The sequence below is a fragment of the Winogradskyella sp. UBA3174 genome, assembly GCF_002364335.1.
GTDB lineage: Bacteria > Bacteroidota > Bacteroidia > Flavobacteriales > Flavobacteriaceae > Winogradskyella.
This window is the reverse complement of the sequence record NZ_DEXW01000071.1, coordinates 1-57671: the sequence shown is the minus strand read 5'-3', so window position 1 is coordinate 57671 and position 57671 is coordinate 1. Positions and strand designations below refer to the sequence as shown.

The following is a 57671-nucleotide window of genomic DNA, read 5'->3' as shown; positions in this document are numbered from 1 at the left end:
TCTTTTACATCTATGGTACCGTTTGGCGATATCACATAGTATTTATGGTCTATTTCTGTTTTTGTGATAGGTTGTTGCTTCTTTTCTTTAGGCATTGGTGTAAAGAGGAGTTTAATATTCATTCCTATTTGTACAACAGGCTCTAGAATAGAAGGATTTATTACGACATCGTATTTCTCGTAAGTAAGAGGTTGATAATAATAAGATGTTTGCTTTTTAGCTGTTGAGATAGTTTTGTTAGTTTTGAGCGCATCAAAAGAAATACTATTGTAAGCTTGATAGCTTTGGTAGAAATCTTTAGGAAAATAACAATACTTGTCGTCTGCAATGGCAATGTTATATTGAGATAAATCAAACCCTAAAACGTTATAATAAGCCTTTTTATCTTCAATAAGTTTTAGTAATTGCTCTTGAAGATTTTTGTAAACTGCTTGAATGTTTTCAATAAAATAATCAACCTTAACAAGGTTATAAACTTCACTTTTAGCACAAGCTTCTAAGACAGCTTCAAACTGACTTGTTTTTGCAAACTGAATATGAATATTTTGCTGTAACTCAAAACCTTTAGGAACTTCAGTATACGTTTTGCTAAAGAGTTTTTTGGTAACTTCAACTTCATAACTAGGCACAAAGGATATCACATCTATAGCTATATCGTTTTTAGTAATGCCAGTACTAATTAAACGTTTTTTAATAGCATTGATACGTTCTTTCATTAATGTGTTTGTATCCTCTGCAGTAGGGCCAATTTGTGAGATATTGAATACTGCTGTGTAAGTTGTTGCACTTACATTTTGAAGCGCTTTAACATCTATAGTTAATACATTACTGGGCTGTAAAACTTTATAAATTTGTTGTTGCACTGCCGGATTATAAATAGCGGCATTTCCTGAGGTTAAAATATTCTGTCGAGAAATATCTTGTGTAATTTGGTTATAATTTCCTTTATGTTGGGCTATAACACAATAGCTACAAAACATAAAGAGCAGAACTGATAAATTGTTTGTTTTCATTTGATTACCGTTTTTTGATTTATAGTGTAAAGCTCAGTCGAAAAAAGAGCATAAAAAAACAGCAATGAGTAAAGTGTATCTTTGAGTGAGTAAAGTGAAATGTAATTTTAGTGACACGGTCTTTTTAGCTAATAAAATGACTCAAATTGTAGAAAGCTGATTTTTTGAAACCAAATAAAGTATGTAAGTTTAGTCCAGCAAATAATGGGAGAAGTGAAAACACATAAAATATATAGTATTGTAGTCCTTTTTTGTTTGATAGGTTTTGTAGGCTTCGGACAAAATAATGAAGCTAAGAAATTAGATAAGGATGAGATTTTTACCATAAGAGGTGAAGTATATATACAAGGTTCTCGTAAGCCTGTAGAAGAGGTTAGTATAGAGGTGAATAACGGAAGTTATACGACAACTAATAAAGACGGAAAATTTACAATAAAGGCTAAAATTGGTGATAAACTTACCGTAAGACATAATGATTTTGAAACTATTTTTCATACCATAGAGAAGAACGAACGTATTACTATTAAAGTCATATCAGAAGACAGCTATTCTAGGCGCTCTAAAAGTAATAGTGTTACTATGCGCTTTAATCAAATGATTGATTCTGCAGATGTATATTTAAAAAAAGATGCAGAAAAAAGTATAAAATTTATTGGTGATGCCTTAAATGTAGAAATAACACCAAGCCAAAGCGCAGAAGCTCATGAGGTTTTAGGTGATATTCATATGTATTGGAAGCAATACGATTTAGCAATTTCAAATTATAAAATTAGCATACAGAATGCTGAGACATCTTCAATAAAGCTAAAACTTGGAAAAGCTTACCTTAGGAATAATGATTTTCAAAATAGTATATCTACTTATGAGAATCTAAAAGAAGAGCGATTGTCTAATTATGAAACTACCATTTTATTTGAAGGTATCGGAGATGCTAATTTAGAAATTAAAAATATACCAAAGGCTATCAGCTCCTATGAAGAAGGCCTTAAGGTGGCAAAAGAACACTTAATAGTACCAAAAGTTACTGACTTAAATTCTAAAATTGCCCAAGCTTATAATAAAAAAGGTGAGATAAATAAAGCTAAAGGCTATTTTGATAACTCGTTAAATTTAGCTGCTCAAGAAAATAAGAAACGCTCTGTTGAAGAAAAGGTTAAAGTCGCAGAATTTAATAGTGATAACCAAGATTATGAGAGTGAAATTCAACTAAGAAAAGAGATTATAAATGATATTAAAGACATTGAAAGAGATTCAGTTATTTCTAACGAAAGTCCATTAACGTCACAAAAGCAAAATTATAAAATAGGAAATGCACTTCTCCTACAAAATAGGACAGACGATGCAATACCATACTTAGAAAAGAGTAGAATAGAAGCCAGCGAGAAAGGAGATTTAGATGTAGAAATAGATTCTAACCGTAAACTTGCTGAAGCCAACTCCATATTAGGTAATACAGAAAAAGCTAATGCCTATAACTACGAATTTAGAAATGTTGTGGATGAGTTGTATGCAAAGCGGATTCAAGAAATATCGCAAGCAGCGCGTTTTAGTAGAAATATAGCAGAGCAACAAAACAGAATTACATCTTTAGAAAGTGATCGTGCATTATCTCGCAGTAAATACGAACTCACTCAAGAACGTAATAAACGCCAACAACTTATTATTTACTCATTGATTAGTGGTTTGGTGCTATTGCTCATTACTGGCTATTTAATGTTTAAATATATTAAGCAACAACGACTAGCAAATAATTTATTGGCCTTAAAATCTTTAAGAAGTCAGATGAATCCTCATTTTATCTTTAATGCATTAAATTCTGTAAATAGTTTTATTGCGACTAATGATGAGCGTACTGCGAATAAATATCTTTCAGATTTTTCGCGTTTAATGCGATCTGTTTTAGAAAATAGTGAAGAAGATTTTATACCCTTAAAAAAGGAAATTGAATTATTAGATTTATACACTAAATTAGAACATTTTAGATTTCAAGATAAATTTAATTATTCTATAGAAGTCGATGAGACTATTGATATTGAAGAATTTCAAATACCACCAATGTTATTGCAGCCTTATATTGAGAATGCAGTATGGCATGGTTTGCGCTATAAAACTAAAAAAGGTCATCTAAATATTGCTATAAATCAACAATCTAAAGACGAATTAACCATTACCATTTCCGATGATGGAATTGGAAGAGAACGTTCTAAAGCTTTAAAAACTGAACATCAGAAAAAGCAGAACTCTAAAGGCATGAATAATATAAAAAAGCGTGTCGCTATTTTAAACGAAATGTATAAAGATAAAGTAGATGTGACAATCGCAGATTTTCAAACTACAGAAGATGCTGGGACGAAAGTCGTTGTGACATTAAAGAAAGATTAAGTATGAAACTAAACGCCATCCTAGTAGAAGACGAAGAAAAAAGTAGAGAGATTCTTAGAAATTATCTCACTAAATACTGCCCTAATATTTTAATAGTGGGTGAAGCAGCAAATGTAGATGATGCTTTGGTGCTCATCAGAAATAACGATTTAGACGTTGTATTTTTAGATGTAGAAATGCCTTATGGCAATGCATTTGATTTACTAGACAAAGTAGGTGACATAGATTTTGAAACTATTTTCGTTACAGCCTATAATCATTATGCCATTGATGCTCTAAATGCACATGCTTCGTATTATTTAATGAAGCCTATTTCTATAGACGAACTTATTAAGGCAGTAGATTATGTTACTGAAATAAGAACAAAAGAAGACGCGTTGCAAGATGCTGTATTGGTGCCAAAAACAAATTCGGTAAACGGCAAAATTACCATACCACAACAAGATGGTTTTGAAGTTATTGAAACTGCAGATATTATGTACTGCAAAGCAGACGATAACTACACGGAAATCCATCTTAGTACTAATAAAAAGAAGCTAGTAAGTAAAACTTTAAAGTATATTGAAGAAAGTCTAAAAGACGCTAATTTCGCAAGAGTACATAAGAGTTATTTAGTTAATGTAAACGAAGTAGTTAAGTATGTAAGAGGCAAAGGAGGAAGTGTAATACTAAGCAACGGAAAAGAGATTATGGTCTCTGCATCAAAAAAATCTGATTTGTTGTCTTACTTTAAATAACAAATCAAATCCCTTAGTAAAAACGGGGTTAGTGAATTTAATTCAAATTTAAAAGATTGCCACTGCTGAAAAAAAAGTCAGCGTTTTAATGATTAACAAACAAATCAAAATCTAAAATATGCCAATAATAAAACCAGTAAAAGGAATACACCCACAAATACCAGAAGATTGTTATATCGCTGATAATGCAACCATAGTAGGTGATGTTACTATGGGTAGCGAATGTAGTGTTTGGTTTAATGCTGTTATTAGAGGTGATGTTCATTATATAAAAATGGGCAATAAGGTGAATGTTCAAGATGGAGCAATTATACATGCAACATATCAAAAATCACCAACGACTATTGGTAACAATGTCTCTATTGCACATAATGCTATTGTACATGGCTGTACTATTGAAGATAATGTTTTAGTAGGTATGGGAAGTATTATTATGGATGATTGTGTTATTGAAAGTAACAGCATCATTGCAGCAGGAGCAGTAGTTACACAAAATACTAGGGTAGAATCTGGCAGTATTTATGCAGGTATGCCAGCAAAAAAAATAAAGGATATTAGTGAGGAGTTAGTTTCAGGTGAAATAAACCGTATTGCTAATAATTATGTTAAGTATTCGGGTTGGTTTAAAGAGTGATTTTTAACTTTTCTATTAAAGCATCAACAGTTGTAATAGCATTTAAAATTTCATCATTTATAATTACTGTAAGCTGACTATTTTCAAGTTTTAAAACTGCCGGATACGTCATATTTACTTTAGGAAACTTAGTTTCAAATTCATCTTTATGATAAAATCCTAGTTCTAAGTTGGTCTCTTTTCTAAAGGATTTCCAAGTAGAGTTTTCACGAACAGTATCATAAGTTAAAGCGCATAAACTGCATGGATATGTTGACGGACTAAATAATTTATGGCCAGCATGTAAAAGTGCATTTAACCTTCCTGAATTCGCATTATATATAAAAATTAATTTCATGCTGTATTCGTAATATTTAGATAAGGAATCTTATTAAAAATCAAGAAAAGCTGTTTCAAATTGGTGATTTAAAATAGAATTTAGAATTGTTATTTTTCCGTTAGAAAACAATTTAATTGATGATTTTTCTTTAGATTTATTTAATAAATCTGATGTCTCTAAAACGGCTTTTGTTTGTTTAGCAACTGCCAAGCCAGAGTCTATAATTTTAACGTGCTTAGGCAACATTTCAGTTAGCATAGGTATTAGATAAGGATAATGTGTGCAACCAAGTACTAAGTAATCTATATCTGCTTCTAACATTGGTTTTAAATATAGTTGAAGCAAACCTCTCATCTCTTCTGATTCTAATTTACCAGATTCAATTAGAGGTACAATGCCTTCGCCAATTTGTTCTACAACCTTAATTCCGTTAGCGTATAAATCAGATGTTTTATGAAATAGGTGGCTACTTAATGTTCCCTTGGTGGCTAAAATCCCTACAGCTTTAGATTGTGTATTAAGTGCTGCAGGTTTAATAGCAGGTTCTATGCCAATAAAAGGAATATTATAATTAGATCTTAAATAAGCTATTGCATTGGTAGTAGCTGTATTGCAAGCAACTACTATAAGTTTACAACCCTTATTAATAAGTAGTTCTGTGTTTTTAATACTTAGTTGTAAAATCTCAGCTTCAGATTTATTACCGTAAGGTGCATTTTTACTGTCTGCAAGATAAATAATAGTTTCATTAGGTAAAAGCGCATGTATCTCTTTAAAGATAGATGTGCCACCAATACCAGAATCAAATATGCCAATAGGATTGTTACTCATTATTACAAAAGTAAAAAGTCGCTTTAAACAAAGCGACTTTTTAATTAATTATTTAGGTTGACAATTATATACCCATTTCAGCCTTAACATCTGCCATAAGGTCTTTGCCTTTAGCTACGATTAAACTTGCAGCTTCTAATACATACTCTATGCTTTGGGCAGCAGCTACTTTATCTATTGCTGCTTTAGCTTTTTCAGTGATAGGCTTTAGAAGATTAAATCTTTGCTCTTCTAGCTTTTTCTGAGCTTCTTGTCTGTATTGTGTTAAGCTTTGTTTCATACCTTCCACTTCTTCCATACGAGACATGTTAACGTCATCTGATTGACCTTCAGCTTCTGCATTATATTGCTTTAACTTAGTGTCTAGCTCTTTGAGCGAACCTTGAATTGTCGCTTCATAGGTCTTTCCAAGTTTGTCTATTTCTGCCTGAGCCACTTTAAATTCTGGCATAGCTTCAATAAGTGATTGCGTGTTAATATGTGCAATTTTACTCTGTGCATCCACAAAACTTGTGGCTCCGATGAAAAGTGCTGCTGCAAATAATAACGATTTTAAATGTTTCATTGTTCTAAATTGTATTTGTGTGTTATAATTATTAATTGTTTTCTCCCTCTTTCTTAGCCTTAGCTATAGAATCGTTCTTTTTAGTTTGTTTCTCACGCTCGTCACGTGCTTTTTTTCTGTCGTCTATAATTTTCTGTTTCCTAGCTTTTAATGCTTCAGTACGTGCTTCTCTTTCTTTTAATTTTTTCTGACGCTTTTCTTCAAAAAGCTCGGCTGGTGTTTTAGTTTTTTTTGAATCTGTTTTAGTAGAGTCTTTTTTAACTATTGCTTTTTCCTTTGTACTATCTACTTTTAATGCTTTCTTTTTGGTAGCCGTGGTATCTTTAACTGTTTCTTTTGTCTTTTCTTCTACTACTTCTACTTCAGATGTTTTACCATTACGAGCATCAACTGCTTTTTGTCTTCTTGCCACAGCTTCTTGTCGCTTTGCTTCTCTTGCTTCTTCACGTATTACCCGTTGTGCCTCTAAAACAGCTTCTCGTTCTGCTCGCTTAGTTGCTAATTGTTCTTGACGTGTTGCTTTTTTTGCTTCTAATGCTTTTTTACGTTCATCAAGTTCATTATTTACAACAGGCACAACTTCTTCGTTTTCTAATTCCTTACGCTCTTTTTTAGACTTAGCTTGGCTTCTTTTAGATGTCCTAGTTATAGTCATTAATACACGCTCACTAACATCATAACGTTCTGCGGAATATAGCATTACAACATCTGCAGACTTATCGAAAATAAAATCATATTTCCCTGTTTCTGCAATATCTTGAACTGCAGCAAAAATTTGATCTTGTATAGGTTTAATCAATTGACGTTTTTGAATCATTAAATCTCCATTAGGACCAAAACGATTTTGTTGATATTCTAATATATCCGCTTCTTCAAATGATATATCTTCCATGCGCTCATCATAGAGCTCTCTAGTTAAAAGCACACTTTCATTTTCGAGTTCCTTTTTCTTTTGCTCTATGACACTTAACTTCTTTTCGATTTCAGATTTCCATTGTAAAACTTTCTTATCTAATTGTGTAGAAGCTTCTTGGTACTCAGGTACGTTCTGTAAAATATATTCAGTGTCTATGTAGCCAATTCTAACGCCACGTTGTGCGTTAGCTTCTAAGCTTATTAAACTTATTATAGTCAGTAAAAAAAGAACTCTGAATTTCATCGTTGTGTGATTTTTAATTTTTTGAGACATTTCTAATTTGTAAAAAATCAAATTTTATTTGTTTTTAGTATTTGTTACATCAAAGTAACGAAATATATTACTAAAAATTTTAACAACTCAATGAATTTCATAATTACCTATTAGAAAATATCGTGCCAAACTTAAAATTGCTGACCAATTATAAAGTGTGTTTCCCAATTATTTTTACTTCCTGGAAGTCCTGGAATATCATCGAAACGATGACCAAAATCTATACCTAATAAACCAAATGCGGGCATAAATATTCTAAGACCAAAACCTGCTGACCTGTTTAGGTTAAAGGGATCAAAATCTTTAAAATCATTTACTGACGCACCTGCTTCAAGAAAACTTAGTGCATAGATTTTTGCTTGTGCTCCTAATGTAATTGGATATCTTAGTTCTAAAGAGTATTTATTATAGATAGATCCACCATCTACATTAGATAATGACTGATTAGGGTACCCACGTAGTTGTATAATTTCTCTACCATCTAAAGCAAAATTACCTAGGCCATCACCACCAAGAAAGAAACGTTCAAAAGGAATAACACCTCTATCATTATTATAAGCCCCTAAGAATCCAAATTCCATACTAGGTCGTAAAACTAATTTCTTAACAATTTCAGTATACCATTCTACTTTAAATTTAATTTTATAAAATTCTAACCAGTTAAAACGCTCTTGGTCTATTTCACCGATTCTTGCAAAATCATCAGCATCTGATGGATCTAAACTTTCACGTTCTTCTCTTAAAGCTTTATAATCTACACCATTGACAAGGGAGTAGGGAAATGAGAACTTTGCAGTAGCAGAAAAACTTGATCCGCCAGTAGGAAAAATAGGATCTGTAGTTAAACTGTTTCTACTAAGACCTATTGTGTATGATAAGTTGTTTGATGTACCATTACCAAATGTAAATAGACCTGTATTATAATTCTGTAAATCATAATGTTGGTAACTCAATGCCTGAGATAATAAGAAGTAATCATCGGGTTTAGTTAAACGTGTAGAAAGACCAACGGTTAAACCTGTAATGTTAAAACGTCTACTTTTATCTGCTCTACGTGATTGTGGATTAAATAAGAATTGTCTAGAATGCGATATAGATGTTGATAATTGAAAAGGTTTTTCGCCTCCTAACCATGGTTCACTAAAAGAAAAGCTATACGTCTGAAAAAACTGACTAGCTTGAAGCCTTAATGCTAAACTTTGTCCGTCTCCTCTAGGAACTGGTTTGTAAGCATCTTTTTTAAATATGTCTTTAATAGAAAAGTTATTAAAAGATAATCCTAAAGTACCTATGAAACCACCACCACCGTAACCACCTTGAAGTTGTATTTGACTAGAGCCTTGCTCTACAACAGAATACTCTACATCTAATGTGCCATCTACAGGGTTTGGGTTTTTAATATCTGGTACAATTTGCTGAGCATCGAAATAGCCTAATTGACCAAGCTCTCTAATTGTTCTTATAATGTTTGTTTTTCTATATAATTCGCCAGGACGTGTTCTTAGTTCTCTATATATAACATGGTCATTAGTTACATCATTACCAACAACAGTAACATTATTAAAGTAGGCAGGCTTACCTTCAGTTATACGAATCTCCATATCAATAATATTACCGTCAGCACTTACTTCTACTGGGTTAATACGAGAGAACATGTAACCATAATTTTGATATGCATTAGTTAAGTCATCAGCATCTGGGTTCATAGAGTTTGCTATACGCTCTCTAAGTTCTACACCATTATATGTGTCACCTTTTTTAAGTTTTAATATTCCTGCTAAATATTGATCTGTATATACGGTATTACCTACAAAACTAATTTCTCCAAAAGTATATTTCTCACCTTCTTCTACCTTAACATCTAGACTTATAGTTTTATTATCAATGTAGATTATAGAATCAGATACGATTCTAGCATCTCTAAAACCATTTTCCTTGTAAAAATCTACAATGCTTACAAGATCTGTTTGAAAGTCTTCATCTATATATTTGGATCGTTTAAGTATTCTTAAAGGGCTAAGGCTTTTTTGCTTAGTACTTTTCATCGCTTTACGAAGCTTGCTTTCCTTTAATTTTTCATTACCAGTAAAAGAAATTTTCTTAATTTTTACTTTTTCACCTTTGTCAATTTTAATAAACATATTCACACGCTCTTTTTCTACAGAGTCAATTACTTGTGATGTTATAATATTAACCTTAGTGTTTAAAAACCCTTTTGCTTTATATTTATCTGTAAGGAAGTTTCTTGTAGTGGCTAGAAGATTTTCCGTTACTTTAGTTCCGGTTTGCAGACTGTTGTCGTTAATTATTTCTTCTTTTTTGCCTTTTTTAACACCTTCGATAGTTAAATCTTTAAGTTCTGGTAAATCCGATAGGTTTATTTCTAAATCTGCAGTGTTACCATCTATGTTTATTATGTAAACATTAATGGTACTAAAAAGATTTGATTTCCATAAGGTTTTAACAGCATTGGCAATTTTTTCACCGCCAATTTGAACTTCTTCATCTTTTCTAAGCTTAGAATATGCAATTATAGTTTGTGGACTAAAATTTGTGTTTCCTGTAACTCGGATTTCTTTAATTAAATATTTAGCACCATCAGATTGTGCATTACCGATAAAGGCAATCGTAAATAGTATTAAGGTAAAAATGAGTTTAGTAAGGGTATTCAATACTACTATATTAGGTGAGTTGTTCGCTTGTTTTTCCAAATCTTCGTTCTCTGTTTTGATAATTTATCAGCGCTTCATAGAGATCTTCTTTACTGAAATCTGGCCATAAAATATCTGTAAAATATAATTCTGCATAGGCAATTTGCCATAATAAAAAATTACTTATTCGTTGTTCACCACTTGTGCGAATAAGTAGGTCTACGTCTGGTAAATTTTGCGTGTAAAGATGCTTATTTATAATTGATTCATCAATACTTTCAGTAGAAATTATATTATTTTTAACTTTAACTGACAATTCCTTTACAACATTAACAATTTCTTCACGAGAACCATAGCTAAGAGCTAGTGTTAGTGTCATATTCGTATTATTCTTTGTTTTTTCAATAACATCTAATAGTTCACTTTGTGCCTTTTTAGGAAGATCCTTTAAACAGCCAATAGCTGAAAGCTTTATGTTATTCTTTTGTAAAGTTTTTATCTCTTTTTTCAAAGATTTTACAAGAAGCTTCATTAATGTGCGGACTTCTATTTTTGGTCTGTTCCAGTTTTCAGTAGAAAAAGCATAAAGTGTTAGGTTTTTTATGCCTAGTTCTGCACTTGCTTCAACAGTTTCCTTAACAGACTTTGTACCATTTTCATGACCAATAACTCGCATTAGGCCTTTTTGTTTTGCCCAACGTCCGTTACCGTCCATAATTATGGCGATATGACTAGGAAGTTTTTCGTTATTTAGCTTTTCTCTAAGACTCATTTAAAAATTACAATAGCAAGGTCTTCTACCAAAGGTGTAAGTTAGTGTAAATCCTGTAAATACATACCAATCATTACTATTTGTGTTTCCAAAGCTTAAAGGTTCTAAAGATTCGGAGTCTGGAACACTCCCATCTAATTCATCTGAAAATGTGTATCTAGCTCCGATTTCAGCGGCCAAAATTAAGTGATTGGTAATACTTTGTTTATAGCCTAAAACCATTGGAATACCGTAGGCCCAACTACTTGTGTTTTCAGAAGTATATTCCCCGTTTGGCGCAAAATAATAATTATCATGATTAGCTACGGAGATACCAGTAAATAAATAGGGTGTTCCCTTGAGCCCAGAACTATGTAAATCGAAATCCCAAAAGTTAAATTCCATACCAGCAGAAATTTCTATAATACTAGTGTTAAAACTGTAATCGCGTTGTATGCGTCTTGGGTCTTCAGATTTACGGTCAATCCCTTCTAAACCAGAAAATATAACAGAGGCTCTAAATGAATGTCTTGCGCTACGGTTCCATTTAAAAATAGCACCCAAAGCGACTTGATTAGGAGATATATAATTTGTAGTACCAACATCGCCAATAAAATTACTACCACCAGCAAATACTCCAATCTCATAGATTTGGGCACTACTATTGTGACAGAAATATGTACTGAATAAAAATACGATTAGATACTTCATAAATTTTTAAAAGTTTGCAAATATAACAATTATGATTAGCTATAACAATTTGATATAAATAGTCTTACAGGTAAACAGATTTTGCAGTTATTTATTGCCTAGTTTCGTCGATCTTCACCCCAAAGTAATTTTTTTCTGAGTGTGTCTAAAAAGGTTTCGTCCAAGAGTTCAACCATTTTTATAACGAAGTTTGCTTTTTTTACTTTAACAATTGTAGAGTTAGAAAGTGTAACAATCCTCGAGTCTAGCGACATCAAAAATTGATCTTCTCTGCCATCTACTTTAAACGAAACGGTTGTATTATCCGGAATTATAAGAGGTCGAGCACTAAGATTATGTGGCGCAATAGGTGTGACTGCAAAATTATTAGCATCTGGTGTTATAACAGGTCCACCACAACTTAGTGAGTATCCTGTAGAGCCTGTTGGTGTAGATAGTATTAATCCATCAGCCCAATACGATGTTAAATACTCATCATTAAGATGCGTTTCTACCGTAATCATAGAAGTTGTATTCTTTCTACTAATAGCAATTTCATTAAGGGCAAAATTTGTAATAAGGACATCATTATGTTCAGGTGAAGTGGTTACACTTAACAAAGAGCGCTCAGAAATTTTATAATCACCTTTAAATATTTGAGATAATGCAGTGGCTATTTCATCGGTTTGAATTGTGGCTAAGAAACCTAAACGACCAGTATTTATTCCAACTATCAGAATGCCCAAATCTCTTACATAAGTAATAGCTCTTAAAATAGTCCCATCACCACCAACGCTAATTAATAAATTGTAACTCGTGTCTAGTTCTTTAAATGTTTTAATGGCAGAATTATTTTTAATACCATTGTTTTGCTGATTTAAAAAGTCTTCTTCAATATAGATGTCAACTTTAGACTCTAAAAGTACATCTAAAAGAATTTCAAATGCTTTTTGAGTTGCTTCTTTGGTGTAATTTTGACCGTAAACTGCTACTTTCATAATTACATGTTTAAATATTTATCAAGGTATTGTGACCGGTCTTTTAAGCTCTCAATATAAGCGTCTTCTTCATGGCCAGAAACGATATTATAGCTATACCTTCTAAATGTTTGAATAATTTCATTTAAGCTAGAATCACCAATTTTAAGTGTTATTCTGGCTAAATCACCATCCATTTTAGAAATAAAAGCACCCAATAGCTTAGCGTCGTTAGATTCTACGATTTGACTAATTTCACTAAATGAATAATCGTTAACACCTTTTTCTACGATTAAAATGCCTCCTGGCTCAGCTAAAAAAGGTGTTTCATTAAATAAATGAATAATATCATTTAGCTCATAATAGCCAAGATATTTATTGTTCTTATCTAATATTGGCATTATGTTAGAGTCGTTCTGAGCAAAAGCTTCAAGAACATCAAGCCAAATAGTATTTGGTCTCACAAAGAAACCTTCTATAGCATAATTACAGTCTTGTAAGATTTTGGCTTTATCAAAACAATGTGCATCATTTTCTGAAACACACCCTATGTAAACTCCTTCATTTAGAATTGGGATATGAGAGTAAGTCAACTGATTTAAAAGTAATTGTAAATCACTTATTTTATCAGTTATATTGAGTGGCTTAATATCATTAATTACAAAATCTTGAAGCTGCATAATTAGGTCTTAAATAAGTTGCAAATTAATCAAAAATAACCATAAAGTGGGTGTTCTACTTCGTATTTTTGTAATTCAAAACTTGGTAAAATGACAAAATTAAGTGTTAATATAAATAAGATTGCAACCCTTAGAAACAGCAGAGGAGGTGACTTACCAAGCGTAATTCAATTTGCTAAAGACGTGCAGCGTTTTGGTGCGGAAGGGGTGACGATTCACCCAAGGCCAGATGAGCGTCATATTCGTTATAAAGATGCTTATGATTTAAAGTCAGAAGTATACACTGAATATAATATAGAGGGCAACCCTATTCCGAAATTTATTGATATGGTTTTAGAAATTAAACCTACTCAGGTGACTTTAGTCCCAGATTCAGTTGAAGCTATTACATCTAATGCAGGTTGGGATACTATAAGACATAGAGATTTCTTAATAGATGTTATTAAAGAATTTAAGAATAACGATATAAGGACGTCCATTTTTGTAGATCCAGATTTACATCAAATTGAAGGAGCAAAAGAAACAGGAGCTGACAGAATTGAATTATATACTGAGGCGTTTGCACATCAATATGGTCTTGGCAATAAAGATGCTATTAAACCTTATATGGAATGCGCAGGATTAGCAAATATTATGCAGTTAGGGATTAATGCAGGACACGATTTGTCATTAGATAATATTAAGTTTTTTAAAGAAAATATTACTGGTCTCTTAGAGGTGTCTATTGGACATGCTTTAATTTCAGAGAGTTTATATTTGGGTGTTGAAAATGTTATCGCAATGTATTTAGATAAACTAAAATAACAAATCAACATGAAATTACATTCAAATATATTTGGTGAAGGAAAGCCATTCATAATCTTACACGGGTTTTTAGGGATGGGAGATAATTGGAAAACGTTGGCAAAGGAATTTGCTGAATCTAATTTTGAAATGCATTTAGTAGATCAAAGAAATCATGGACGTAGTTTTCATTCAGATGATTTCGATTACGAATTATTGGCTGAAGATTTAAAACATTATTGCGAACTTAATAAGTTAATCGATATTGTTTTGTTAGGCCATTCTATGGGAGGAAAAACAGCAATGCTTTTTGCAACAAAGTATCCAGAATTAGTCAGTAAACTTTTGGTGGCAGATATTTCGCCACGTTACTACCCTGTGCATCATGATACTATTTTAGAAGGTTTAAGTCGTCTAAATTTTTCTAAAATAAAAAGTAGAAGTGAAGCAGATATTGCTTTGAGTAATTACGTGACAGAAACCGGAACCCGAATGTTTCTTCTTAAAAATCTATATTGGGTAGAAAAAGGACAGTTAGGGTTGCGTATCAATTTAGAAGCATTAAAACAGAATGTATCGGAAGTTGGTGAAGCTTTACCAATACACGCAACATTTATCAAAGACACCTTGTTTTTACGTGGTGGTAAGTCAGAATATATTGGGGAATCTGATGAGGTAATTATACATAGACATTTTCCTAATTCAGAACTAAAGACTATTTCTAATGCAGGTCATTGGTTACACGCAGAGAATCCTAAAGATTTTTATATGGCTGTAATTAATTTTGTATCTTGAGTAAATCCAAAAACTAAAAGAAATGAACTTAATATTAAGAATATTAATCAATGCTTTAGCGGTCTTCGTTTTGGCAAACGTGCTAAATGGAGTTGCTGTAGATGGTTACGTGGGAGCAATTGTAGTAGCCGTTGTACTATCTGTTCTTAATTTGTTGGTAAAGCCGGTTTTGGTGATATTAACCTTGCCAGTAACCATTTTAACACTAGGTCTATTCTTAGTAGTTATTAATGCTTTAATTATACTTTTGGCAGACAAACTTATAGATGGTTTTGCCGTAGATGGCATATGGAATGCAATTCTATTTAGTGTTCTATTGTCTCTATTACAATCTTTGTTGCAATCGTTCTTAAAAGATAAGAAAAAGTAGCTTAGAATCAAACAATTAAAAGTAGTGTTGGGTTGTGAAAAATAGCGTATTTTTGCAACCCAATTTTAGTTCCAAAAAGAATGAATATTACAAGAGAAAACATCGATGCATTAAATGCAGTTGTAAAAGTAAACATCGCTAAAGAAGACTACAGTGATAAAGTTGAAAAAATATTAATAGATTACCGTAAATCTGCTAATATTCCTGGTTTTAGAAAAGGCCATGTACCAATGGGAATGGTGAAAAAACAATATGGTAAAGCTGTATTGGTAGATGAGGTAAACAAATTACTTCAAGATGCTCTAGGTAAATATTTAGTAGAAGAAAAGTTAGACGTTTTAGGAAATCCATTACCTAAAGCTCAAGACGATTTAGATTGGGATGCTGATGCATTTTCTTTTGAGTTTGAATTAGGTTTAGCTCCACAATTCGATGTGAAACTAAAAGGTAAAAAAGCAATAACAAATTATAATATAGTTGCAGATGATAAAATGATCAACAATCAAGTTGAGAGTATTCAGAAGCAATATGGTAAAATTGTTTCTCAATCTGAAGTAGCTAAAGATTCTGAAATTACAGGAACGTTCTTTAACGAAGAAAAAGCAATTGATAATTCTACGATGATTACTTTAGATAAATTGAAAGGGAAATCAAACCCTAAGAAATTTATAGGTGCTAAAGTAGGAGATGTTGTTTCTTTAAAAACAAAAGGTTTATTTAATGATGATCATGATTTAATGACCTTCTTTAAAGTACCTCATGATGATGCTCATGGTTTAAATATTGAAGTAACTTTTGAAGTTACCGAGGTTAACGGAAGAGAATTAGCAGATTTAGATCAAGACTTATTTGATAAATTATTTGGAAAAGATAAAGTAACTTCAGTTACAGAATTTAAGGAGAAAATAAAGGAAGATTCTGAAAAGCAATTTGCCCAACAAGGTGATCAGAAATTATTGAATGATGTGACTGAATATTTAGTAGAGAACACAAAATTTGATTTGCCATCTAGTTTCTTGCAAAAATGGATGCAAACGGCAGGTGAAGAAGAAATGTCAGAAGAGCAGGCTAAAGAAGAATACGAAAAATCTGAAAAAAGTATGCGTTACCAATTAATAGAAGGTAAATTAATCCAAGAACATAACTTACAAGTTCAGTTTGAGGATTTAAAAGCTCATTCTATGGAAATGATAAAAGGGCAAATGGCTCAGTTTGGTCAGATGAATCCTTCAGAAAAGGAATTAGAAGACATAGCGGCACGTATATTGTCTAATCAAGAAGAAGTAAAGCGTTTGTCTGAGCAGCTAATGAGTCAGAATTTATTAAATTTATATAAGACAGAAGCAAATATTAAGACAAAAGATATCACGTATGATGATTTTGTAAAAGAATTCTACAGTTAAGCTGTCTTTAAAAATATTAGTATCTTTGAGCGTAGAACATAATAAGTTTTACGCTTTTTTTTAATAAAAAAAAATTAAAACATATGGATTACGGAAAGGAATTTGAAAAATTCGCGATAAAAGATCAAGGTATAAATGGTAACTATTACGGTAAGATTTTAGAGAGCATGTATCCAAGCAATATGACACCTAATATTATAGAGGAGCGTCAAATGAATATAGCTGTATTTGATGTATTTTCTCGTTTAATGATGGATCGTATTATATTCTTAGGTACAGGTGTAAATGATCATGTAGCAAATATTATTCAAGCACAATTATTATTCTTACAGAGTACAGATGCTTCAAAAGATATTCAAATTTATATCAATTCACCAGGAGGATCAGTATATGCTGGTTTAGGTATTTATGATACTATGCAGTTTGTAAAGCCAGATGTTGCTACAATTTGTACAGGTATTGCAGCTTCTATGGCAGCAGTATTGTTATGTGCTGGTGAAAAAGGAAAGCGATCTGCATTAACACATTCTCGTGTAATGATACACCAAGTAAGTAGTGGTACACAAGGTCAGTTAAGCGATATGGAAATTGCTTTAAAAGAAACAATAAGAGTAAAGGAGGAATTATATGCAGTTATTGCTAATCATTCTGGTAAATCAATTGAGCAAGTAGAAAAAGATTCTGATAGAGATTATTGGATGCGTTCACAAGAAGCTTTAGACTACGGAATGATTGATGAAGTTTTAAAACGCAAGTAATCCCTTATTATTACGACTATTAAAACCGAATTAGAATTTAATTATGGCAAAAGAAGAATTAGAATGTTCATTTTGTGGAAGGAAAAAGCCAGAAACTAGTTTATTAATAGCTGGTTTAGATGCACATATATGTGATCGTTGTATAGAGCAAGCGCATGGTATTGTAATAGAAGAGTCTAAGCAAACAGGCAATTCGGAACTAAGTGCTGAGTTAATGCTAAGAAAGCCCAAAGAAATTAAGGCGTTTTTAGACGAATATATTATTGGTCAAGAATACACAAAACGTGTTATGTCTGTTGCGGTTTATAACCACTATAAACGTTTATTGCAGCCACCAACTGATGATGATATTGAAATACAAAAGAGTAATATCATTATGGTTGGTCAAACAGGTACCGGTAAAACACTAATGGCAAAGACTATCGCGAGAATGTTAAACGTGCCTTTAGCTATAGTTGATGCAACTGTATTAACGGAAGCGGGTTATGTTGGTGAAGATGTAGAAAGTATTTTAACACGTTTGTTACAAGCGGCAGATTATAGTTTAGAAAAAGCAGAACGTGGTATTGTTTTTATAGATGAGATTGATAAAATTGCACGTAAAAGTGATAATCCATCTATAACAAGAGATGTTTCTGGTGAAGGTGTACAACAAGCACTTTTAAAACTTTTAGAAGGAACTGTTGTTAATGTACCACCAAAAGGTGGTCGTAAACATCCTGATCAAAAATTTATAGAAGTCAATACTGAAAACATATTATTTATTGCAGGTGGAGCTTTTGATGGTATAGAACGTGTAATTACTAAACGCTTAAATATGCAAGCGATTGGTTATAGTTCTATTAATTCTGATAACAATGTAGATGAAGACAATATTTTACAATATATAATTCCGAAAGATTTAAAAGACTTTGGTTTAATACCAGAAATCATTGGTCGTTTACCTGTGCTTACACACATGGACCCTTTAGATGCTAATACCTTAAGAGCGATTTTAACAGAGCCTAAAAATGCTATAATAAAACAATACAAGAAATTGTTTTCTATGGATGAGGTGGATTTTACAATCACTGAAGGTGCTTTAGAATATATCGTAGGAAAAGCTGTTGAGTACAAGCTTGGCGCACGTGGGTTGCGTTCATTATGTGAGGAAATATTAACAGAGGCTATGTTTGAATTACCAGGTTCTGGTGAAACAAAATTGAATATTACTAAAAGCTATGCAGAGCATAGGCTTTCTAAATCTACATTAAAGAAGTTGAAGGCAGTCTCTTAAAGCAAAAACTATATCATAAAAAAACCACAATTTCTAATATTGAAATTGTGGTTTTTTGTTTGGCGTTGGATTTATTAATATAATATTGCTTGCAATATTTTTTATATTAAATTACGAGGGTTAAATAATTGATAGCACATTTATTTAACACGAATATATATGCTAAAATTAATGTAGTGTAGGTTTTATTTGTTTATTAGTTAAAGCTTAAATAAAAATCGATGTATAGATAGGCGTTGTTCTTTTTATCGATGAAGTGAATTAGCTCTTTGTTCTGTCTATTTTTACTTTACTAGATAGTTTTAAAACCTCATTAAATGCAACATCAGTGTCAACATTTTTAGATTGAAATTCTACCATAGCATCTTCAAAACCTGCTTTTATAGTTTTTAAGTGATACCCTTCAAAAGGTCTGATTTTAAAACTATATGTTGCATCTCTTCCAGTTATTTGACGCTCAACTTCCTTACCACTACTATCATACAAGATAACCATAGTATTAGGTATTGCTTTGCCATCTTCTTTAACTACAATACCTTCTAAGTTTTGGTAGATTGCTCTAGCGTTAAATCGGTACATGTTAAATCGTTGTCCTAAATTACCAGTATTAGAAGAAAATACTCCTCTGTTCTTATCAATAAGAACAAATGCAATATCATCTCTAATTGAATTAATTTTTACACCTAAATTTCTTGGTTGTGTATAATTAAGGTTTCTGTGATTGTTGGAAATAAAAATATCAAAACCACCTTGGCTATCATGTCCTTTAGATGAAAAGAATAACTCACTACCGCTTTTAGAGGTGTGTGGGTATTTTTCGTCTTCCTCAGTGTTAATAGTTCTTCCTAGATTAATAGGCTCACTTATAGTGCCGTCATTTCTTATAAAAGCTTTATAAATATCAAATCCTCCAAAACCGCCTTCCATATTTGATGAAAAATATAAAAAATTACCATCACCAGATACGTGTGGGTTTTCTATAGAATAGTCTTCACTACTTATATCTAATGGTTTTTGATTTATCCATTTTCCGTTAGAATTTGGTTTTAAATTTGCTTTATATAATTGATAGTTAGTTGAGTTTTTACGTTTACTATTGGTATAGTAAATTGTAAATTGATCTGGTGAGAATGAGACTTGGCCTTCATTTCCCTTTGTGTTAAGTATTCGGCTAAATAATAGAGGTTGGGTTAAATCTGCACCTTTATTGATGTCTGTACAAAATAAGTTATAGTAAGGCAGTTTAGTATTTTTATCTCTGCCATTACCAATAGCACCAATTTTTTTAGAAGATACAAGTACTAGTTTATTTCTGAATACTGCACTTGGTATTTCTGAGTAATCAGAATTAATCTTTGAAACGTTAACATCAAAAATATAACCACTCTCATTTGCGTCGCTTGGCTTTTTATCATTTATGGGATCTGTAGAAACCGTACTGAAGAAAAAAAATGTAAATAAAGTCAATACTAAAGTAAGGGTAGGCTTCATAATTGTGGGAAATTAGGATTAATTAATGCTAAAATAACCTTTTATACCTTTCTGAGTATTTTAGTTAGGTGTATGACATGTTTTAACGATTAACGATATTTTTTAGTACATAGAAGACGTTAAACAAAACGTATTCAATAGATTAACATATGTCTGTTAGCTTTTGTTTAGGCGTAATAACTCATCAATATAGTCTCTAGAATTTGATAATCGAGGTACTTTATGTTGTCCGCCAAGTTTGTCATTTTCTTTTAACCAATCATAAAATAAATTTGGTCTGGCACTATGAATTTTTGGTTTATTAAGAGTAATATTATTGAAACGTTTAGCTTCATAATCCGAATTCAAGGATTTTAGTGCATTATCAAAAAGCTCCTCAAAATAAGGCATGTCTCGTGGTGGTGTTTTGAATTCAATAATCCATTCGTGAGTTCCTTTTTCCTTGCCACTCATAAAGATCGGTGCAGCAGTATAATCTACTATTTCAGCTGAGGTGCGTTTACATACTTTTTTTAATGCATCTTCTGCATTTTCAATTATTAATTCTTCACCAAATGCATTAATGTGGTGTTTCGTTCTACCAGAAACTTTTATTCTATGCGGACTTATACTTACAAAACGTATTGTATCTCCAATTTTATAGCGCCAAAGACCTGCATTTGTTGTAATGATAACTGCGTAGTTTTTATTAAGCTCTACATCGCTCAACGGGATTACTTTTTGATCACTTTTACCATAGGTATCCATTGGTATAAACTCATAGAAAATACCATAATCTAACATCAGTAATAAATCACCTGAATAATTTTGATCTTGGATAGCAAAAAAGCCTTCAGATGCATTGTAGATTTCGTAGTATTTAAATTGCTTTTTAGGTAATATATTACGGTACTGATCTATGTAAGGGTTAAAACTAACTCCACCATGAAAATAAACTTCGAGGTTAGGCCAAATATTAAATAGGCTATCTTTTCCTGTTGAATCTAGGACATTATTTAGTAAAACTAGCATCCATGAAGGCACACCTGCTAGGCTTGTAACATTTTCGTTTATAGTTTCATCTACAATAGCTTGCATTTTGGTTTCCCATTCACTCATTAATGAAACTTTACTACTTGGAGTACTACTGTATTCAGCCCAAAACGGCATATTATCTATAAGAATCGCACTTAAATCACCAAATGCAGTTCCGTTTTCTTTATACAATTCTTTACTGCCACCTAGTCTTAGGCTTTTGCCAGTAAATAATTGAGAATTTTCATTGTTGTTTAAGTACATACATAATAGATCTTTGCTTGCCGCATAGTGGCAATCTTCTAAAGATTCTGTACTTACAGGTATAAATTTACTTTTTGCATTTGTTGTTCCACTAGATTTTGCAAACCATTTTATAGGTGTTGGCCAATAGATATTTTGCTCACCATTTCTAGAGCGTTCTATTGATGGTTGTATGGTTTCATAATTAACAACAGGTAAGCGCTCGTTAAAATCTTTATAGCTTTTTATGGATGCAAAATCATATTTCTTTCCTGTTTCTGTATCCTTTGCAATTTTTAGAAGAGTAAAAAGCAACTCATTTTGAACTTCATTAGGGTATTTTAAAAACAATTCAATTTGATGGACTCGTTTCTTTAAGAACCAAGAAGCAATAGAATTTACAATTGGGATTGGCATGGATTGGCTATCTTTACTCGCTAAGCGAGATTTAATAAATTAATTATCGTTTGTAAACTTAAATCTTTTTTGCTTACAAGTTCTTTGTGGTTTGCCATAAGGAAGCTTGTGTGCTAAAAATACTAAATTTCTTTTATGCTTTATACCGGTGTACTAACTAAAATGCAAACCGAGTTTTTAGACCCTATTCAATATTATTTGGTTTTTAAAAATGATTTCATTCATATTAATCAGCTTTTAAATAAACCTTTTAATATTAAGCTGGTTGGTCATCAATGTTTAAGTTGTGGCTTAGATAAGCCTATTTATAGACAAGGTTTTTGTAAAAATTGCTTTTTTGATAAACCTTTTGCAGGTGATTGGATTATGCGACCTGAGCTTAGTACTGCCCATTTAGATAAAGAGGATAGGGATTTAGACTATGAGAAAAAGGTACAGTTGCAACCTCATATTGTTTACCTCGCAAATTCTAGTAATGTAAAGGTAGGAGTGACTCGTAAAAGCCAAGTACCAACACGTTGGATAGATCAAGGTGCGCATGAAGCTGTTGAAATTGTTGAGGTGCCCAATCGTTACCTCGCAGGTATAACTGAGGTAGCTTTAAAGGCTTATGTCGCTGATAAAACCAATTGGAGAAAAATGCTTAAGAATGATATTGAAGACGAAAATCTTTTAGAATGGAGACAGCATCTTAAGAAATACATACCAGATGAGGCTAGGGCTTATTTTATAGAACATAATTCTGAAACACATATTCATTTCCCTGTAAATCAGTATCCTGTAAAACCAAATAGTTTGAATCTTAAAAAGCAAATTGAATATTCAGGTAAACTAGTAGGCGTAAAAGGGCAGTATCTGATTTTTGAAGATAACACTGTTTTTAATATCCGATCTAATGAAGGACTTGTTGTAGAATTGCAGTTTTAATTGGTGTTAGCATTCCGTTAATACCGCTTTTATTTAATGAGAATTCATTAAATAAAGTTTTAGTTATGAAATCCTCACCTTTTAAGTATTTAGCCTTATGGTTGCAGGTCAAATATTTTATCGATAACGGTTTATAAGCTACTAATAGATAATTATACGCTGATAAGACTTTTTAGCATTTTTATGAAAACCGTACAGCGCATTCTTAGAGGTGCGTGCGTAAAATGAAAATTTCAGGACGTAAAACGACTACCAACAAAAAAAGAGCAATATTTCTATTGCCCTATTATATTGTGGATATTAAGACGTAAATCTATACGTTTTCAGCGTCTCTTAAACCTTGGATATACTCAGCTTTCTGAATTTCTCTTCTTCTTTTAACAGAAGGTTTTGTGAAATAACGAGATTCTCTAAGGTTTTGCATAATCTGCACATTTCTGTGTTTACGCTTGTAACGCTTAAGAGCACGTTCTATATTTTCTCCTTCTTTGATTTCGATTTTAATCATGTATCGATATATTTTTATTATATAAATTCTTGCAAATAGTCGGCAAATATATGCTAACTTATTGAAAATAAAAAATTAAATTATTTTAAATTAACCTAAATAGGTTTTTAATATTTTACTCTTACTTGCATGGCGTAATCGTCTAATACCTTTTTCCCTAATTTGTCTCACGCGTTCGCGTGTTAAGTCATAGATACTACCTATTTCTTCTAATGTCATTGGTGGTTGGTCTCCGATACCAAAGTTTAATCTAATAACATCACTTTCCTTTTGAGTAAGCGTTTCTAAAGCACGTTCTACCTCAGTATTTAAGGATGCTTTCATTAAGTCTCTATCTGGTCTAGGTGATTCGCTAGCACTTACAACATCGTACAAACTAAATGTCTCTCCATCTTTTAATGGTGCATCCATTGATAAATGACGTCCAGAATTTTTCATAGACTGCTTTACCTCGCGAACACTAATGTCTAGTTCTCTAGCAATTTCATCTGCATTTGGTGGTCTTTGGTTAACCTGCTCTAAATGCGAATACGCCTTATTAATTTTATTAATAGTACCAATCTTATTTAATGGTAACCTAACAATACGAGATTGTTCGGCTAAAGCCTGTAAAATAGCCTGTCTAATCCACCAAACAGCGTAAGATATAAATTTAAAACCTCTGGTTTCATCAAAACGCTTTGCGGCTTTTACTAGACCTGCATTGCCTTCATTAATTAAATCAGGAAGTTTTAAACCCTGATTTTGATATTGCTTTGCAACAGAAACAACAAACCTTAAGTTAGACGTTGTTAATTTATCTAAAGCTACTTGATCACCCTTTCTTATACGTTGAGCTAATTCAACTTCTTCGTCAGCAGTTATCAATGGTATTTTACTTATATCTTGAAGATATTTATCTAATGATTTATCTTCTCTATTAGTAACTTGCTTGGTGATTTTTAATTGCCTCATATATCCTCTTTAAATTTAGTGAACCCACATTATAACGTAATTATTTAGAAAAGCAAACAAAAAGGTGATTATTAACTAAAATTAACTCGTTTTTGTTTTAAATACCTAGTTTTTGGTAGAATCTTGCTCTTTTTTGCTCTTGGTTTTTTTCTTTCCTCCTAAAAGGCTACCAAGAATATTTGTAACCTCGTCTTTGGCTTTACTTGTAGAATTAGTTTTAGTACTATCTGTTTTAGTGTTTGTAGAATCTGTTTTTGTACCGTTAGAGTTTCCTCCTAAAAGACCACCCAATAAATCGTTTATTTTATCTTTTCCTTGACCAATTAATTTTTGTTTCTGTATCTCAACTAATTGTTGGGTAAGATTAGTTACTCCAGTAGTTAAATCTGTAGTAATATTAGGACTAGTAAATGTGCCTCCGATATTAGTAGTTACAGGTACTGTAATTTTATTAACCTCGTTGTCATTAATTTCACCAACTAATTGGTTGACTTCGCTACCTAAATATTTTGCAGGTACCTGTAATACAGCACTATAATTCATGGTGTTAGAGAAACTGTGAGTTCCTGACACTTCAATAGGAATATCTTTATAGTTTATAGTGAATGGCTTTACAGATACTTGGCCGTTATCAAAACTCAGTTTGGTTTTAATGTCTTTTTCGAGTTGTTTAAAATCTATAAAATTTAATTTACCAACTAAGCCAGAAAGCAGTGGGCTTTGCGCTGTATTTATTTCTGAAGTTAGTATTTCTGCAATTGCATCTCCTGAAATTGTATTTAAATCTGGCGAGAAGTTTGAATCCAAGAAACCACTTACGTCTATTGTAGAGTTAAGTTTCCCTTGTATTACTTTCGCAATAGGAGCTAAAAACTTCAACATTTCTAATTCTTTAAACGATTGTGAAATGTCAAACTGTTGCATTGCTAACTTCATATCAAAAGTTGGTTTAGCGCTTTTTGTAGATACGTTTCCAGAAATGCCTAATTGACCATTAAATAAATCGATTGTCATGTTACTTAAATTTGCATTCTGATCTTTAATGCGTAGCTGGCCTTTTACATTCTTTAAATTTAAATTATCGTAGATAACAGTCATAGCATTTGCAGTGATTGTACAATCTAAAAAAGCTGGAATTTTAAGTGATTCCTTATCAGGTGTTGTTTTGTTCGAAGTTTTTGAAGCGGTTTCATCTTCTACCATAAAATCTGAAATCGCAAACATATTTGAGTTAACATTAAAATCACCTTGAAGGTTTTTATCACTTAATAAGAATCCAAGTAAGTTGTTAATTGTTCCTGTAGCAGAAAAATCACTTTTACCTGTTAAAGCATCAAAACTATTCAAACTAACTGTTCCTGGTTTAAAGGTTAAATCTGCTTTATTAATTTGAATTGGATTTACGATGTCATCAGAAGAAAACACAAAACCAGTTAGCGAAACACTTCCATTATTTTTAATACGTTGGTAAGCGTTTGTTTCTATTGCATTCATATCAAAAGTCGTATTCAGTTTCCCTTTTAGAATTCCGTTGAGCTGATTTTTGAGTTCAACAGGATACGCTTTTGAAATATTAGCTAAGTTTAAAACACCGTCTAAATTCCCGTTTACTAGCATATTACCAGTAAGGTTTTTTATATGTGCTTCAGACTTAAAGACATCTTCATCTATTTTAAAGTTGAGCTTATTAATATCTACAAACGTATCATCAACATTACCAGTTGTGTTTTTTACAGAAGCGTCAATCATAATATTAGTCACGCTTTTAGGAAGATCTGGGTATTTAAAAGAGGCGTTGTCTGAATGCATATTAATATCTAACGTCGGAATAGTCTTCTCAGACACCAAACCTTTAATAATTCCGTTAACCGTAAAATTTCCTGTTGTATTTACATTTTCTATATTCTTAGCATAGGCCTTTGGTATCACAGCAAGTAAATCTTTAAAAGAAGACTCAGGATTTTTAAAAGTAAGGTCTATTTGCTGTCCTTTTTCAACCATTTGCACAAAACCTTCAAACTCTAAAGGCAATGCGTTGATGTAGCCTTTATTGTCCTTAAAAGTGTATTTCTGTTGCTCTAAATCTAAATCGATGAGTGCGTCTAGTTTTATAATATTGTTACTTAAATATTCAGTACTGTCTATAGAAATGCTAATTTTAGCTTCGGTTTTTGTGTCTAATTCTGAGAGTCCACCAGAAAAAACACCTTTTCCGTTATGGTTAATTTCTGTTGCATAAAATAACGTGTTGGTGCCTTCGTCTATATAAGTAAGAGCACTATTGTTAAGTTCGTAATTTTTAATATCAAAGCTAAAGCTACCAGAAGTTGTGTCAGTTGTTACTTCATTAGATACTTCACCTTCTTTTGTGATATCGTAGTTTACAGAGCCATTTTTATTGGTCTTAAGCGTTAATAAAAGTTCATCTGCAATAATTTCATTTATAACAAGTGGTGCTTCTGTGCCTTTAAATAATTGCATCAAAGGCATTTCAAAAGACAACGATTTTGCTGTGGCAAATGTTTCGTCTTTAAATGGTGCACGATTTATAATTTTTAGATTCTCTACACTCACTTCAGCTTTTGGGAAACTACTGATTAGACTCAAACGAATATCGTCAAAACTTAAATCTGCATCTAGGTTTTCATCTGCATAATTCTGAACGATAGCATCTATTTTAGATTCTAAAACAAATGGAATAGTAATAAGTATGGCGATGAAAAGTAATAAGATGATTCCAATAATTTTGAAAATTTTCTTCATAGGGTGTTTTGTGATTTTAGAATAGCTTCTATATATATTATACGCAAAGTTCAGTAGAATAGTTGTGATTTTAAGAAACTTTAGTAAGATTTTAATGATTTAATACTGCCAAAAGCTTATCGATACGATTTCTCATTCTTTAGAATTACTCAAAGTGAGGCTATTATTAATAAGCTACGTCAGTTGGAGTAAAATTGTTTTCGCAATTTTGTATCGAGAACAAATTCAATTAAAGAAGATTAATTTCCTCGTTCACTTTTAGATTGAATCTTTTTCGGAATAAATAAACACCCAAATATAAAAACGGTGTATCTAATGCAGCTACTAAAACTTTAAAGAAAAATCCGCTGATTAATAAACCTTTAAAGCTAGACCAAGGTAAAACGTCGAAATAACACAATAAAGTGATAATAGATAGAGTGTCTATAAATTGTGATATCCACGTTGAAAAATTATTACGCAACCACAAATGTTTGCCTTTCGTGAGATTTTTCCAAAAGTGATAAATTTTAATATCTATAAATTGAGCAAATAAATAAGCAAACATACTAGAGCCAACAGCTACAATAGTTTTACTAAAGACATTAGTGAAAGTAGAATCGTTTATTGGTGAATTATCTAAAGCGGGAACATAATCTGCAATCAAAACTATACCTACAGAAAAAATTGAAGCAAAAATACCAGCAATTACCATGTCGTTGGCGCGCTTTTTACCATAAATTTCGCTGATTAAATCGGTAATTAAAAAGGTGATAGGATAAGGTAAAATACCAACTGAAATCTCGAAGAGATTAGACCCAAATATTTTAGTATCAATTGGATACCAATAGAAAAACTTTTGAAATATTAAGTTAGAAACGACAAGCGATGTTATGAAAAGCGCACCCAAAAGGAAGTAAATACGTTGTGCTAAAAGTTTGTCTTTTAAAGGCATTAAAAATTGTCAATAAATAGTTGATGTAAAGATAAAGTAATAAAATTTGTTTTAGTTATTTTGCTAATTCTATGACACCAACCAAAACTATTTACATAGCATTAGGAACTAACAAAGGCAATAAACTGCAGTATTTGCAGTCTGCTGTTGATGCTATTTTCGTTAAAATTGGTGCAGTTAAAAAGATTTCTAAAGTTTATGTTACACCAGCTTTAGGTTTTAAAGGTGATGATTTTTACAACGCTTGTATAAAAGTCGAAACCGATTTGAAACCTAAAAAAGTACTGAAAGAACTTCAAGCGATTGAATTTAAATTAGGAAGAACAACAAAAACAAGCAATGGTTATGAAGCTCGCGAAATAGATTTAGATATTCTGTTTTATGAAGCTGCTATTATTGAAGAGAAACATTTAGTTATTCCACATCCCGAAATGCAAAAACGCAAGTTCGTTTTGCAACCACTTAAAGACATAGCAAAAGATGTTGAGCATCCTGTACTAAAAAAATCAATCGATGATTTATTGGTGGAATGTAAAGACGAATCGGTTATAGAGCCTATTAAAATTTGGTTAAAGAATCCAAATAAATCTTACGCCTTTGGTAACTATAATTACATTGCTATTGAAGGAAATATTGGTGCTGGTAAAACCAGTTTAGCTAATAAAATAGCTCAAGATTTTAATGCGAAGCTAATCTTAGAGCGTTTTGCAGATAATCCATTTTTGCCCAAATTTTACAAAGAGCCAGAGCGTTATGCCTTTACTCTAGAAATGTCCTTTTTAGCAGATCGTTACCAGCAAATCAGTGATGATTTGTCACAGCTAGATTTATTTAAAGATTTTATGATAAGTGATTACGATGTTAATAAATCACTCATTTTTTCGAAAGTGACTTTGCCAGAAGATGAGTTTAGGTTGTATCGTAAATTGTTTAATCAGGTTTACAAGGATATTGCTAAGCCAGATTTATATATTTACTTATACCAAAACACGGAACGTTTGCAGGCTAATATTAAAAAGCGTGGTCGTAATTACGAAAAGGATATAAAGGACGAATACTTAGAAAAAATAAATACAGGTTATCTCGAATTTTTAAAAAGTCAGCCTGAAATGAATGTAAAGATTATTGATATTTCGGAACGGGATTTTGTAAAGAGTCGTGCCGATTATTTGTGGTTGTTAGGTGAAGTGAATTCTTAGTATTCAGTTTGGGCTATGGGCTTATCGATTCCCATTCGGACTTGTCACTTTAAATTGTTTCAGAACTAAACTCCTTTTATAAACTATAAAGTACCGTTTTTATAACCCCTTTGTTGTTTTCTAGAACAAAACTTGAAAGATGATCTTCTCCTTTTACTTCTAAATTAAAAGGCGCTTCTAATAGGTTAAGACCACTGTTTTGTTTCAATCTAATGCCTTGTCCTGAGATAATATCTTTGTTTGGTGAGAAATTTCCTTTAGGAATATGTTCAGTAAGAATTACATATTTATATGCGCTTAGTTTTTTGGTAATCTTTTGTATTTCAGTATTAGATAAATGTTGTAGTACTTGCCTTAATATTATACAATCTGTTTGGGGAATTTTGTCTTCAACAATATCCAAACACTGAAACTCTAAGTTGTCTTCTTTAAAAAGCGTTTTATTTCTTTCAATAAGATGTTCAACAATATCAATGGCAATATAATTTTGTGTGTATTTCGTTAGGTGTTTCCCAATATTAAAATCACCGCAGCCTAAATCACAAACCGCTAGTGAACGGTTGTAAAATTCTAAAAATGTAATTACAGCGTCTAAATAAGGTTGGACAATTTTTAAATCATGAGAGCCTTCACCTGAATAAAAGTCAAATTTTTTTCCACCCCAAAGTTTCATTTCGTAAACTTGATTCATAGCATCTTTTGTTGGCCAAGGTGTCTTAGTTCTTTTCGTCATCAATTATGGTTAATATATAGTTTCCAGTCCTAGTAGCAGTTTTCAAAAAGAGGAGTCGGAATGGGTTATATTTCAGAGTATTCTCTTTTGAGAAATTTAGACGGGGTTCTTCATTTTGCTAAATACATCCCAAACCACAACGCCACAACTCACAGAAACATTCAATGAATGTTTAGTGCCATATTGCGGAATCTCAATCACAACATCACTAGCATCGACCACATTCTGCGAGACACCTTTAACTTCATTGCCAAAAACAAAAGCATGTTTAGTGTTGGGTTGAGGTTTAAAATCGTTTAGCATCGTTGCGTTTTCGGCTTGTTCAATGCTGATAATTTTTATGTTTTCAGCTTTCAGTTTTTCAACTAAATCAATAGTGTTTTCTGTGTATTCCCAATCTACCGTTTCTGTACTTCCTAATGCAGTTTTTCTAATATCATTATGAGGTGGTTGCGCTGTAATACCACAGAGGTAAATCTTTTCAATTAAAAAGGCATCACTCGTTCTAAAGACAGAGCCTATATTATTTAAACTTCTAATATTATCTAGAATAATAATGATAGGAGTTTTTTTAGCCGTTTTAAATTCAGAAATATCTAATCGGTCTAATTCTTCATTTTTTAGTTTTCGCATGTTGAAATCTTGGCATTTTTGTAGATAACTTCTTTTGCTTTCCTTTTATAGAACAAGGGTATTTAGCTAAATTAGCACACTTACATTTTTCACAAAAATAGAATTTAAAACTTAGACTACCATTGGCTAAAAAAGTAAAAAAAGAAACTCCGTTGATGAAGCAGTATAATGCTATAAAGGTGAAATATCCTGATGCGTTGTTATTATTTAGAGTTGGTGATTTCTACGAGACCTTTGGTAGCGATGCTATAAAAGCGTCTAAAATTTTAGATATTATCTTAACAAAGCGTGGTGCTGGTAGTGAGAGCGAGATAGAATTAGCTGGTTTTCCGCACCATTCGTTAAATACTTATTTACCAAAATTGGTAAGGGCTGGTGAGCGGGTTGCTATATGTGACCAATTAGAAGATCCTAAACAAACTAAAACTATTGTAAAACGTGGTGTAACCGAATTAGTAACACCAGGTGTGGCTTTCAATGATGATATTTTACATTCTAAATCTAACAACTTTTTAGCGGCTGTTTATTTTGAAAAAAAGAAGATTGGTGTATCATTTTTAGACATTTCTACAGGTGAATTTTTAACATCTCAAGGTAATGCTGAGTATATTGATAAGTTGCTTCAGAATTTTAGCCCGAGTGAGGTTTTAATTTCTAAACAAAATAGAAAGTTATTTTCTGAAACCTTCGGTAATGACTTTCATACATTTTATTTAGAGGATTGGGTTTTTCAAGCCGATTATGCAAATGAAACCTTAACCAAACATTTTAATACTAAAACATTAAAAGGGTTTGGTATCGAGGATCTATATGAAGGTATAATAGCCTCTGGTGTTGTATTACATTATTTAAGTGAAACACGTCACAATAAATTAGAGCATATTGCAACGATTTCTAGAATTGCAACGGATGATTATGTGTGGATGGATAAATTCACCATTAGAAATCTAGAGCTTTACAACTCAACAAATGTAAATGCAGTCACACTAATTAATGTTATAGATAAGACTATTTCAGCAATGGGTGGACGAATGTTGAAACGTTGGTTGGCTTTGCCACTTAAGAACGCCGAAAAAATAAAGCAACGACACGAGGTTGTAAAGTATCTTTTAGAGAAAGAGGCCGTTCTTCAGAAAACACAAGGGCAAATAAAGCATATTGGTGATATTGAACGCTTAATTTCAAAAATTGCAACAGTTAAAGTGAGTCCGCGAGAAGTGATTCAACTTAAAAATTCTTTAGAAGCTATTGTGCCAATTAAGTCTATTGCAGAAACTTGTGACAACGAAGCTTTAAAAATCTTAGGTGATAATTTGCACCGTTGTGATTTGCTTCGCGAAAAAATAAAGGAAACACTAAACGAAGAAGCGCCTGTAAATGTTTTAAAAGGTAATTCTATTGCTGACGGATTTTCAGAAGAATTAGATGAGTTAAGGGGTTTGTCTCAATCTGGTAAGACCTACTTAGATAATATGCTAAAGCGCGAAAGTGAGCGCACAGGAATCACGTCTTTAAAAATTGCGTCTAACAACGTTTTTGGATATTATATCGAAGTAAGAAATTTACATAAAGATAAAGTTCCGGAACAATGGATACGTAAGCAAACCCTAGTTAATGCAGAACGTTATATTACAGAAGAGCTTAAAGAATATGAAGCCAAAATTTTAGGTGCAGAGGAACGTATTTCTGCTATTGAGCAAAAATTATTTGCTGAATTGGTGCAATGGATGCATCAGTTTATTATTCCAGTGCAACAAAATGCACAACTTATTGGTCAACTCGATTGTTTATGCGGATTTGCGAGTTTAGCAAAAGCAAATAAATACAGTTATCCTCAAATTGATGATAGTTTTGATTTAGAAATTAAAGATGGTCGCCATCCTGTAATCGAAAAACAATTGCCAATAGGAGAGCCATACATTGCTAATAATCTTTATTTAGATAGAGATTCTCAGCAAATTATAATGATTACTGGGCCAAACATGTCTGGTAAGTCGGCTATTTTAAGGCAAACTGCATTAATTGTACTCTTAGCACAGATTGGTAGTTTTGTACCAGCTAGAGAGGCGAGGATTGGATTGGTAGACAAAATTTTCACTAGAGTTGGTGCAAGTGATAATATCTCTATGGGAGAATCTACATTTATGGTAGAGATGAATGAAACGGCTTCTATTCTAAACAATATTTCAGACCGAAGCCTAGTGCTGTTAGATGAAATAGGGAGAGGAACTAGCACCTATGACGGTATTTCTATTGCTTGGGCAATTAGTGAATACCTTCACGAGCATCCTGCTAAACCTAAGACCTTATTTGCAACGCATTATCATGAGTTAAATGAAATGACTGAAACTTTTAGTCGTATTAAGAATTTTAACGTTGCTGTAAAAGAACTCAAAGATAATGTGCTTTTTGTGCGAAAGTTAGTTGAAGGTGGTAGTGAACATAGTTTTGGAATTCACGTTGCTAAAATGGCAGGAATGCCTCAGCAAGTCATAAGAAGGGCTAATAAGATATTATCTAAATTAGAGAAATCACATTCAAGCGAAGAGCTAACGGATAAAGTAAAAACGTTGAAAGACGATTTACAGTTGAGTTTCTTTAACCTAGATGACCCTTTGTTGATAGAAATAAAAGATGAAATTTTAAATACAGATATTGATACATTAACACCAGTTGAGGCCTTGATGAAACTCAATGAAATTAAGAGAATGTTGATTAATAAAAAGCAAGCTTAAAAGTTTTTTTATTTATTTGGAAAAAAGGCTTTGCTTTTCTGATAAATGTTTTAAATTTGCCATCGCTTTAAAAGCGAAATAGTTCTTTAAAAACTGCGAAAGTAGCTCAGGGGTAGAGCATCACCTTGCCAAGGTGGGGGTCGCGGGTTCAAATCCCGTCTTTCGCTCTATTCATTAAAATATACCAAGTTGATTACAGCTGTAATCAAGATGCTGAAGTGGTGGAATTGGTAGACACGTTGGACTTAAAATCCAATGTCCATTAGGACGTACGGGTTCAAGTCCCGTCTTCAGTACAGATAAAAAGTCGAAACGAAAGTTTCGACTTTTTTGGTTTAAAAAAAATACTAAATGCTCACTTTCTACTAGTTTTTAAACCAAAAAAGCAGTCCATTACTTAGGGTTGATTTGTCTCAATATGTTGAGATGGACTCAACGGAGTCAATTCTAGGTTTTTTTTCTAGACTCTTTCAATTACTTAAGTAAAACAAAGAGTATTATAGCAATAAAAATAGTCTATAATAGTAAATAGGTCTTCACTTAACATAATAATAAACCACCCTACTTAAATCCTCTTAACTACTAACATTCTTAAAGGAATTAACTGCGTAATAATTATTCAAAAAGTTGATTAGAAAGATGTAAGTTATTTTTTATCTATCTAGTGTAAAGTTGCACAGATAAGAAGATGTTTTGTTTATGTGATAGATTTATTGTATTGTTTAATACCATACAGAAATTTTATATCAACGCTACAGTAGTCTTTAAAGTTCTATTAATTACTTATATTAGTGCCTTGACATGTTTTTACTTCTTCAATATTACGAAGTTATTAGATATATTAATTAAGGTATAGTTGTAAGGTGAGTATAGTTCGTAAAATTATTTTTTATTTATTATTGTTTGTTGTGTTTGTTGGTGATGCTCAAGATTTACCACCAATACAAGTGTTTACCACACAAGATTATAGTGCGGAGGATCAAAATTGGGCTATTTCTCAATCTAGAAATGGATTTATTTATGTGGCAAATAATAAAGGGTTGCTTGAATATAACGGTGCTACATGGGCATTATACCCATCACCGAATGAAGATATATTTAGATCTGTTAGAGTTGTTAATAATTATATATATACAGGTGGATATAGGGATTTTGGGTATTGGACAAAAAATGAATTTGGAAACCTTTTTTATACGTCTCTCTCTAATAATCGCGATTTTGAGATAAATGAGGATGAGGAAATTTGGGGAATACTAGATATTGAAGGATATATTCTTTTTCAGTCATTAGAGCGTATTTATATCTATGATATATCTCAAGATAGTTTTAAAATTATTGATTCCCAAACTAGGATTAATAAAATGTTTAGTGCAAACGGCTCCATTTATTTTCAAAAAAATAATGAAGGTGTTTTTAAAATTGAAAACGGTGTTGATGTTTTGTTAGTAGATTCAGAAAGAATTCTTAATGGTGAAGTTGTAAACATTTATGAGATAAACAACGGCTTGTTATTTCAGACAAAAGAACTTGGCTTTTTAAAATTTGAAAATAATGAAATAATCAAATGGGATATAACAGCTAATGAGACTTTATCACAATTAACTATTTATAGTAGTGTTAGATTAAACGATGGTAGTTTTATTTTAGGCTCTATTTCTAATGGAATACTGCATTTAGATGCTGACGGTAATATCCTGTCAACTATAAACCAGGCTTACGGCTTAAGTAATAACACTGTTTTGTCTATTAAAGAAGATAGTAATGGTAATGTTTGGTTAGGATTAGATAACGGAATTAATGTATTAAATTATAATTCACCCTATAAAGTATATAAGGATAAGCAAGGTGTTCTAGGTACTGTTTATGCGTCTGCTAAGACAAATGGATTTTTGTACTTAGGCACAAATCAAGGCTTATTTTATAAAAAAATAGAAGATGATTCTGGCTTTAACTTTATTGATGGTACTGAAGGTCAGGTTTGGAGTTTAGAGCTTTTACATGGAGCATTGTTTTGTGGTCATGATGAAGGAACCTTTGTTATAAACAACAATAAGGCATCCAAAATCTCTGATGAGTTAGGTACTTGGACTATTAAAGAAATATCTAATAGACCAGATCTACTTATTCAAGGTAATTACAAGGGGTTAAATATTTTAGAAAAAGTTGATAATATTTGGTGCTACAGAAATAAATTAGATGGTTTTGATATCTCATCTAGATATTTGGAGTTTTCAGATGTAAATGAGGTTTTAGTAAGCCATGAGTATAAGGGGGTTTATAAAATTAATATTGATGATGGATATAAAAATGTAAAATCCTATAAAAAAGTATCAGTTAAGGAGGGTATTAAATCTAGTATTCTCTCATACAATAATTCAATTTTATATTCTTACAAAGAAGGGTGTTTCTATTATGATAGTGAGAACAACACCTTCAAGAAGGATACGCTTCTTAGTTCTTTATTTAGTAACAATAGTTATGTTTCTGGTAAACTGATTAATGATTTTGAAAGTAAAAAATTATGGGGTTTTACAAAAAATGAAATCATTTACGTTCAACCAGGTAAGTTGTCTAACGAGCCTGAAGTAAATGTGATTTCTATTCCAAGTGAAATCCGAAAAAATAAGTTAGGCTTTGAGAATATCCTACATATTAGCGAGGACAATTATCTAATAGGAACAACAGAAGGGTATCTTGTTATAGATTTAAATAAACTAGATAAAACACCTCAGGCAATATATTTAAATAATATTTCTTATAATTCTCGTAATAATAAGTTCATACCAATAGATTTAAATCAAACAATAAGTCTTTCAAATAATAAGAGTAGTATTCAATTTAAATATAGTGTACCTAATTATAATAAATTATCAGCATCTGTCTATCAATACAGGTTACTTGGTATATACGATGATTGGAGTAAATGGTTGTCCACTTCAGAAGTTTATTTTGAAAATCTCCCTCATGGTGATTATAAGTTTGAAGCAAAAGCTATGACGGGTGGTGTTGCCTCTATTAATGTTTTGTCATATAACTTTACCATAGAAAAGCCATGGTATTTGAAGCCGTTGGCAATTAGTGTTTATATTTTGTCGTCGTTGGTATTTATATTTTTATTGCACTATTTTAATAATAGATTTTATAAAAAGCAAAAGCAAAAGCTTATTGATAAAAAAGAAAGAGAATTAGAACTAGAGCAGTTAGAAAGTCAAAGGCAATTAATACTGTTTAAGAATAAAAACCTAACCTTAGATATAGATAATAAAAATAGAGAGTTAGGTATGGCAACCATGAATCTCGTAAAACGTAATGAACTTCTTAATAATATTAAAGAAGAGTTGTCTAAGAGTAAGTCTTTGATTGAAATAAAAAGTGTAGTTAAATTAATAGATTCAAGTATTAATAATACCAGTGATTGGAAATTATTTGAAGAAGCTTTTAATAATGTGGATAAAGATTTTATGAAAAGGGTTAAAACACTGCATCCTACTATTACACCAAATGACTTAAGGTTATGTGCGTACTTAAGGCTTAACTTATCTTCAAAAGAAATAGCTCCATTACTTAATATTTCACACAAAAGTGTAGAGGTTAAACGATATCGTTTGCGTAAAAAGATGGAATTAGATCATGATCAGAGCTTATCTAATTACATTATTGAACTATAAACACCTCTTAAAACTATACATTAACCATACAAGATAAGATTATCATATAAATGTTAATTTTTGTTAATAAGTTGTTAAATAGATAGGAATCCACAGATTAAAAGGCCTTTTATTGATTTTTTTATAGATTTAGTTGTGAATATTTATGTTGTATATTTTTTGTATGGTTCACTTATAGGTTTCCATCAGTCTTAATTCTCTAAGTTGCATTATCTAATCAACTAATTATGAAATTAAAACTTTTTACGCTCTTTCTTTTCATTTTCGCAATGACAATTAATGGGCAGAATGTCGATGTGATAGGCACAGTCACTGAAGCTTCATCTGGGCAACCTTTACCCGGTGTGAATATTATTCTAAAGAACACTGCGAAAGGAACTTCTACAGATTTTGATGGTAAGTTCACTCTAAAAGATGTGCCTTTAAATTCTATAGTTGTTATTTCTTATTTGGGTTTTCAAACTCAAGAAATAACAATAATTAATAATCAACCTTTAAGTATTTCATTACAAGATGACGCAGAGTCGCTCAATGAGGTGGTAGTTATTGGGTATGGTACACAGAAGAAAAAAGAAGTAACGGGTGCTGTTTCGGTAGTGTCAAGTGAAACTATAGAAAAATTAAAACCAACACGTATAGAGCAAGCCCTTCAGGGCCAAGTTGCAGGTGTTAATATTGTATCTAATGGTGGTTCTCCTGGTGCAGCTTCAACTATTACTATTAGGGGAATTTCAACCAATGGTGATTCTAGACCGCTAATACTTGTAGATGGTACTATTGTAGAGGATCTTAGTGTGATTAACCCAAATGACATTGAGACTATTAATATCTTAAAAGATGCTACAGCCGGTATTTACGGTGTTAGAGCAGCAAATGGTGTAATTCTTATCACCACTAAGTCGGGTAGAAAAAGTATGCCTTTAACAATAGAGTACAATGTTTATGGTGGTGTGCAAGAAACAACAAGAAAATTACCATTGCTAAATGCTACAGAATATGCGCTTTTATTAAATGAGGCTTCGGTTGCAAATGGTCAACCTTTGGTATACCCTAATGCAGCTGGTTTAGGTCAGGGTACCGATTGGCAAGGACAAGTATTTGAAAATGCACCAATTTTTAATAATGCAATAACATTAAAAGGTGGTGGAGAAAAATCGACGTATGCTTATGGTAGTTCTTTTTTGACACAAGACGGTATTGTTGGTGGTGATAGGGCAAAATTCAACAGACTTACCAAAAGAGGAAGCTATAGTTTAGAGTTTCTAGAAAATTTTAAAGTAAGTACAGGCATTACTTGGACGCATACCGTAAGAAGAACATTGCCTGAAACAGGTATTGGGTCTGTATTGTTTAATGCAATAAATATGGCTCCAGACTTAAGACCAGGAGATGCAGCAACTAATCTTGGATTTGAGGTTGTAAACCCAATTAAACAAATTGATAACACCTTCAATAGTTCGTTGGTAGATAAATTAAACGGAAATATTAATCTTTCATACGATTTTCTAGATCATTTTAAAGCGCAAGCAAGTTATCAATTCAATTACTCTCAAGTCGAAAACAGATCATTTTCTCCAATAGTAGATTATGGAATACAAGGGACAGTAGACAAGGTTTTTGATAACGAAAGAAGTCAGGTGTTTGATGGCAATCAATATTTTAGAGATTATACGTTCGATGCATTTATAACCTATGAGAATAGTTTTGACGATACGCACAATTTAAAAGTACTATTAGGTACATCTGTATTTAAAACTTCCGGAAGTCAAACAGGATTTGTAGGATTTGATATTCCAGATAATAGCATTTCTAACGCGAATATAGAAAATGCGAGTGATTTGCAAAATGTGTTTCAAAATATTGATACGCGTTTCGACGCTAGACTTTTATCATATTTTACAAGAATACAATACAATTACAAAGGCAAATATTTATTATCAGCGGTTTTAAGACGAGACGGATCAAGTAATTTTGCTCCAGATAATAGATTTGGATACTTTCCTTCAGCATCTGCTGGTTGGATAGCATCAGACGAAAGCTTTTTAGAGGACAATAATTTTATCGATTTCTTAAAAGTAAGAGCATCTTATGGTATTGTCGGAAACGATAGAATTGCACCTTTTAGGTACACTTCTGTTTTAGACGGTGAAGGTGTTTATGCTTTTAATGATGATTTGGTTTTTGGTACAGCAGTAGGTGCATTAGCAAACCCTGAAATTAGATGGGAAAAACAAAAAACACTAGATATTGGTATAGACATGCGTTTTTGGAAGAACAAACTCGATGTAACTATCGATTATTATAAAAAGCGAACAGAAGACTTATTAGTAGAGCCTCCTGTGTCAGGTATTTTAGGTGCAAGTGCGCCAGCCGCAAGACCGCCAATAATTAATGCTGGTATAGTAGAAAATCAAGGATTTGAGTTTGCTATTGGTTTTACTGAACAATTTAGTGATGATTTTAGATTCAGTCTAAAATATAATGTGGCAACCTTAAATAATAATGTGATTTCTGTAAGTGGCTCTGGAGATTTTGTTCCCGGTGGTGCTTTTGGTATTGGGCAAGATGCACCAGCAAGAATGGAGGCTGGTAACCCAATAGGTTATTTTAGAGGATTTAGAACTAATGGAATATTCCAAAATCAAGCACAAATAGATAACTCACCAATACTAAATAGTAATACACAGCCAGGTGATTTAATTTTTGTAGATATTAATGGCGATGGTGTTATTGATGATAATGACAGAACTAATATAGGTGACCCAATTCCCGATGCAACAATGGGTATTAATCTAACTTTAGATTATAAAAACTTTGACTTTGGTGCTTATGCATTTGCATCTGTCGGTAATGAGATTGTTAGAAACTATGAGAGAAATTTACCATTTACCAACCGTACTGTTCAATTTTTAAATAGGTGGACAGGTGAAGGAACAAGTAATACGTTTCCAAGAGTTACAACAGGGGCTACTAACAACAATTTATTTTCAGACTTTTTTGTAGAAGATGGCTCTTTTATAAGATTGCAAAATGTGCAATTAGGTTATACGCTATCTCCAGAAATGTCTGAGAAATGGGGTCTTAAGCAATTAAGATTTTATGTATCTGCGAGTAACTTAGTTACCCTCACAAAATATAGTGGTTATGACCCAACCGCATCAACAGGAGATCCGATTGGTGGAGGAATAGATTATGGATTTTATCCTAATCCAAGAACATATTTAGTAGGAATGAATTTAAAATTTTAATTAGAACATGAAAAATTTCAAAATCAAATATATTTTTATAGCATTGATTGTCATGGCTTCGTGCAGTGACGATTTTATAGATGTTCAGTCAAACAACGAGAACTCTGAAGACTACTTTAATTCAGAATCAGATTATCAACAGGCTTTAATTGCAGCTTATGATTTATTACAGTCTAGCTACCTTAATGTAATGTTAGGAGAAATAGCATCAGATAATACTTTAGCAGGAGGTGAGAATGCAAACGACGTCCCTGGAATTCAAGAAGTTGATGATATGATACATACAACGATTAACGAGCAAGTCAGAAATATTTGGCAATGGATGTATGCAGGTGTAAATCGTGCTAATTACATAATGGAGTTTCAAAATAAAACAGATTTCCCAGGCAAAGAAGCTGTTATAGCACAAACAAGGTTTTTACGAGCGTATTATAATTTTGAACTTGTAAAGTGGTTTGGAGATGTCCCTTTCGCAGTAGACCGAAGATTACAGTTCGGCGATCAGTTTTCAATTGGTAGAACACCGAAAGCAGAAATCTACGCACTCATGGAACAAGATTTAATGTATGCTGCTGATAATTTACCCTATACACAATCTCAAAATGGTAGAGTTACAAAAGGTGCTGCAGAAGCGTTATTAGGTAAAGTTTACTTATATCAAGATAAATTTACTGAAGCAGGAGTAGTTCTTGAAAATCTAATAGATAACGGACCGCATGATTTATTAGTAGATTACAGCACCATGTTCGAAAATGATAATGAAAATAATATAGAGTCAGTATTCGAAGTGCAATACACAGATTTAGAAGGAGCAGGTTTTGGTTGTTTACAATGTAGCGAAGGAAATGTAGCGGTAGGTTTTAACGGTATTAGAAATTATAATGGACCATTATTTGAATCTGGATTTAGTTTCAATGTTCCGACTCAAGAAGTCGTAGATGAATTTGAAGACGGAGACAACAGATTTCAAACGGCTATTTTAGATATCGAAGCTTGGGCTGCAGATACAGGTGCTACTTTTGGTACAGGAAACGAGCACACGGGCTATTTTAATAGAAAGTATATTTCTAGACAAGGAGATTTAAATACAGGAGACGCTAACCTTACAAATCCAAATAATTACAGAGCCATACGTTTTGCAGATGTCTTACTTATGGCAGCGGAAGCTTTAAATAGAGGTGGTGTAAGTGATACACGAGCAGAAATGTACTTAAATAGAGTTAGAGAGCGTGCTTTTGGTAACACAGCTAACAATGTGTCAGCTACAGGTGCAGCATTAACTGATGCTATATATCATGAAAGACGCGTTGAACTAGTAGGAGAGGGTCATCATTTTTTCGATTTAGTTAGAACCGGAAGAGCTGCTTCAGAAATAGATGGTTTTCAATCAGGTAAGCATGAGTTATTCCCTATTCCTTTAATAGAGATACAACTAGCAGGAAACCAATGGGCACAAAATCCAGGATATTAAAAAAACATAGAAATGAAAAATATAAAATTAATTATAGCAAGTTTTTTTCTTATAGCTTTTTTAGGTTGCGAAGAAGACGAACGTAGTACTCAGTTTTTAGATAACGTAGATGCCCCAAGTGAATTGGCTATGCAATTTAGTATAGTCCAAGATAATTCAGGTTTAGTGACTATTACGCCTAACGCAGTTGGTGCGACACAATTTGAAGTGTTTTTTGGTGATGGTTCTAATCAGTCAGTAGATTTAGAAGTTGGTCAAAGTGTAGATAATGTTTATGCTGAGGGAACTTATACAGTAAGCGTTACTGCGACAAGTATTAATGGTCTAATGACTCAAGCAGATCAACAGTTAATGGTCTCTTTTAGAACACCAGAGAATTTAGCTATTACTGCAGATATAGATGCATCTAATGTTTTTAAATTAAATGTATCAGCAACTGCAGATTATGCAGCATCATTTTTAGTATATTTTGACACATCCGATCCAGATGAGTTACCAACTCCAATGGCTTTAGGTGAAACGGTAAGTAATATATATCCGTTGGTTGGGGATTACACTATAAAAGTGGAAGCATTAAGTGGTGGTATCGAAACTCTCGAAGGGTTGCAGACTATTACAGTCTCTGCTCCAACAGAATTACCAATTGATTTTGAAGCTTTTGACTCAACAACCTTTGTTGGTTTTGGCGGTGCATCTGGTGCTATTATTGCTAATCCTGATACTGGCGGTAATCCATCGGCTACTGTGGCAAGAATAGTGAAAGACGGTCCTCAAGTTTGGGCAGGTAATGTTATTGAGGTGTCTGAACCTATTGATTTCTCTGTCCAAAAGCTTATAACATTAAATGTTTGGTCTCCAAGGCCAAGTGGTACAATGTTGATGAAACTTGAAAATATTTCTGATGCCGGAATTTTTATTGAAAAGACAGTAACCTTATCAGGTAACAGTGCTTGGGAAGAGGTGTCAGTAGATTTTTCTGATATTGATACAACTCAAGAATTTCAGAAAATTGTTTTATTCTTTGATTTTGGAACAGTCGGTGATGGAAGTGCAGATTGGACCTTTTATATTGATGATATAACGCAAGCGTTTGCTGGTGTAACAACAACAGAAATGCTTCAAGATTTTGAAGGTGCCCAACCTACGTTTACAACATTTGGTAACATTGCAGATATAGAAGTTATTGCTAACCCTGATCAAACAGGGGTCAATACAACTAATACGGTTGCGAAATTGACAAAATCTGCAGGTTCTGAGGTTTGGGCAGGGTCGTTTTTTGAAACACCTGCACCTTTTGATTTGGCAGCTTATGGTAAAATAAATGTTAAAACTTGGTCTCCAGTAATTGGGGCACAGGTAAAACTTAAGTTAGAGAATGCTGACGCAAGTATTACTACAGAAATTGATTTAAATACAACAGTAGCAAATCAGTGGGAAGACTTATTATATGACTTTAGTACAGCACCAATTGCTGACTACACGAGAATCGTAATTTTCTTTGACTTTGGGAATGCAGGTGATGACTCAGTGTATTACTATGATGAGATAGAACTTGTAAATGAGAACGGTGCTTCCTCGTTAGAATTTCAAGATTTTGAAGGTGATGTGCCGACATTTACAGTTTTTGGTAATATAGCAGATGTAGAAGTTATTGCCAATCCAGATGCTACAGGCGCAAATACAACTACCAATGTTGCAAGATTAACTAAGACCTCTGGTTCTGAGGTTTGGGCAGGTTCATTCTATGAAGTAGATACAGCTTTAGATTTAACGGCTTATGCTAATATAAGCGTTAAGACATGGTCACCGATTGCTGGTGCTCAGGTGAAGCTTAAGTTAGAGAATGCTGATGCAAGTATAACGCATGAGGTAGATTTAAATTCTACTGTTGCTGGTGCTTGGGAGACGTTAGTTTATGATTTCTCTGCCGCACCTACAGCGGACTATGTAAGAGTAGTTATATTCTTTGATTTCGGAAACCCGGGTGACGATTCAGATTATTATTATGATGAATTTGAATTAACAAATTAGACTAAGACAATAAAATATTAAAATAATTAATATGAAAAATTTCAAGTTTATAATATTGAGCTTTTTGGCAGTAATCTTCGTTACGAGTTGTCAGGAGGATGATGCAGAATTTGGAGAGGTAAACGCCCCTACAAATATTCAAATTAGTGTTGATATTGTTGGCGCAGATACTGCTAATCCTAATGGGGATGGTAGTGGTGTAGTTAACTTTATTGCCACAGCTAATAATGCCATATCGTATCAATTTGTATACAATGGAAATGCGACTATTGCACCCTCAGGTGTTAAAACATATAGTTTTGCTAATTTAGGTCTAAATACCTATTCTGTAACCGTGATTGCATTTGGTACTGGTGGAGCTTCGTCTTCACAAACTATTGATATTGATGTGATTTCTTTATACGAACCACCAGTAGATTTAATTACTATGCTTACTAGTGATAGTTCTAGAACATGGAGAGTAAAAAGTGAACAAGGAGGTCATTTTGGTTTAGGTGCTATTGGTGGTGATCTTAATGGATTTTTTGCTGCGGGTGCTAACGATAAAGTTGGAGTTGGAATGTATGATGATCGTTATATATTTAATACAGACGGAACATTTACATTAGTAACAGATGGCACTAACGACGATCCAGTCGCAGATATAAGCGGAACTGTTTTTGGTCGTGAAGTTTTAATAGATGAATTAAATGGGTCAGGAGTTGGTACTGCTGATGGTGCTGATATTTTGAACTATCCTTATGACGATTTTTCAGAGCAGTGGTTTATTACAGCACCAGGAGGTGTAGAAACAATAAATCTAACAGGTTTAGCATTTTTTGGTTACTATATTGGTGGTGATCACACCTATAAAATCGAAAGTAGAACTGTAAATGAGATGACCTTAAGATCAACTGATGGGAACGGTGATTTTGATTGGGGTTTTATCTTAATAGCAGAATAACAAACTAATTTTTTAAGAATTAGGCTTAAACTTTTTTTAAAGGTTAAGCCTTTTTTTTTGTAATTAGTTAGCTTTAAATGATACTTCTTAGCCTATTTTTAGTTGCTGCAAAGATTACTAGTGTTGGTCGTTATGTATCGTTTTTGCTGATAAATAGATTGGATTTCGTCTAATTTTCGTCCATTTACGTCTAAAAACAACGTGTTGTATGTATTTTGTATGGGTGTTTTTAAACTTTCAATAAAATAAAATATTAAATTTAACACAGAGTTAGTAATTGCATTTTGATACGATCAAACCAAACTAAAAAATAAGATTATGAGAGACAACCTCCTAAGGCTAATATTTATGTTAGCTGTTATTCCATCCTTTTGCCAATCGACTAGAGTTTCAGTTGAAAATAATAGTGATGGAATGAAGCTAATAGTTAATGGCAAAGACTTTATTATCAATGGAGTCAATTGGGATTATATCCCTATTGGCACAAACACTATTGATGCTCGATTTTGGGATAAGTCAGATGACATTATCAAAGCAGGATTAGATATGGAAATGCCTCTGCTCAAAAACATGGGAGTTAATGTCATTCGTCAATACACAGGTGTACCTGCGAGATGGATTAGATATATTTATGAGAATTATGGTATATATACTATGCTTAATCATTCTTTCGGTAGGTATGGTTTAACCTTAGAAGGTGTATGGACACCAGTAACTCTTTACGATGATGCTGTGACAAGGGAATTTCTAATGAGTGAAGTTGCTAACCTTGCTAATGAGTATAAAGATACACCAGGGCTTCTTATGTATTTATTAGGAAATGAAAATAATTATGGACTTTTCTGGCAAGGTTCAGAAACAGAAGATTTTCCAGATGATGATGAAGAAAAGAAGTTTATTGGTGAAAAGCGTGGCCGTCCCATGTATAAATTAATGAATGAAGCGGCTCTCGCTATGAAGGCAATAGACTCGTCTCACCCTGTTGCTCTGTGTAACGGTGATGTTTTGTTTATAGATATTATAGCAGAAGAATGTCCGGATATAGACATCTATGGAACGAATACTTATAGAGGAGCTTCATTTACAGATCTGTTTGATGTGGTAAAAGATAAGTTAGATATGCCTTTAATGTTTACTGAATTTGGTGCTGATGCTTTTAATGCTAAAGATAATAGAGAAGATCAAAAAGCTCAGGCTTATTATATGGTTAGCAATTGGAAAGAAATATACGAAAATGCGGCTGGCCTTGGTAAAGCCGGAAATTCAATTGGGGGATTTACATTTCAATTTAGTGATGGTTGGTGGAAGTATGGGTTTGATGATAGAAAAAATGCAGAATTGCACGATAATAATGCATCTTGGTCCAATGGTGGCTATGAATTAGATTTAGCAGGCCCAGAGGTTAATAATATGAATGAAGAGTGGTTTGGTATTTGTGCTAAAGGCCCAACAAATGAGCGTGGTCTATACGAACTATATCCAAGAGCAGCGTATTACGCATTAAAAGAAGCACATAAATTAAATCCTTATGAACAGGGAGTTACTCCTGAATTTATTGACAATTTCTTTAATAATATCCAAATAATGGAGGCTGTCTTAAAAGCAAGAGGAGATAAAGCGGCGCTCAGTGGAAATGATTCTGAGAAAATTAGGATTAGTCAACTTTCAGCAAGGTTTTCAACGTTTAGTACAGGAGGCAGTCTAATTACTACACCGGATACTCCTGATCCAGACGCAACAGATGTATATCCTAATCAATTAGGGTTTGATCATATGCAGTCTTATTTTATTGGTATAGAAGGAAATCCCGCTCCGAACGTTAGAGCAGAGGTTAACTTTAATGTTGTTGGTAATGTAGCTCAAAACCCAATTGATGAGATTTTTTACGAGAATAGGTCAAGACCAGTCACGGTGAACTCAGATAATGGGGATGTTATCTTAGGTGATGTTAATAGAGTAAATGTGTATCAGGCAGAATTTGAGTGGAGCGCTAAAGATTTTGATTTAAGAGGATTTTATAGAACAGGGCATTACCATTGGCAATATGAAGGTGACTTTTTTGGCTTATATCCTGAAGCTAATTATGGGCCTAACCTAGATATATATGGAGGGGAAATCTTAGGATTAGAAATTGATGGAAAAGGCGATTTAGAAGGGTTAAAAGCAGCATTCGGACCACAATTATGGTGGGGAGCAAATCCTACAGCCTTATTAAAATATCAGCGTAAAATAGGTAATTATGAAGTTACAGGTATTTATCACAGAGATCTTGAGACCGAAATACAATTAGATGAAAACGGTCGTCGATTTTTAGATCCTAATCAAGTACGAAGTGGTATTATTCCGCCATTTCCTACAGAAAGAGCGACAATAGCAGTAGAAAGAGAGATTGGTAAATTTGATGTTACTTTAGGTGCTATTTGGGGAGGTAGTCCACTAAATGGTACTACATTTCAAAATGTAACAGGAAGTTCTGGTAACTACACGGTATTTGATGATAAAATTTCTGGTAAAGATAATTGGGGAGGGAAAGCCAAAATTACGTACCAAGGAGGAAGATTTAATATGTATGCACAAACTGCGATAATGGGTCTTGTTGCTGGTGGTGGCTTTGACGCTACCCAAACATTTACGGGTTGGAGATTAAAAGATAGTGGAAGTGGTAACATGTCAAATTTTTTAACAGGTTTTACATATTCATTTGGGAACATACAAATAGCACCAAATTTTATGTATCAAAAACCTTTGGTAGATCCTATGCCAAATGATGTAAATGCACCTGGTAGATTACGTAATGTTATAGATGATCCGTTCGCTGTTAGAGGTGGTAATAGAGAAACTACTGCTGGGGAAATATTATTTACTTACGACCCTACACCAGGAACATGGATGTATCAGTGGGATAATGATAGATCTGAAGATGCCGAATTCGCAATGAATTTAGGTTTTGTTTTTCGTCATTTACCAACAACGCAAGATGCACACATTGGTTTTCTTGCTAATCGTACATTTTTCGCTTTCCCAGAGTCAGCACCTGCTGAAGATTTGTGGGAAATACATTCGAGAATGGTATCTAAGTTAGGTCCAGATTTAGGGATTATCGGTAATTTTTATTATGGTAATGGACAAGGAAATGGTGATAGTGATAGATTAATTAAGCGTTTTGGTGGTGACATTAGAATGATATATAACAAAATGAAAATAGAAACCCACGTTAAAGTAAATGACTGGGGACCTTTTGATTATCATAGAGATTTTAACTTAACATTTCCAATGCAATTAATGTTAGATGTATCTACATCTTTGGGAAAACCAGATTGGTTTATTCTACCAAGTACTACTATAGGAATAAGAGGAACTTGGCGTTCTCTAGATCAAAATTCTCCTAGATTTGGACCATTAGCGGGTCCAGAATTTGGTGTGCCACCGTTAAGCCCTATCGGTTTTCCTAATGGAAGCGAGTGGGAGATTAGAACGTATGTAAACATAAATATTGGAAAATAAAAAATAAAAAATGAAAACTATAAAGTTAATACAATTCAAAATTGCAATGCTTACACTAGTGTTAGTAGCTGTAGGTTGTGAACGAGACATTTCGGACGATGCTGTACTTTCAGAATTTCCTAATACTGGAGATATTTATACAGATGATCCTGTAGGTCTTACTGATGAATTTTTCATTTCTTTTGACCCAGCTGAAGGTGCTAATACTGAGGGCTTTGGTACAGATGATAATGAAGCGTACATAGGAACTAGCTCAATCCGTATAGATGTACCAACACCAACTGACCCTAATGGAGGATTTATTGGAGGTATTTTTAAAGATCGTGGGGAAGGAAGAAACTTAACAGGTTACGATGCTTTAACATTTTGGGTAAAAGGATCTACAACAGTATCTATTGGTGAAGTCGGTTTTGGAACTGATTTTGAGGAAAATAGAAACGCAGTAATCTTAAGAAACGTAGCGCTTTCTACAGATTGGCGAAAAATCACCATTCCGATTCCAAATCCATCAAGACTTACCCAAGAAAAGGGGATGTTTATTTTTTCTGCAGGTACACAAGATACCGGTGGAATTGGCTACACGTTTTGGATAGATGAATTAAGATTCGAAAAATTAGGAACTATTGCACAACCAAATCCTATAATTTTTAATGGTCAAGACTTGGTTCAACAATCATTTACAGGGTCATCAATTCCGATCTCAGGATTAACACAAACGTTCAATATAGCTTCAGGTCAAAATGTAACAGTAGAAGCAGCAGCAGCATATTTTGATTTTAATTCTTCAAATGCAGCAGTTGCTTCAGTTAATTCACTAGGTGAAGTTACTATTGAAGGTTCTGGTACTGCAACAATAACTGCAACTTTAGATAACGTATTAGCAACAGGTTCTCTAGAAGTAACATCTTCTGGAGCTTTACCAGCTGCAACAGAGCCTACGTTACCACAGGTAAATGTTAAGTCTATATTTAGTGACACCTATATAAATGAAACTCAAAGTGATTTCGACCCCCAATTTGGTGGATCCACGACACAGACAACGACTGTAAACTCTAATGGTGATAATTTTCTTATTTACACTAATAATAATTTTACAGGAATCATTTTTGAAAACACAGTTGACGCCTCTGCTTTAACATTTATGCATGTAGATGTATATGCACAACAAGCAGGTGTACAGGTTGAATTTCAAATAAGAGATATAGGGGCTAATGGAGAGATAAATACAAATATCTTCACTGGTCAACCTAATGCCGATGATGCGGATTTTAGATTTACAGCTTCAGGTCTTACGGTAAATGGTTGGAATTCTTACGAGATTCCACTAGCTGGTAATATAGCTAGTCAAAAAGGTAACTTGGGAGCCATTATTTTAGCAGGTGGGCCAAATTTCATCTTAGATAACATATACTTCTATGTTCCATAAAAAAATCTAGAAATAACTTTAAAGCATATAACAATGAATAATATATATAACAAGACGATTATAAAAATTGCATTAAAGTCTTTTGCAGTGGTATCTTTTTTAATGATTTTTAGCTGTGATCCTGACGAAACACAAACTGTTGCTACTTTTAATAAGTTAGTTATGGCAGATGAGTTCGATATAGAGGGAGCTCCTAATAGTGCGTTTTGGACTTACGATATAGGTACAGGTCCAAATGGTGATGGTTGGGGTAACAATGAGTTACAACATTATACAGATAGAACGGAAAATGTAACCGTTGAAAATGGATATCTTTTAATAACTGCTAGAGAAGAAGCATTTAGTGGTTCTAACTATACCTCTGCAAGAATTACAACTCAAGGTCTTTTTGAGCAAGCTTATGGAAGATTCGAAGCGCGTATAAAAGTACCTTACGGTAAAGGCTACTGGCCAGCTTTCTGGATCTTAGGAAATGATTGTGCTGAAAACACTTGGCCACAATGTGGTGAGATTGATATTATGGAATATTTAGGAGATGAACTTACCACTACTTTTGGTAGTGCGCATGGACCTGGATTTTCTGGAGCTGATGCTATTACTAAAGACTATGTTTTAGACAGTGATCGCTTTGATACAGGATTTCATGTATTTGGTATAGAGTGGGCACCAAATTATATCAACTATTATGTAGATGGGGATTTATACCAACAAATTACAAGAGAAGTTATTTTTGATGAAACCGATGGAGAAGGAGAATGGGTTTTTGATAATCCATTTTACATTATCCTTAACGTTGCAATAGGAGGGAATTTCCCTGGTTCACCAAATAGTGAAACTGTTTTTCCTCAAACTATGCTTGTTGACTATGTAAGAGTATACAAACAATAATTATTAAGAACCAACTATAGTTTATAGATGTTAAGTCCTTTTAATCACTATTTTAAATCTAGTGGTGTAATGTAATTTACATCTTACTTTAAAAAATAATAAAATGAAAAAAGTAATCCAAATAATTTCTGTTTTATGTATTGCAATAGTTTTTGCAGGCTGTACTGACGACGACGACGTTGTGCCACAAGCAGTAACTGCAAATTTCACACAAACTATTAACCAAAATACAGGCGAAGTAATATTTTTAAATACGTCTACAGGTGCAAATTCTTATGCATGGGATTTTGGAGACGGTACATCTTCTTCAGTTATAAACCCTATTAAATCTTATGTTTTGGGTGGTATGTATTCAGTTGTTTTACAAGTGAGTAATGACGGTGGTTCATCAGATAGCTTTGAAGACCTATTAGTTATAGATGAACAATTTAATGGGGGTCTACTAACTAATGGTGACTTTGAAAACGGAAACAATTCATGGATACAAGGTGTTGACGATAATAATCCTGCACCAGTTGTTACTGTGGACGGTAATATATTTTATCAAGTAAACGTAACAAATCCAAACCCAGGGCAACCGTTTTTAGTAAACGTTAGCCAAAAATTAGAGATAACGCAAGGCGTAACATACACATTAACATTTGATGCATGGTCTGATCAAGATAGAGATATCATCGCAGGCATTGGATTAAGTGGTGGGGATTTCTCTAATACGGTTCAGACGGTGAGTATAAATACAACCCAACAGCAATATCAATTAACGGTAGAAGCTACAGGTTTTGGTGCGCCAGATGCTAGAGTCTTATTTGATTCTAACGGACAGGCAGGTTTGGTAAATATCGATAATGTGTCTTTAACTGCACAATAGAATACGGAATAAGTAATTAATTGAATACGGTCTTAAATTTGTATTTAAGACCTTTAAATATATTTCAATTTTAAAATATATTGAAAACTACAAACACGAATATAACATTGGAAAAAACTACCCCAAATAGAGACGTTGAGTTACAGCAAGTAACTATCGATAATGAGAAGTATTTCAAAATTTCAAATAATGATGAAATGCGTCCTTTTTTTATGAGTATTGTAAGTGATTCTAACCATTGGATGTTTATATCTAGTAATGGAGGATTAACAGCTGGACGTAAAAATTCAGAATATGCTTTATTTCCATATTATACAGACGACAAGATTACCGAGTCTGCAGATATTACTGGAAATAAATCAATCTTTAAAGTTCTAAAAAATGGTCAAGAATACATGTGGGAACCACTAGCTATTAGATCATTAGGGAGATACAGTACAACTCAAAATATTTACAAAAACAGGTTTGGTAATAAAATTATTTTTGAAGAAATCAATCACGATTTAGAATTAACCTTTAGATACCAATGGTGCTCTAGCGATAAATTTGGTTTTGTAAAAAAATCTAAATTAATTAATACGGCAAAAGAAACCGTAAAAGTGAGACTTTTAGATGGTGTTCAAAACATTATGCCTGCTAGTATTAGTAGTGATATTCAGAACCAATCTAGTAACTTGGTAGATGCTTATAAGCGTAATGAATTAGAAGAGTCGACTGGACTTGGAATTTACGCACTTAGTGCTATTCTTGTTGATAAAGCGGAAGCAAGTGAAGCATTAAGAGCTAATGTAGTTTGGTCTTTAGGTTTAGACAATCCAAAATACTTATTGTCTTCATTACAGCTTAATAATTTTAGATCAAAAGAACCTATTAGGCAAGAGGAAGACGTAAAAGCCGAAAAAGGAGCTTATTTTGTTTCTACAGAAATTGAATTATTAGCAGATTCATTTAAAGAATGGATCCTAGTTGCTAATGTAAATCAAAATCACTCTGACATCGCTTTGCTACTAAAGCAAATAAAGGAAGATGATTCATTGATTGATAAGATTAATGAAAATATAGCTAATGGAACCAAACGTCTTATAGAGTTGAACGCAGCATCTGATGCTATTCAAGTTTCTGCAGATAGTTTAAGAGATACACGTCATTTTGCTAATACATTATTTAATATTATGCGTGGTGGTATTTTTGATGAGGGCTATCAAGTCGAAAAGTGGGATTTTATTAATTACCTTGTTAATGCAAATAAAAAGGTAGCACGGACATCAGAAAGTACATTAGAGACATTGCCAGATGTATTCTCTTTATCAGATATTAAAAAAATAGCCTATAATAGTGGCGATAAAAACTTTAGACGCCTTTGTTTAGAGTATATGCCGTTAAAATTTAGTCGTCGACATGGAGATCCAAGTCGTCCTTGGAATAAATTTTCTATTAATACGAGAAGTGAAATCGATGGGTCTAAAATTTTAGACTACGAAGGTAATTGGAGAGATATCTTTCAAAACTGGGAAGCCTTAGCGCATTCTTATCCTGAGTTTATTGAAAGCATGATTCATAAATTTTTAAATGCGACAACATTTGATGGTTATAATCCTTATAGAGTAACAAAAGGAGGTTTTGATTGGGAAACAATAGAACCAGACGATCCATGGTCTTACATAGGTTATTGGGGAGATCATCAAATTATTTATTTACTTAAGTTTTTAGAATTTATTAATAATCATAAACCTGGTAAATTAGAAAGTTTCTTTACAAAAGATTTATTTGTTTATGCCAATGTACCTTACAAGATAAAGGCTTACAAAGATTTATTAAAAAACCCTAAAGACACCATTATTTTTGATGAAGCATTAGATCATAAAATTCATGAAGAACGCGAACAATTAGGGGCAGATGGAGCTTTACTTAGAGATGAAAATAGATTTATAGTAAAGGCAAATTTTGTAGAAAAAATATTAGCGACTACGCTAGCAAAGTTATCAAATTTTATTCCAGAGGGAGGAATTTGGATGAATACACAGCGTCCAGAATGGAACGATGCAAACAATGCATTAGTTGGTAATGGTGTATCTATGGTTACGCTTTATTATTTACGTAGATTTCTCAATTTCTTTGAAGAGCTACTTGTTTCAATAGATATTGATGAAGTAGAAATTTCTAATGAATTATTAGATTTCTTTAATAGTGTTATAGAAACTTTTGAAAGTAACAAGAGTTTATTGTCATCGTCAATTAACGATACCGATAAAAAATTAATATTAGATAGTTTAGGAAAGGCAGGTAGTGCTTATAGAACTCAAATTTATAATCATCCCTTTTCAGGAAGAAAAACGTCACTTTCAATTAATCGATTGAAAGACTTTATTACAATCAGTAAATCATATTTAGAGCATTCTATTAGAGCAAACAAACGTTCAGATAATTTGTATCATGCGTACAATTTAATGACTGTAAACAAAGACAACTCTGTTTCTATTTCTTATTTAAGTGAAATGCTAGAAGGCCAAGTTGCTGTTTTAAGCTCTGGTTATTTAAACGCTACAGAAACTTTAGATGTATTAAATGCCTTAAAGCGTAGTAAGCTTTTTAGAGCAGATCAATACAGCTATATGCTTTATCCTAATAAAGAACTCAAAGGGTTTTTAGATAGAAATACAATCGCTGAAGATGCTGTTTTATCATCAAAATTATTGCAAGAATTATTACAGGATGGAAATGTTAAAATTATAGAAAAAGATGTAAACGGAGAATACCATTTTAACGGAAACTTTAAGAATGCAAGTGATGTCTCTGCGGCTTTAGAAAAACTTTCTGAAACTAAATACAATTCACTTTTAGAATCAGATTCCCCTAAAGTATTAAAAGCTTTTGAAGATGTTTTTAATCATAAAGCTTTCACAGGCAGATCAGGTACGTTCTACGGCTATGAAGGATTAGGTTCTATTTATTGGCATATGGTTTCTAAATTATTATTAGCAGTACAAGAATGTTGTGTAAAAGCTGTTAACGAAGGTGAAAATAAAATTATCGTTGGTCATCTATTAGAACACTTCTATGAAATTAATGAAGGTATTGGAGTACATAAATCACCTGAATTATATGGAGCTTTCCCAACTGATCCTTACTCGCATACGCCAGGAGGGAAAGGCGCACAGCAACCAGGAATGACAGGTCAAGTAAAAGAAGATATTTTAAGCCGTTTTGGTGAATTAGGAATATTTGTAGAACAAGGAAAACTACTTTTTAATCCATGTTTATTAAGAAAAGTTGAGTTTTTTACTGAGCCTGCTAGTTTTGAATATATTGATATTTCTAAGAATAGAAAAAGTATTCAAATGAAAAAAGGGTCATTAGGTTTTACATACTGTCAAGTTCCAATTGTATATCAAATGAGTTCAGATAACGAAGTTGAAGTCTTTCATAGTGACAACTCAACCACAAAATTTAATATACTCACTTTAGATAAAGAAACAAGTGACCAAGTATTTAAAAGGTTGGGCACAATTGAGAAAATTATTGTCAAAATTAATAAAGATATATTAAAATAGAAGGCATAGTAGTCAAATTAAGTAAATATGGTTTTAACCATAATCATTTAAATTTTAATCTGGTTTTGTAACCAGAACCCAAAATCAGAAAAATAAATGCAAACTAGTAAGCACATAACTGCAAAAGACATATTAGGTAATCCAGATTACTTAGCTGTATCTTACGGTGGGTACCGCAAAATATCTAGAGATAGTCAACCTACAATCCAAGAGATTAAGAACGATATGAAGCTCTTGTCTGCTATGGGTATTAGATTTTTAAGAACCTATAACGTACAATTAGACCAAGCACCAAACTTATTAAAGGCAATTTCAGAACTTAAAATTGAAGACCCAAATTTTGAAATGTATGTGATGCTCGGTGCTTGGATAGATTGTATCAATGCATGGACAGATCAAATGCCAAATCACAATGTAGAAAGTCCTGATAATGCCGCAGAAATTGATAGAGCTGTGGCTTTAGCTAATAAATATCCAGACATCGTAAAAGTATTAGCTGTAGGTAATGAAGCTATGGTGAAATGGGCAACTAGTTATTATGTACAGCCAAATATTATATTAAAATGGGTCAATCATTTACAAGATTTAAAAAAGACAAAAAAACTACCTAAAGATTTATGGATTACGAGCTCAGATGATTTTGCATCATGGGGAGGTGGCGACCACATTTACCACTGTGAAGATTTAGAAAATATAATTAAAGCGGTAGACTATATTTCAATGCATAGCTATCCATATCATAATACTCATTACAATCCAGAGTTTTGGGGAATTCCCGAAGAAGAAAATTCACTATCTGAAATAGAAAAGATTGATAATGCCATGAAACGTGCTATTGAATTTTCAAAAAACCAATATGATTGTACTGTAAATTACATGAAAAGCCTTGGTGTAAATAAGCCTGTTCATATTGGTGAAACAGGTTGGGCAAGTGTGTCTAATGGTTTTTATGGTCATAATGGCTCGAAAGCAACAGATGAATATAAACAAGGCTTGTATTATAAATTGATGCGAGAATGGACGAATAAAGCCGGTATTTCTTGTTTTTATTTTGAAGCCTTTAATGAGAAATGGAAAGATGCTCACAATCCAAAAGGTTCAGAAAATCATTTTGGATTATTCAAAATAAATGGAGAGGCTAAGTACCCAATATGGGATTTAGTAGACAAAGGTGTTTTTAAAGGATTGAAAAGAAACGGAAATCCAATAACAAAAACTTATAATGGTGATAAAGAAGAATTAATGCCACATGTTTTAGTACCACCAACAAAAAGGTAGAGGTAATTTTTGCAAGTATTCTTATCAAATTTTGGTTTTACATATTTGCTTAAATAGGATTTGATAAATACAGATATTAAATATAATAATACAACTATAGTCATGAAGTTGAAGACACACATTTTTGTAGCCTTAATTATTTCAATTTTTATAGTGTCGTGCAAGCAAAACTCAAATGCTAAAAAAGAAATGCAGGAAGAAAAACAAGTGACGGCAAAAGAGATTTTAGGTAATCCTGAATATTTAGCGATGTCTTATGGAGGTTACAGACATAAAGATCCTAATATTGAGCCAACTTTAGCGGAACTTAAGGAGGATATGAAGCTTCTTGCTGCTATGGGTGTGAAAATTATTAGAACGTACAAAGTTCATAAGCCACAGGCTGAAAATGCTTTAAAAGCAATAACTGAATTAAAGAAAGAAGATTCTAATTTTGAGATGTACGTCATGTTGGGTGCATGGATCGATTGTAAAAATGCATTTACCGATCAGAAAAGAGACCATAATGCAGAAAGTGAAGCTAACATTCCACAGATGGAGAAAGTAGTTGCTTTGGCAAATCAGTATCCAGATATCGTAAAGGTAATTGCTGTTGGTAATGAAGCTATGGTAAAATGGGCTGAAACTTATTATGTAGAGCCATGGATTATCTTAAAATGGGTAAACTACTTACAGGATTTAAAAAAAGAAGGGAAACTTTCTAAAGATTTATGGATTACAAGTTCAGATAATTTTGCGTCATGGGGAGGCGGTGGAGAAGAATACCATGTTGAAGATTTAAATAAATTGATCCATGCTGTAGATTATATTTCTATGCACACCTATCCTATGCATGATACACATTATCAACCTGAATTTTGGTTAAAATCAGAAGGCCTGGAAGACATGACAGATTTAGAAAAAACAGACGCTGCAATGTTAAGAGCAAAAAAATATGCTCAGATGCAATTTAAAAATGTAGAGAGGTATATGAAAAGTCTTGGCGTAGACAAACCAATTCATATTGGTGAAACTGGGTGGGCAAGTTTCTCAACCGGTCAGTATGGCCCAGACGGGTCTAAAGCATGCGACGAGTATAAAGAAGCTCTCTATTACCAACACATGCGCGAATGGACCAATGAAGCAAGTATGTCTTGTTTTTATTTCGAAGGATTTGACGAGCCATGGAAAGGTGGTGATAATGCAGGGAATTCAGAAAAACACTTTGGCTTAATGACTGTAGATGGCAAAGCCAAATACGCGATTTGGGGTGAAGTAGATAAAGGTGCTTTTAAAGGGCTGTCCAGAAATGGAAACCCAATTACAAAAACATATAATGGTGATAAAGAAGCATTAATTAAAGATGTATTAGTACCACCAACGGAAGAAGAAATTTTAGCACATAAGTCTAATTAATATACAAAATGATGAAAACAGTCAAGTATTTTTTAGGTCTTTTTT

42 protein-coding genes and 2 tRNA genes (1 of these 44 running past the window's edge) are annotated in these 57671 nt (G+C 32.7%); 26 read left to right on the top strand and 18 right to left on the bottom strand.

What is annotated here, in order from left to right:
* Positions 1–1013, bottom strand: the 5' portion of a protein-coding gene (locus B2U95_RS13930; protein ID WP_296317204.1) for an SIMPL domain-containing protein. Its footprint begins 19 nt before the window's first position; 1013 of the gene's 1032 nt are visible here — the first part of the coding sequence; its start codon is at positions 1011–1013; its stop codon lies beyond the left edge, outside the window.
* 213 nt (positions 1014–1226) lie between these two features.
* On the opposite strand from B2U95_RS13930, the gene B2U95_RS13925 reads away from it, so the two are divergent.
* The 3 genes from B2U95_RS13925 (at position 1227) to B2U95_RS13915 (ending at position 4766) form a co-directional block, all read left to right on the top strand.
* Positions 1227–3395 (top strand): tetratricopeptide repeat-containing sensor histidine kinase, encoded by a 2169-nt coding sequence (locus B2U95_RS13925; protein ID WP_296317202.1) that lies wholly within the window; start codon positions 1227–1229, stop codon positions 3393–3395.
* A 2-nt stretch (positions 3396–3397) separates the two neighbouring features.
* On the top strand, positions 3398–4132 hold the full coding sequence (locus B2U95_RS13920) for a LytR/AlgR family response regulator transcription factor (RefSeq protein ID WP_296317200.1): 735 nt from the start codon (positions 3398–3400) through the stop codon (positions 4130–4132).
* Between the two features lie 118 nt (positions 4133–4250).
* Positions 4251–4766, top strand: coding sequence for a gamma carbonic anhydrase family protein (locus B2U95_RS13915; RefSeq protein WP_296317198.1), 516 nt, complete (start codon positions 4251–4253; stop codon positions 4764–4766).
* On the opposite strand, the gene B2U95_RS13910 is transcribed toward B2U95_RS13915, so the two are convergent.
* The 9 genes from B2U95_RS13910 to B2U95_RS13870 form a co-directional block, all read right to left on the bottom strand.
* On the bottom strand, positions 4756–5103 hold the full coding sequence (locus B2U95_RS13910) for a GTPase (RefSeq protein WP_296317196.1): 348 nt from the start codon (positions 5101–5103) through the stop codon (positions 4756–4758). The two genes, B2U95_RS13915 and B2U95_RS13910, sit on opposite strands and share 11 nt — an antisense overlap.
* A 33-nt stretch (positions 5104–5136) precedes the next feature.
* Positions 5137–5916, bottom strand: coding sequence for a glutamate racemase (murI, locus tag B2U95_RS13905; RefSeq protein WP_296317194.1), 780 nt, complete (start codon positions 5914–5916; stop codon positions 5137–5139).
* Positions 5917–5980: 64 nt separating this feature from the next.
* The gene (locus B2U95_RS13900; RefSeq protein WP_296317192.1) at positions 5981–6481 is read right to left on the bottom strand and encodes an OmpH family outer membrane protein; all 501 of its coding nucleotides are present in this window, start codon (positions 6479–6481) and stop codon (positions 5981–5983) included.
* Between the two features lie 31 nt (positions 6482–6512).
* On the bottom strand, positions 6513–7640 hold the full coding sequence (locus B2U95_RS13895; protein WP_296317190.1) for an OmpH family outer membrane protein: 1128 nt from the start codon (positions 7638–7640) through the stop codon (positions 6513–6515).
* A 161-nt stretch (positions 7641–7801) separates the two neighbouring features.
* Positions 7802–10381 (bottom strand): outer membrane protein assembly factor BamA, encoded by a 2580-nt coding sequence (gene bamA, locus B2U95_RS13890; RefSeq protein WP_296317189.1) that lies wholly within the window; start codon positions 10379–10381, stop codon positions 7802–7804.
* The gene (locus B2U95_RS13885) at positions 10353–11093 is read right to left on the bottom strand and encodes an isoprenyl transferase (protein WP_296317187.1); all 741 of its coding nucleotides are present in this window, start codon (positions 11091–11093) and stop codon (positions 10353–10355) included. Before B2U95_RS13885 ends, bamA begins: the two co-directional genes overlap by 29 nt.
* On the bottom strand, positions 11094–11783 hold the full coding sequence (locus tag B2U95_RS13880; RefSeq protein WP_296317185.1) for a DUF6089 family protein: 690 nt from the start codon (positions 11781–11783) through the stop codon (positions 11094–11096). It abuts the gene before it with no gap.
* A gap of 98 nt (positions 11784–11881) precedes the next feature.
* Entirely contained in the window at positions 11882–12760 is an 879-nt protein-coding gene (locus tag B2U95_RS13875) for an NAD kinase (protein ID WP_296317184.1), read from the bottom strand.
* A 2-nt stretch (positions 12761–12762) separates the two neighbouring features.
* Entirely contained in the window at positions 12763–13419 is a 657-nt protein-coding gene (locus B2U95_RS13870) for a CBS domain-containing protein (RefSeq protein ID WP_296317182.1), read from the bottom strand.
* Positions 13420–13509: 90 nt separating this feature from the next.
* On the opposite strand from B2U95_RS13870, the gene B2U95_RS13865 reads away from it, so the two are divergent.
* From B2U95_RS13865 to clpX, 6 genes are all read left to right on the top strand, one after another.
* A complete protein-coding gene (locus B2U95_RS13865; RefSeq protein ID WP_296317180.1) occupies positions 13510–14223 on the top strand; it encodes a pyridoxine 5'-phosphate synthase in 714 nt (237 codons plus the stop codon).
* Positions 14224–14232: 9 nt separating this feature from the next.
* Positions 14233–14997, top strand: coding sequence for an alpha/beta fold hydrolase (locus tag B2U95_RS13860; protein WP_296317177.1), 765 nt, complete (start codon positions 14233–14235; stop codon positions 14995–14997).
* Positions 14998–15019: 22 nt separating this feature from the next.
* Complete coding sequence (locus tag B2U95_RS13855; protein ID WP_296317175.1) at positions 15020–15367, top strand: phage holin family protein; 348 nt, start codon at positions 15020–15022, stop codon at positions 15365–15367.
* 80 nt (positions 15368–15447) lie between these two features.
* A complete protein-coding gene (tig, locus tag B2U95_RS13850) occupies positions 15448–16770 on the top strand; it encodes a trigger factor (protein ID WP_296317173.1) in 1323 nt (440 codons plus the stop codon).
* An 83-nt stretch (positions 16771–16853) separates the two neighbouring features.
* Positions 16854–17528 carry a ClpP family protease gene (locus B2U95_RS13845; protein WP_296317172.1) on the top strand — a complete coding sequence of 225 codons (675 nt, stop codon included), beginning with the start codon at positions 16854–16856 and terminating at the stop codon, positions 17526–17528.
* Between the two features lie 43 nt (positions 17529–17571).
* On the top strand, positions 17572–18804 hold the full coding sequence (gene clpX, locus B2U95_RS13840; protein ID WP_296317171.1) for an ATP-dependent Clp protease ATP-binding subunit ClpX: 1233 nt from the start codon (positions 17572–17574) through the stop codon (positions 18802–18804).
* Between the two features lie 261 nt (positions 18805–19065).
* Here the strand turns inward: clpX and B2U95_RS13835 are convergent, their stop codons facing one another.
* Entirely contained in the window at positions 19066–20295 is a 1230-nt protein-coding gene (locus tag B2U95_RS13835; RefSeq protein ID WP_296317170.1) for a TolB family protein, read from the bottom strand.
* A gap of 156 nt (positions 20296–20451) precedes the next feature.
* Positions 20452–21969, bottom strand: a complete 1518-nt coding sequence (locus B2U95_RS13830) for a GH3 auxin-responsive promoter family protein (protein ID WP_296317168.1) — start codon at positions 21967–21969, stop codon at positions 20452–20454.
* 135 nt (positions 21970–22104) lie between these two features.
* Between B2U95_RS13830 and B2U95_RS13825 the strand changes: the two genes are divergently transcribed.
* Complete coding sequence (locus B2U95_RS13825) at positions 22105–22896, top strand: DUF2797 domain-containing protein (protein ID WP_296317166.1); 792 nt, start codon at positions 22105–22107, stop codon at positions 22894–22896.
* A gap of 313 nt (positions 22897–23209) precedes the next feature.
* Here B2U95_RS13825 and rpsU read toward each other — a convergent pair whose 3' ends face one another.
* From rpsU to B2U95_RS13805, 4 genes are all read right to left on the bottom strand, one after another.
* A complete protein-coding gene (gene rpsU, locus B2U95_RS13820) occupies positions 23210–23404 on the bottom strand; it encodes a 30S ribosomal protein S21 (RefSeq protein ID WP_008269492.1) in 195 nt (64 codons plus the stop codon).
* A 90-nt stretch (positions 23405–23494) separates the two neighbouring features.
* Positions 23495–24358 carry a sigma-70 family RNA polymerase sigma factor gene (locus B2U95_RS13815; RefSeq protein ID WP_296317163.1) on the bottom strand — a complete coding sequence of 288 codons (864 nt, stop codon included), beginning with the start codon at positions 24356–24358 and terminating at the stop codon, positions 23495–23497.
* A gap of 105 nt (positions 24359–24463) precedes the next feature.
* Complete coding sequence (locus B2U95_RS13810) at positions 24464–27121, bottom strand: AsmA family protein (protein ID WP_296317161.1); 2658 nt, start codon at positions 27119–27121, stop codon at positions 24464–24466.
* 229 nt (positions 27122–27350) lie between these two features.
* Entirely contained in the window at positions 27351–28055 is a 705-nt protein-coding gene (locus tag B2U95_RS13805; protein ID WP_296317160.1) for a queuosine precursor transporter, read from the bottom strand.
* 71 nt (positions 28056–28126) lie between these two features.
* Between B2U95_RS13805 and folK the strand changes: the two genes are divergently transcribed.
* On the top strand, positions 28127–29254 hold the full coding sequence (folK, locus tag B2U95_RS13800; RefSeq protein ID WP_296317158.1) for a 2-amino-4-hydroxy-6-hydroxymethyldihydropteridine diphosphokinase: 1128 nt from the start codon (positions 28127–28129) through the stop codon (positions 29252–29254).
* 76 nt (positions 29255–29330) lie between these two features.
* Here the strand turns inward: folK and B2U95_RS13795 are convergent, their stop codons facing one another.
* Complete coding sequence (locus tag B2U95_RS13795; protein WP_296317156.1) at positions 29331–29987, bottom strand: class I SAM-dependent methyltransferase; 657 nt, start codon at positions 29985–29987, stop codon at positions 29331–29333.
* A 96-nt stretch (positions 29988–30083) separates the two neighbouring features.
* Positions 30084–30620, bottom strand: a complete 537-nt coding sequence (locus B2U95_RS13790; RefSeq protein WP_296317154.1) for an RNA methyltransferase — start codon at positions 30618–30620, stop codon at positions 30084–30086.
* A gap of 122 nt (positions 30621–30742) precedes the next feature.
* Between B2U95_RS13790 and mutS the strand changes: the two genes are divergently transcribed.
* From mutS to B2U95_RS13715, 15 genes are all read left to right on the top strand, one after another.
* Positions 30743–33355, top strand: a complete 2613-nt coding sequence (gene mutS / locus B2U95_RS13785) for a DNA mismatch repair protein MutS (protein WP_296317152.1) — start codon at positions 30743–30745, stop codon at positions 33353–33355.
* A 95-nt stretch (positions 33356–33450) separates the two neighbouring features.
* Positions 33451–33522, top strand: a tRNA-Gly gene (locus B2U95_RS13780).
* Between the two features lie 45 nt (positions 33523–33567).
* Positions 33568–33651, top strand: a tRNA-Leu gene (locus B2U95_RS13775).
* Positions 33652–34218: 567 nt separating this feature from the next.
* On the top strand, positions 34219–37023 hold the full coding sequence (locus tag B2U95_RS13770; RefSeq protein WP_296317150.1) for a helix-turn-helix and ligand-binding sensor domain-containing protein: 2805 nt from the start codon (positions 34219–34221) through the stop codon (positions 37021–37023).
* 227 nt (positions 37024–37250) lie between these two features.
* Positions 37251–40271, top strand: coding sequence for a SusC/RagA family TonB-linked outer membrane protein (locus B2U95_RS13765; RefSeq protein ID WP_296317148.1), 3021 nt, complete (start codon positions 37251–37253; stop codon positions 40269–40271).
* A gap of 7 nt (positions 40272–40278) precedes the next feature.
* Entirely contained in the window at positions 40279–41742 is a 1464-nt protein-coding gene (locus tag B2U95_RS13760) for a RagB/SusD family nutrient uptake outer membrane protein (RefSeq protein WP_296317146.1), read from the top strand.
* A gap of 12 nt (positions 41743–41754) precedes the next feature.
* Positions 41755–43773, top strand: coding sequence for a hypothetical protein (locus B2U95_RS13755; RefSeq protein WP_296317144.1), 2019 nt, complete (start codon positions 41755–41757; stop codon positions 43771–43773).
* A 31-nt stretch (positions 43774–43804) separates the two neighbouring features.
* On the top strand, positions 43805–44716 hold the full coding sequence (locus tag B2U95_RS13750; RefSeq protein WP_296317142.1) for a glucan endo-1,3-beta-D-glucosidase: 912 nt from the start codon (positions 43805–43807) through the stop codon (positions 44714–44716).
* Positions 44717–45034: 318 nt separating this feature from the next.
* The gene (locus B2U95_RS13745) at positions 45035–48220 is read left to right on the top strand and encodes a glycosidase (RefSeq protein ID WP_296317141.1); all 3186 of its coding nucleotides are present in this window, start codon (positions 45035–45037) and stop codon (positions 48218–48220) included.
* A 10-nt stretch (positions 48221–48230) separates the two neighbouring features.
* Positions 48231–49646 carry a glycosyl hydrolase family 16 gene (locus B2U95_RS13740; protein WP_296317140.1) on the top strand — a complete coding sequence of 472 codons (1416 nt, stop codon included), beginning with the start codon at positions 48231–48233 and terminating at the stop codon, positions 49644–49646.
* A 33-nt stretch (positions 49647–49679) separates the two neighbouring features.
* Positions 49680–50534: a glycoside hydrolase family 16 protein gene (locus B2U95_RS13735; protein WP_296317139.1), complete on the top strand. Its 855-nt coding sequence runs from the start codon at positions 49680–49682 to the stop codon at positions 50532–50534.
* Between the two features lie 103 nt (positions 50535–50637).
* Positions 50638–51402: a PKD domain-containing protein gene (locus B2U95_RS13730; RefSeq protein WP_296317138.1), complete on the top strand. Its 765-nt coding sequence runs from the start codon at positions 50638–50640 to the stop codon at positions 51400–51402.
* A 107-nt stretch (positions 51403–51509) separates the two neighbouring features.
* On the top strand, positions 51510–54953 hold the full coding sequence (locus tag B2U95_RS13725; RefSeq protein WP_296317137.1) for a hypothetical protein: 3444 nt from the start codon (positions 51510–51512) through the stop codon (positions 54951–54953).
* A gap of 96 nt (positions 54954–55049) precedes the next feature.
* Positions 55050–56231: a glycosyl hydrolase family 17 protein gene (locus tag B2U95_RS13720; RefSeq protein ID WP_296317136.1), complete on the top strand. Its 1182-nt coding sequence runs from the start codon at positions 55050–55052 to the stop codon at positions 56229–56231.
* Positions 56232–56333: 102 nt separating this feature from the next.
* Positions 56334–57626 carry a glycosyl hydrolase family 17 gene (locus B2U95_RS13715; RefSeq protein WP_296317135.1) on the top strand — a complete coding sequence of 431 codons (1293 nt, stop codon included), beginning with the start codon at positions 56334–56336 and terminating at the stop codon, positions 57624–57626.
* The last annotated feature ends 45 nt before the right edge of the window (positions 57627–57671 follow it).

Excerpts from the sequence above, each read along its gene's own strand:
- B2U95_RS13920 (WP_296317200.1), top strand. The coding sequence starts at position 3,398 with ATGAAACTAAACGCCATCCTAGTAGAAGACGAAGAAAAAAGTAGAGAG.
- B2U95_RS13915 (WP_296317198.1), top strand. The coding sequence starts at position 4,251 with ATGCCAATAATAAAACCAGTAAAAGGAATACACCCACAAATACCAGAA.
- B2U95_RS13910 (WP_296317196.1), bottom strand. The coding sequence starts at position 5,103 with ATGAAATTAATTTTTATATATAATGCGAATTCAGGAAGGTTAAATGCA.
- murI (WP_296317194.1), bottom strand. The coding sequence starts at position 5,916 with ATGAGTAACAATCCTATTGGCATATTTGATTCTGGTATTGGTGGCACA.
- B2U95_RS13900 (WP_296317192.1), bottom strand. The coding sequence starts at position 6,481 with ATGAAACATTTAAAATCGTTATTATTTGCAGCAGCACTTTTCATCGGA.
- B2U95_RS13895 (WP_296317190.1), bottom strand. The coding sequence starts at position 7,640 with ATGAAATTCAGAGTTCTTTTTTTACTGACTATAATAAGTTTAATAAGC.
- B2U95_RS13885 (WP_296317187.1), bottom strand. The coding sequence starts at position 11,093 with ATGAGTCTTAGAGAAAAGCTAAATAACGAAAAACTTCCTAGTCATATC.
- B2U95_RS13880 (WP_296317185.1), bottom strand. The coding sequence starts at position 11,783 with ATGAAGTATCTAATCGTATTTTTATTCAGTACATATTTCTGTCACAAT.
- B2U95_RS13875 (WP_296317184.1), bottom strand. The coding sequence starts at position 12,760 with ATGAAAGTAGCAGTTTACGGTCAAAATTACACCAAAGAAGCAACTCAA.
- B2U95_RS13870 (WP_296317182.1), bottom strand. The coding sequence starts at position 13,419 with ATGCAGCTTCAAGATTTTGTAATTAATGATATTAAGCCACTCAATATA.
- B2U95_RS13865 (WP_296317180.1), top strand. The coding sequence starts at position 13,510 with ATGACAAAATTAAGTGTTAATATAAATAAGATTGCAACCCTTAGAAAC.
- B2U95_RS13860 (WP_296317177.1), top strand. The coding sequence starts at position 14,233 with ATGAAATTACATTCAAATATATTTGGTGAAGGAAAGCCATTCATAATC.
- B2U95_RS13855 (WP_296317175.1), top strand. The coding sequence starts at position 15,020 with ATGAACTTAATATTAAGAATATTAATCAATGCTTTAGCGGTCTTCGTT.
- tig (WP_296317173.1), top strand. The coding sequence starts at position 15,448 with ATGAATATTACAAGAGAAAACATCGATGCATTAAATGCAGTTGTAAAA.
- B2U95_RS13845 (WP_296317172.1), top strand. The coding sequence starts at position 16,854 with ATGGATTACGGAAAGGAATTTGAAAAATTCGCGATAAAAGATCAAGGT.
- clpX (WP_296317171.1), top strand. The coding sequence starts at position 17,572 with ATGGCAAAAGAAGAATTAGAATGTTCATTTTGTGGAAGGAAAAAGCCA.
- B2U95_RS13835 (WP_296317170.1), bottom strand. The coding sequence starts at position 20,295 with ATGAAGCCTACCCTTACTTTAGTATTGACTTTATTTACATTTTTTTTC.
- B2U95_RS13830 (WP_296317168.1), bottom strand. The coding sequence starts at position 21,969 with ATGCCAATCCCAATTGTAAATTCTATTGCTTCTTGGTTCTTAAAGAAA.
- B2U95_RS13825 (WP_296317166.1), top strand. The coding sequence starts at position 22,105 with ATGCTTTATACCGGTGTACTAACTAAAATGCAAACCGAGTTTTTAGAC.
- rpsU (WP_008269492.1), bottom strand. The coding sequence starts at position 23,404 with ATGATTAAAATCGAAATCAAAGAAGGAGAAAATATAGAACGTGCTCTT.
- B2U95_RS13815 (WP_296317163.1), bottom strand. The coding sequence starts at position 24,358 with ATGAGGCAATTAAAAATCACCAAGCAAGTTACTAATAGAGAAGATAAA.
- B2U95_RS13810 (WP_296317161.1), bottom strand. The coding sequence starts at position 27,121 with ATGAAGAAAATTTTCAAAATTATTGGAATCATCTTATTACTTTTCATC.
- B2U95_RS13805 (WP_296317160.1), bottom strand. The coding sequence starts at position 28,055 with ATGCCTTTAAAAGACAAACTTTTAGCACAACGTATTTACTTCCTTTTG.
- folK (WP_296317158.1), top strand. The coding sequence starts at position 28,127 with ATGACACCAACCAAAACTATTTACATAGCATTAGGAACTAACAAAGGC.
- B2U95_RS13795 (WP_296317156.1), bottom strand. The coding sequence starts at position 29,987 with ATGACGAAAAGAACTAAGACACCTTGGCCAACAAAAGATGCTATGAAT.
- B2U95_RS13790 (WP_296317154.1), bottom strand. The coding sequence starts at position 30,620 with ATGCGAAAACTAAAAAATGAAGAATTAGACCGATTAGATATTTCTGAA.
- B2U95_RS13765 (WP_296317148.1), top strand. The coding sequence starts at position 37,251 with ATGAAATTAAAACTTTTTACGCTCTTTCTTTTCATTTTCGCAATGACA.
- B2U95_RS13760 (WP_296317146.1), top strand. The coding sequence starts at position 40,279 with ATGAAAAATTTCAAAATCAAATATATTTTTATAGCATTGATTGTCATG.
- B2U95_RS13755 (WP_296317144.1), top strand. The coding sequence starts at position 41,755 with ATGAAAAATATAAAATTAATTATAGCAAGTTTTTTTCTTATAGCTTTT.
- B2U95_RS13750 (WP_296317142.1), top strand. The coding sequence starts at position 43,805 with ATGAAAAATTTCAAGTTTATAATATTGAGCTTTTTGGCAGTAATCTTC.
- B2U95_RS13745 (WP_296317141.1), top strand. The coding sequence starts at position 45,035 with ATGAGAGACAACCTCCTAAGGCTAATATTTATGTTAGCTGTTATTCCA.
- B2U95_RS13740 (WP_296317140.1), top strand. The coding sequence starts at position 48,231 with ATGAAAACTATAAAGTTAATACAATTCAAAATTGCAATGCTTACACTA.
- B2U95_RS13735 (WP_296317139.1), top strand. The coding sequence starts at position 49,680 with ATGAATAATATATATAACAAGACGATTATAAAAATTGCATTAAAGTCT.
- B2U95_RS13730 (WP_296317138.1), top strand. The coding sequence starts at position 50,638 with ATGAAAAAAGTAATCCAAATAATTTCTGTTTTATGTATTGCAATAGTT.
- B2U95_RS13720 (WP_296317136.1), top strand. The coding sequence starts at position 55,050 with ATGCAAACTAGTAAGCACATAACTGCAAAAGACATATTAGGTAATCCA.
- B2U95_RS13715 (WP_296317135.1), top strand. The coding sequence starts at position 56,334 with ATGAAGTTGAAGACACACATTTTTGTAGCCTTAATTATTTCAATTTTT.